This is a genomic window from Thalassomonas sp. RHCl1, assembly GCF_947387555.1.
Classification (GTDB): Bacteria; Pseudomonadota; Gammaproteobacteria; order Enterobacterales; family Alteromonadaceae; genus Thalassomonas.
In genome coordinates, this window is record NZ_CANDNZ010000009.1 from 172,508 (window position 1) to 228,431 (window position 55,924).

At 46.8% G+C, this 55,924-nt stretch carries 60 protein-coding genes and 1 riboswitch (2 of these 61 cut by a window edge); of the genes, 42 read left to right on the plus strand and 18 right to left on the minus strand.

What is annotated here, in order from left to right; translation table 11 throughout:
- The 5 genes from QL234_RS22675 to raiA form a co-directional block, all read left to right on the plus strand.
- On the plus strand, positions 1–285 hold the final stretch of the coding sequence (locus QL234_RS22675) for an ABC transporter substrate-binding protein (RefSeq protein WP_281560046.1). Its footprint begins 318 nt before the window's first position; 285 of the gene's 603 nt are visible here — the last part of the coding sequence; its start codon lies beyond the left edge, outside the window; the stop codon is at positions 283–285.
- A gap of 99 nt (positions 286–384) precedes the next feature.
- A complete protein-coding gene (locus QL234_RS22680) occupies positions 385–1,605 on the plus strand; it encodes a GGDEF domain-containing protein (RefSeq protein WP_281560047.1) in 1,221 nt (406 codons plus the stop codon).
- Positions 1,606–1,834: 229 nt separating this feature from the next.
- Positions 1,835–2,203, plus strand: coding sequence for a helix-turn-helix domain-containing protein (locus QL234_RS22685; RefSeq protein ID WP_281560048.1), 369 nt, complete (start codon positions 1,835–1,837; stop codon positions 2,201–2,203).
- 30 nt (positions 2,204–2,233) lie between these two features.
- Positions 2,234–3,187: an NAD(+) diphosphatase gene (gene nudC, locus QL234_RS22690; protein ID WP_281560049.1), complete on the plus strand. Its 954-nt coding sequence runs from the start codon at positions 2,234–2,236 to the stop codon at positions 3,185–3,187.
- A 259-nt stretch (positions 3,188–3,446) separates the two neighbouring features.
- A complete protein-coding gene (gene raiA / locus QL234_RS22695) occupies positions 3,447–3,803 on the plus strand; it encodes a ribosome-associated translation inhibitor RaiA (RefSeq protein WP_044832116.1) in 357 nt (118 codons plus the stop codon).
- Between the two features lie 102 nt (positions 3,804–3,905).
- On the opposite strand, the gene QL234_RS22700 is transcribed toward raiA, so the two are convergent.
- Together QL234_RS22700 and QL234_RS22705 are read right to left on the minus strand one after the other, a co-directional pair.
- Positions 3,906–4,151, minus strand: coding sequence for a hypothetical protein (locus QL234_RS22700; protein ID WP_281560050.1), 246 nt, complete (start codon positions 4,149–4,151; stop codon positions 3,906–3,908).
- Positions 4,152–4,476: 325 nt separating this feature from the next.
- Positions 4,477–4,959 carry an acyl-CoA thioesterase gene (locus QL234_RS22705; protein ID WP_281560051.1) on the minus strand — a complete coding sequence of 161 codons (483 nt, stop codon included), beginning with the start codon at positions 4,957–4,959 and terminating at the stop codon, positions 4,477–4,479.
- Between the two features lie 218 nt (positions 4,960–5,177).
- On the opposite strand from QL234_RS22705, the gene QL234_RS22710 reads away from it, so the two are divergent.
- From QL234_RS22710 to QL234_RS22740, 7 genes are all read left to right on the plus strand, one after another.
- Positions 5,178–5,756 carry a glycine zipper 2TM domain-containing protein gene (locus QL234_RS22710; RefSeq protein WP_281560052.1) on the plus strand — a complete coding sequence of 193 codons (579 nt, stop codon included), beginning with the start codon at positions 5,178–5,180 and terminating at the stop codon, positions 5,754–5,756.
- A gap of 103 nt (positions 5,757–5,859) precedes the next feature.
- Positions 5,860–6,207: a PepSY domain-containing protein gene (locus QL234_RS22715; protein ID WP_281560053.1), complete on the plus strand. Its 348-nt coding sequence runs from the start codon at positions 5,860–5,862 to the stop codon at positions 6,205–6,207.
- A 3-nt stretch (positions 6,208–6,210) separates the two neighbouring features.
- On the plus strand, positions 6,211–6,891 hold the full coding sequence (locus QL234_RS22720; RefSeq protein WP_281560054.1) for a response regulator transcription factor: 681 nt from the start codon (positions 6,211–6,213) through the stop codon (positions 6,889–6,891).
- The gene (locus tag QL234_RS22725) at positions 6,888–8,291 is read left to right on the plus strand and encodes an ATP-binding protein (RefSeq protein ID WP_281560055.1); all 1,404 of its coding nucleotides are present in this window, start codon (positions 6,888–6,890) and stop codon (positions 8,289–8,291) included. The genes QL234_RS22720 and QL234_RS22725 overlap by 4 nt, the downstream gene beginning before the upstream one ends.
- Before the next feature lie 157 nt (positions 8,292–8,448).
- A complete protein-coding gene (locus QL234_RS22730) occupies positions 8,449–9,234 on the plus strand; it encodes a hypothetical protein (RefSeq protein WP_281560056.1) in 786 nt (261 codons plus the stop codon).
- A 451-nt stretch (positions 9,235–9,685) separates the two neighbouring features.
- Positions 9,686–9,919: a hypothetical protein gene (locus tag QL234_RS22735; protein ID WP_281560057.1), complete on the plus strand. Its 234-nt coding sequence runs from the start codon at positions 9,686–9,688 to the stop codon at positions 9,917–9,919.
- A 373-nt stretch (positions 9,920–10,292) separates the two neighbouring features.
- A complete protein-coding gene (locus QL234_RS22740; RefSeq protein ID WP_281560058.1) occupies positions 10,293–11,021 on the plus strand; it encodes a hypothetical protein in 729 nt (242 codons plus the stop codon).
- A 24-nt stretch (positions 11,022–11,045) separates the two neighbouring features.
- Here QL234_RS22740 and QL234_RS22745 read toward each other — a convergent pair whose 3' ends face one another.
- Positions 11,046–12,515: a diguanylate cyclase gene (locus QL234_RS22745; protein ID WP_281560059.1), complete on the minus strand. Its 1,470-nt coding sequence runs from the start codon at positions 12,513–12,515 to the stop codon at positions 11,046–11,048.
- A 209-nt stretch (positions 12,516–12,724) separates the two neighbouring features.
- On the opposite strand from QL234_RS22745, the gene dbpA reads away from it, so the two are divergent.
- The 4 genes from dbpA (at position 12,725) to QL234_RS22765 (ending at position 18,384) form a co-directional block, all read left to right on the plus strand.
- On the plus strand, positions 12,725–14,113 hold the full coding sequence (gene dbpA / locus QL234_RS22750; RefSeq protein ID WP_281560060.1) for an ATP-dependent RNA helicase DbpA: 1,389 nt from the start codon (positions 12,725–12,727) through the stop codon (positions 14,111–14,113).
- 217 nt (positions 14,114–14,330) lie between these two features.
- Positions 14,331–15,002: a response regulator transcription factor gene (locus QL234_RS22755; RefSeq protein WP_281560061.1), complete on the plus strand. Its 672-nt coding sequence runs from the start codon at positions 14,331–14,333 to the stop codon at positions 15,000–15,002.
- A gap of 5 nt (positions 15,003–15,007) precedes the next feature.
- A complete protein-coding gene (locus tag QL234_RS22760) occupies positions 15,008–16,462 on the plus strand; it encodes an ATP-binding protein (protein ID WP_281560062.1) in 1,455 nt (484 codons plus the stop codon).
- Between the two features lie 245 nt (positions 16,463–16,707).
- Positions 16,708–18,384, plus strand: a complete 1,677-nt coding sequence (locus QL234_RS22765) for a phosphoethanolamine--lipid A transferase (RefSeq protein WP_281560063.1) — start codon at positions 16,708–16,710, stop codon at positions 18,382–18,384.
- 120 nt (positions 18,385–18,504) lie between these two features.
- Here QL234_RS22765 and QL234_RS22770 read toward each other — a convergent pair whose 3' ends face one another.
- Positions 18,505–18,912: a diacylglycerol kinase gene (locus QL234_RS22770; RefSeq protein ID WP_281560064.1), complete on the minus strand. Its 408-nt coding sequence runs from the start codon at positions 18,910–18,912 to the stop codon at positions 18,505–18,507.
- Between the two features lie 63 nt (positions 18,913–18,975).
- Positions 18,976–20,973: an LTA synthase family protein gene (locus QL234_RS22775; RefSeq protein WP_281560065.1), complete on the minus strand. Its 1,998-nt coding sequence runs from the start codon at positions 20,971–20,973 to the stop codon at positions 18,976–18,978.
- Between the two features lie 237 nt (positions 20,974–21,210).
- Here QL234_RS22775 and zapE point away from each other — a divergent pair, with 237 nt between their 5' ends.
- Entirely contained in the window at positions 21,211–22,407 is a 1,197-nt protein-coding gene (gene zapE, locus QL234_RS22780) for a cell division protein ZapE (RefSeq protein ID WP_281560138.1), read from the plus strand.
- Here zapE and QL234_RS22785 read toward each other — a convergent pair.
- Positions 22,404–24,623, minus strand: coding sequence for a PQQ-dependent sugar dehydrogenase (locus QL234_RS22785; protein WP_281560066.1), 2,220 nt, complete (start codon positions 24,621–24,623; stop codon positions 22,404–22,406). The two genes, zapE and QL234_RS22785, sit on opposite strands and share 4 nt — an antisense overlap.
- Positions 24,624–24,766: 143 nt before the next feature.
- Positions 24,767–24,850: riboswitch (cyclic di-GMP riboswitch) on the plus strand.
- 105 nt (positions 24,851–24,955) lie between these two features.
- Here QL234_RS22785 and QL234_RS22790 point away from each other — a divergent pair.
- The 3 genes from QL234_RS22790 (at position 24,956) to QL234_RS22800 (ending at position 26,516) form a co-directional block, all read left to right on the plus strand.
- On the plus strand, positions 24,956–25,156 hold the full coding sequence (locus QL234_RS22790; RefSeq protein ID WP_281560067.1) for a hypothetical protein: 201 nt from the start codon (positions 24,956–24,958) through the stop codon (positions 25,154–25,156).
- Entirely contained in the window at positions 25,146–25,505 is a 360-nt protein-coding gene (locus QL234_RS22795) for a hypothetical protein (RefSeq protein ID WP_281560068.1), read from the plus strand. Before QL234_RS22790 ends, QL234_RS22795 begins: the two co-directional genes overlap by 11 nt.
- Before the next feature lie 231 nt (positions 25,506–25,736).
- Positions 25,737–26,516 (plus strand): DUF2884 family protein, encoded by a 780-nt coding sequence (locus tag QL234_RS22800; protein ID WP_281560069.1) that lies wholly within the window; start codon positions 25,737–25,739, stop codon positions 26,514–26,516.
- Between the two features lie 196 nt (positions 26,517–26,712).
- Here QL234_RS22800 and QL234_RS22805 read toward each other — a convergent pair whose 3' ends face one another.
- Complete coding sequence (locus QL234_RS22805) at positions 26,713–27,939, minus strand: phosphatidylinositol-specific phospholipase C domain-containing protein (protein ID WP_281560070.1); 1,227 nt, start codon at positions 27,937–27,939, stop codon at positions 26,713–26,715.
- Between the two features lie 477 nt (positions 27,940–28,416).
- On the opposite strand from QL234_RS22805, the gene QL234_RS22810 reads away from it, so the two are divergent.
- Both QL234_RS22810 and QL234_RS22815 read left to right on the plus strand, forming a co-directional pair.
- Positions 28,417–29,244 carry an SDR family oxidoreductase gene (locus QL234_RS22810; RefSeq protein WP_281560071.1) on the plus strand — a complete coding sequence of 276 codons (828 nt, stop codon included), beginning with the start codon at positions 28,417–28,419 and terminating at the stop codon, positions 29,242–29,244.
- Between the two features lie 113 nt (positions 29,245–29,357).
- Complete coding sequence (locus QL234_RS22815; RefSeq protein ID WP_281560072.1) at positions 29,358–30,095, plus strand: tRNA-uridine aminocarboxypropyltransferase; 738 nt, start codon at positions 29,358–29,360, stop codon at positions 30,093–30,095.
- A 14-nt stretch (positions 30,096–30,109) separates the two neighbouring features.
- On the opposite strand, the gene QL234_RS22820 is transcribed toward QL234_RS22815, so the two are convergent.
- Complete coding sequence (locus QL234_RS22820) at positions 30,110–31,003, minus strand: LysR family transcriptional regulator (RefSeq protein WP_281560073.1); 894 nt, start codon at positions 31,001–31,003, stop codon at positions 30,110–30,112.
- 152 nt (positions 31,004–31,155) lie between these two features.
- Here QL234_RS22820 and QL234_RS22825 point away from each other — a divergent pair, with 152 nt between their 5' ends.
- Both QL234_RS22825 and QL234_RS22830 read left to right on the plus strand, forming a co-directional pair.
- The gene (locus QL234_RS22825) at positions 31,156–32,658 is read left to right on the plus strand and encodes a CoA-acylating methylmalonate-semialdehyde dehydrogenase (protein WP_281560074.1); all 1,503 of its coding nucleotides are present in this window, start codon (positions 31,156–31,158) and stop codon (positions 32,656–32,658) included.
- Positions 32,659–32,820: 162 nt separating this feature from the next.
- The gene (locus tag QL234_RS22830) at positions 32,821–33,309 is read left to right on the plus strand and encodes a DUF1579 domain-containing protein (protein ID WP_281560075.1); all 489 of its coding nucleotides are present in this window, start codon (positions 32,821–32,823) and stop codon (positions 33,307–33,309) included.
- A gap of 110 nt (positions 33,310–33,419) precedes the next feature.
- On the opposite strand, the gene QL234_RS22835 is transcribed toward QL234_RS22830, so the two are convergent.
- A complete protein-coding gene (locus tag QL234_RS22835) occupies positions 33,420–34,061 on the minus strand; it encodes a PEP-CTERM sorting domain-containing protein (RefSeq protein WP_281560076.1) in 642 nt (213 codons plus the stop codon).
- Positions 34,062–34,959: 898 nt separating this feature from the next.
- Between QL234_RS22835 and QL234_RS22840 the strand changes: the two genes are divergently transcribed.
- Positions 34,960–35,142: a hypothetical protein gene (locus QL234_RS22840; RefSeq protein ID WP_281560077.1), complete on the plus strand. Its 183-nt coding sequence runs from the start codon at positions 34,960–34,962 to the stop codon at positions 35,140–35,142.
- A gap of 215 nt (positions 35,143–35,357) precedes the next feature.
- Positions 35,358–35,714, plus strand: coding sequence for a hypothetical protein (locus QL234_RS22845; RefSeq protein WP_044836389.1), 357 nt, complete (start codon positions 35,358–35,360; stop codon positions 35,712–35,714).
- A gap of 50 nt (positions 35,715–35,764) precedes the next feature.
- Here the strand turns inward: QL234_RS22845 and QL234_RS22850 are convergent, their stop codons facing one another.
- Positions 35,765–37,420: a HAMP domain-containing sensor histidine kinase gene (locus QL234_RS22850; RefSeq protein ID WP_281560078.1), complete on the minus strand. Its 1,656-nt coding sequence runs from the start codon at positions 37,418–37,420 to the stop codon at positions 35,765–35,767.
- A 21-nt stretch (positions 37,421–37,441) separates the two neighbouring features.
- Positions 37,442–38,395 (minus strand): DUF3369 domain-containing protein, encoded by a 954-nt coding sequence (locus tag QL234_RS22855; protein WP_281560079.1) that lies wholly within the window; start codon positions 38,393–38,395, stop codon positions 37,442–37,444.
- A 269-nt stretch (positions 38,396–38,664) separates the two neighbouring features.
- Here QL234_RS22855 and QL234_RS22860 point away from each other — a divergent pair, with 269 nt between their 5' ends.
- The 6 genes from QL234_RS22860 (at position 38,665) to QL234_RS22885 (ending at position 43,234) form a co-directional block, all read left to right on the plus strand.
- Positions 38,665–39,210 (plus strand): GNAT family protein, encoded by a 546-nt coding sequence (locus QL234_RS22860; RefSeq protein ID WP_281560080.1) that lies wholly within the window; start codon positions 38,665–38,667, stop codon positions 39,208–39,210.
- A gap of 196 nt (positions 39,211–39,406) precedes the next feature.
- Entirely contained in the window at positions 39,407–39,928 is a 522-nt protein-coding gene (locus QL234_RS22865; RefSeq protein ID WP_281560081.1) for a hypothetical protein, read from the plus strand.
- A 270-nt stretch (positions 39,929–40,198) separates the two neighbouring features.
- Positions 40,199–40,405, plus strand: a complete 207-nt coding sequence (locus tag QL234_RS22870; protein WP_274050568.1) for a cold-shock protein — start codon at positions 40,199–40,201, stop codon at positions 40,403–40,405.
- Between the two features lie 139 nt (positions 40,406–40,544).
- Entirely contained in the window at positions 40,545–40,997 is a 453-nt protein-coding gene (locus tag QL234_RS22875; protein WP_281560082.1) for a YaiI/YqxD family protein, read from the plus strand.
- Between the two features lie 131 nt (positions 40,998–41,128).
- Complete coding sequence (locus QL234_RS22880) at positions 41,129–42,466, plus strand: glycerophosphodiester phosphodiesterase family protein (protein ID WP_281560083.1); 1,338 nt, start codon at positions 41,129–41,131, stop codon at positions 42,464–42,466.
- 153 nt (positions 42,467–42,619) lie between these two features.
- Positions 42,620–43,234, plus strand: coding sequence for a PilZ domain-containing protein (locus tag QL234_RS22885; protein WP_281560084.1), 615 nt, complete (start codon positions 42,620–42,622; stop codon positions 43,232–43,234).
- Positions 43,235–43,277: 43 nt separating this feature from the next.
- On the opposite strand, the gene QL234_RS22890 is transcribed toward QL234_RS22885, so the two are convergent.
- The 3 genes from QL234_RS22890 to QL234_RS22900 all read right to left on the minus strand — a co-directional run bounded on the left by QL234_RS22890 (position 43,278) and on the right by QL234_RS22900 (position 45,377).
- Positions 43,278–44,444, minus strand: a complete 1,167-nt coding sequence (locus tag QL234_RS22890; RefSeq protein ID WP_281560085.1) for a methyl-accepting chemotaxis protein — start codon at positions 44,442–44,444, stop codon at positions 43,278–43,280.
- A gap of 233 nt (positions 44,445–44,677) precedes the next feature.
- Positions 44,678–45,025 carry an antibiotic biosynthesis monooxygenase gene (locus QL234_RS22895; RefSeq protein ID WP_281560086.1) on the minus strand — a complete coding sequence of 116 codons (348 nt, stop codon included), beginning with the start codon at positions 45,023–45,025 and terminating at the stop codon, positions 44,678–44,680.
- Position 45,026: 1 nt separating this feature from the next.
- Complete coding sequence (locus QL234_RS22900; protein ID WP_281560087.1) at positions 45,027–45,377, minus strand: NIPSNAP family protein; 351 nt, start codon at positions 45,375–45,377, stop codon at positions 45,027–45,029.
- A 159-nt stretch (positions 45,378–45,536) separates the two neighbouring features.
- On the opposite strand from QL234_RS22900, the gene QL234_RS22905 reads away from it, so the two are divergent.
- From QL234_RS22905 to QL234_RS22925, 5 genes are all read left to right on the plus strand, one after another.
- Complete coding sequence (locus QL234_RS22905; protein ID WP_281560088.1) at positions 45,537–46,238, plus strand: winged helix-turn-helix domain-containing protein; 702 nt, start codon at positions 45,537–45,539, stop codon at positions 46,236–46,238.
- A 96-nt stretch (positions 46,239–46,334) separates the two neighbouring features.
- Positions 46,335–46,913: a TetR/AcrR family transcriptional regulator gene (locus QL234_RS22910; protein ID WP_281560089.1), complete on the plus strand. Its 579-nt coding sequence runs from the start codon at positions 46,335–46,337 to the stop codon at positions 46,911–46,913.
- Between the two features lie 171 nt (positions 46,914–47,084).
- Entirely contained in the window at positions 47,085–47,951 is an 867-nt protein-coding gene (locus tag QL234_RS22915) for an alpha/beta hydrolase (protein WP_281560090.1), read from the plus strand.
- A gap of 286 nt (positions 47,952–48,237) precedes the next feature.
- Positions 48,238–48,903: an SDR family oxidoreductase gene (locus QL234_RS22920; RefSeq protein WP_281560091.1), complete on the plus strand. Its 666-nt coding sequence runs from the start codon at positions 48,238–48,240 to the stop codon at positions 48,901–48,903.
- 25 nt (positions 48,904–48,928) lie between these two features.
- Positions 48,929–49,285 (plus strand): MGMT family protein, encoded by a 357-nt coding sequence (locus QL234_RS22925; protein ID WP_281560092.1) that lies wholly within the window; start codon positions 48,929–48,931, stop codon positions 49,283–49,285.
- 49 nt (positions 49,286–49,334) lie between these two features.
- Here QL234_RS22925 and QL234_RS22930 read toward each other — a convergent pair whose 3' ends face one another.
- Both QL234_RS22930 and QL234_RS22935 read right to left on the minus strand, forming a co-directional pair.
- On the minus strand, positions 49,335–50,423 hold the full coding sequence (locus QL234_RS22930) for a phospholipase A (protein ID WP_281560093.1): 1,089 nt from the start codon (positions 50,421–50,423) through the stop codon (positions 49,335–49,337).
- Positions 50,424–50,427: 4 nt separating this feature from the next.
- Positions 50,428–51,216 carry an SDR family oxidoreductase gene (locus tag QL234_RS22935; RefSeq protein WP_348650730.1) on the minus strand — a complete coding sequence of 263 codons (789 nt, stop codon included), beginning with the start codon at positions 51,214–51,216 and terminating at the stop codon, positions 50,428–50,430.
- A gap of 208 nt (positions 51,217–51,424) precedes the next feature.
- Between QL234_RS22935 and QL234_RS22940 the strand changes: the two genes are divergently transcribed.
- Positions 51,425–52,210: an alpha/beta hydrolase gene (locus QL234_RS22940; RefSeq protein WP_281560094.1), complete on the plus strand. Its 786-nt coding sequence runs from the start codon at positions 51,425–51,427 to the stop codon at positions 52,208–52,210.
- 232 nt (positions 52,211–52,442) lie between these two features.
- Positions 52,443–52,664 carry a hypothetical protein gene (locus QL234_RS22945; RefSeq protein ID WP_281560095.1) on the plus strand — a complete coding sequence of 74 codons (222 nt, stop codon included), beginning with the start codon at positions 52,443–52,445 and terminating at the stop codon, positions 52,662–52,664.
- Between the two features lie 323 nt (positions 52,665–52,987).
- Here the strand turns inward: QL234_RS22945 and QL234_RS22950 are convergent, their stop codons facing one another.
- Positions 52,988–53,461 (minus strand): Hsp20 family protein, encoded by a 474-nt coding sequence (locus tag QL234_RS22950; RefSeq protein WP_281560096.1) that lies wholly within the window; start codon positions 53,459–53,461, stop codon positions 52,988–52,990.
- Positions 53,462–53,821: 360 nt separating this feature from the next.
- On the opposite strand from QL234_RS22950, the gene QL234_RS22955 reads away from it, so the two are divergent.
- Complete coding sequence (locus tag QL234_RS22955; protein WP_281560097.1) at positions 53,822–54,319, plus strand: hypothetical protein; 498 nt, start codon at positions 53,822–53,824, stop codon at positions 54,317–54,319.
- Entirely contained in the window at positions 54,309–54,764 is a 456-nt protein-coding gene (locus QL234_RS22960) for a hypothetical protein (protein WP_281560098.1), read from the plus strand. Before QL234_RS22955 ends, QL234_RS22960 begins: the two co-directional genes overlap by 11 nt.
- 166 nt (positions 54,765–54,930) lie before the next feature.
- On the opposite strand, the gene QL234_RS22965 is transcribed toward QL234_RS22960, so the two are convergent.
- Positions 54,931–55,419 carry an Hsp20 family protein gene (locus QL234_RS22965; RefSeq protein WP_281560099.1) on the minus strand — a complete coding sequence of 163 codons (489 nt, stop codon included), beginning with the start codon at positions 55,417–55,419 and terminating at the stop codon, positions 54,931–54,933.
- Between the two features lie 347 nt (positions 55,420–55,766).
- Between QL234_RS22965 and QL234_RS22970 the strand changes: the two genes are divergently transcribed.
- A protein-coding gene (locus QL234_RS22970) for a DUF924 family protein (RefSeq protein ID WP_281560100.1) crosses the window boundary here: on the plus strand, positions 55,767–55,924 show its beginning. It continues 457 nt past the right edge of the window; the window shows 158 of its 615 coding nt (coding positions 1–158); it begins with the start codon at positions 55,767–55,769; the stop codon falls past the right edge of the window.

Sequence of the window (55,924 nt, forward strand, 5' to 3'; positions counted from 1 at the left end):
CAGGTGTTGTCTAAATACACAGATCAGCAGGTGACTTTCCAGCAGCAGGAGCAGGCTAATAACCGTAAAATAGTCTCGGTTAAGTCGGTGATCAGCCAGACGGGCAAACCGGATATCGAAATGGACTTTCGCCTGCGTAAAAATAAAAACTCCCACCGCTGGCTGACCTTTGATATTGTCGTCGAGGGCATCAGTTTACTCGATGCCAAACAGGCAGAGATCAGTGCTAAAATTCGCGCTAACGGCATAGACCAGGTGATTGCCGAATTGGCGAGAGAGGTCTGAGCTTAACTCTTTGTGCAGACATGGATTTGTATCCGCTGGACTTTGACGGCTAAGGCTTTTATGCTTTGATAATTCCTCTTGCTGTAGATTTTGGAATTTATGCCGCAAAATACGAAAACCAACCGTTATATCTTTCTTATCGCCTTTGCCATTGCCGCTTTAATCCTGGTGAATGGCGGCTTTGCTTACTGGCAAATGCATAAAATTAAAACCGAATTTGAAGATGTCGCCAATAAGGATCTGCCGCTGGTGACTCAGCTGTTGCCGCTTATCGACCGGCAATTTGAGCAGACGCTGTTGATTGAGAAACTGCATCAGCAAAGCGATGGTCACCAGGGGGTGGTGATCCGGACCCTGGAAGACAGTTTTATCCGTACCGGTAAAAAATTTGATAGTGCGCTGGCGACATTAAAGGAATTTATTATTCCGCTGATGTCACTGGGGCAGCCGGAAACGCGGGCGGAGATGGTGCGGGTGAACCTGCTGTTGGATCAAATCGGCAAGGAACATCAGCAATACCATGATCAGGTGATCGCCATGATAGAGACGATAAAAAGCGGCGGCGGTAAAATACCCGAGCAAGTGATCAGGATCTTAAACGAAGAAGAAAAAGAGCTGCGCCTGGAGTTAACCAGCTTACGCGATGAAGTGCAGCGTTTTACCCAGCAATCGGTAATTGCCGTGGATAAACATGAAAGCTGGGTGATACAGGGAGTGGTGCTTTTTACCCTGTTTGTATATTCCCTGGGGACCATCATGCTGTTTATGATGTACCAGGTGATGCAACACAGAAAAAAGGCGATAGCAGAGCTGGCTTATTTTGCCACCCATGATCCCCTGACAAAACTGATCAACCGCCGTTATTTCTTTGAACGCCTGACCGAAGCGATCAATGCAGCCAAACGCCATAATCATCCTTTGAGCATTTGTGTCTGCGATCTGGATCACTTTAAACAAATCAACGATACCCTGGGGCATCAGGCGGGGGATAAGGTACTGGCAAGTTTTGGTGAGATTTTAACCCAGGTGAAACGTCCGGAGGACATCGCCGGGCGTTTTGGCGGCGATGAATTTGTTTTGTGTTTCCCCAATACTCACGGCAAGGATATCGTCAATATGGTGGAACGTATCCGGGCAACCATGGCGGAAAAAGAATTTAAGCTACCTAATAACAAACGTTTCTCGGTGACGGCCACCTTTGGTATTGCCGAAATGGATTTGAACAACCAGTGCCAGGAATCGATATTTGAAGCGGCGGACAATGCCTTGTACCAGGCCAAGGAAAAAGGCCGTAATGCCGTGGTGTTATACCAGGACTAACCTGACTTTCTCCTTGTTTTAGCCCGCCTTTTGGCTTGAGGCGGGCTTAGTCCCTAGATAGCGGCTCCCAAGCGAGTAATCGCGTAAAGGCAATATTTGCCGCTTGTCTTTGCTACATTTTATGTAGTAAGCTACAGAAAATGTAGCAATAGTGTATGTCCGTACTTGTCTGTTTGTCAGGCAAAGCTAACTTGCTTTAACAGCTGCCGGCCATATAAGGAAAGTAATCATGTCTTTACCACTTCCCGGTGTGCCGGTGCGGGGCTCTAAAACAGGCAAACCTATTATGGCGCTGCTGGATTTATTGGGGCGTAACTGGACCTTGGGAATTTTCTGGAATCTCAGCCAGAACCCTTGCACCTTCCGTGAATTACAAAACCGCTGTGAAAATATCTCCCCGACCCTGCTTAACAACCGCTTAAAAGAATTGCAGGCCACCATGTTTGTACAAAAGCAGGCAGGCGGTTATGCCCTGACCGAACTGGGGGAGGAATTATTCAACCATATAAAACCTTTGGGGGGCTTTAGTGCCTTATGGCAGCAACAGCTTGCCGACAAGCAGCAAAACAGGAGCGAACAAGCTGATCATGAAGACTGATAGATTAACCGTATTAACAAGGAGAGCACCTTGAATAGCCCAGCATTAACCTTTTCACAAATGTCGTTAAACCGGGCGTCTTCCGCCCGAAAAAGCAACGGCTGGCTGCTTGAGCAGCAAAATAAAGCGGATACGGTTTTTTTACCGGTATGGCGTTCTTTATGCCTGTTTGAACAAGATAAACTGGCCGAGTTTACCCGGGAGCTGGCGATCACCGGGCAACTGATTGCACAGGCAAGTAACTGTTATTTTTTAGGTTTGGACGGTGAGCACGCGGTTTTTGTGCTTGATTTATCTGATTTGTCCCAAGAGCGGCTCGATAGTTTGCTGTCGGATAAATATCAGGCAAGAGACTTTCGCAGTGCTTTGCCGCTGATCACGGCGAAGCAGGCCCCTATTTTGGCCTATGGCCGGGCGCTTAATCATTGGCACAGGCAATGTCAGCACTGCGGTTATTGCGGCGAGAAAACCCTTTCCCTTGATGGCGGTCACAGGCGAAAGTGCCAAAGTGAGTCTTGCGGGAAAGAGCACTTTCCCCGTACCGACCCTGTGGTGATCATGTTGGTTGAATATCAGGCCCCCGGGGAAAAAGCCAAATGTTTACTGGCGCAGCATCATAATATTCCCGCCAAAGTGGTTTCTACTCTGGCTGGTTTTGTCGATCCGGGGGAATCCCTGGAGGAAGCCGTGTCCAGGGAAGTTTTCGAAGAGGCCGGGGTCGTTGTGGAGCAGGTAACTTATATGGCTTCTCAGCCCTGGCCGTTCCCGAATTCATTAATGATAGGTTTTTTTGCCCGGGCAACCAGTGATGAAATTAATATCGATAATGATGAAATTGCCGATGCCCGCTGGTTTAGCGCCGAACAGGTCAGCACTTTTGATAATTGGGGGGATGAAGGGGATAACTATCAGTTGCCGAGAAAAGAGTCGATTGCCCGATATTTGATTGACAGCTGGCTCGAGAAACAGGCAGAAAAACAATAAACACAATAGCAGTGTAAAAACCAGACAAATAAAGGCCTGGAGAGGGGAAAAATCAGCCAAAAAATAATAAAAAAATTAATTGGCTATTCCCCTTTAATATTTATTTGATTAATATCAAGAAAAGCTATTTTTAGCTTTGTCACCGTCCATCCGAAGGAGTATGTTTACCTTAAAGAAGAGAAAAAATTGAAAATAAAACTTGTGTTTTATGACAATTGCCCCAAGTGTTAAAAGTGAAGTAACTAAAAAAGGAATACCTATGAAAATAAATCTTTCTGGTCACCATGTCGATGTTACTAGTTCGATCAAAGAGCATATCGAAGAAAAGTTCTCCAAGATAGCAAATCATTTTCCAACACTTATTTCGCTTGATGTCATCCTTTCCAAGGAGCATGGCAAGCATCAGGCTGAACTGCGAACGACCTATGAAGGAGGAAGGATCTCTGCCACAGGCACCGACGATATCATGTATCCGGCAATAGCCCTTGCCGCCAAAAAACTTGATGCCGCACTGAAGCATCGTAAAGGCCAGTTAAAGGCCAATCTTCATGCCAAGCCGGGGATGACAACACCTGAAATTGCGCATGAGAGAGTACAGGAAATGGAATTGTCCTAATTCTTTATTGACTGTAAGCAGGGGCCATTTGGCCCCTTTTTAATGTCCGGTTTTTCTTGAGGCACATTAATAGTATGGCTTTTTTTTCTTTGCCGGGGTGTATTAGTTTAAGGGGGAGTGATTGCTGCTGTGCACTGTTTCGGCGGATATCACGGCTGCCAGGGTGTTGTTATCTTCCCGGGTAAAATGCTGTGTTATCTGGGATGCGCGGGTGATTTCCCGGATCTGCTGCTGTTTATCCAGCTCGTAAGCGAACCAGACATTGGCGCTTAAGCACATCAGGCCGATAATATACAGATAAATACGTACGCTTAAGTTCGATTCTTTTTGACTTTTGGGTAACGTCATCGCTGGTACCTCTGTTGGCTTTACTTCTTTTACGCTTGTTAGGAAGTGCAGGTTTAAGGCCAATAAACAAGGTGCTTGAGCATATCTGTAATAAGTTGCTGATTTCTCGCTTGCTTTATTTCGTTGTATTTGAGAGAGATAAATATTTTCTCCTGTCAGCACCGGCGTTGACAAAAAATGATGGCGGTTTTTGAAAGAATTGGCGAAAACTTTGCCGGAAAAATAATGAAAAAACCGGCGAATAAGTCTTGAGGGCGGCAAAAGTATGCCGACTGCAGTGCAGACAAATGCAGGGCGGCATATCATCAGCGACTGATGGTAAAAATTATTCCTCTTCGAGGTAGATCTGCATTTCGTCGCTGATTTGTTTACGCATTTCCATCAGTTTAAGGGCACTTTGATGCTGTTTTTTATCGGCTTCGGTTTCCGGTACCCATTTGGGAATTTCTATTTTGTGTCCGGTTTCATCCACCGCCACCATGATAACAATGCAATGGGTGGTCAGGCGGCGGTTGAGGGATTTGGGATCGCAGGCATTAACTTCCAGTGCGATATGCATGGAGGAGGAGCCGGTATAAATGACCTTAGCGGCTACTTCCACCAGGCTGCCGACATGGATCGGGGCCACAAACCGTATGCCGCCGGCATAGGCGGTGACGCAATAACGGCCACTCCAGCCGGCGGCGCAGGCATAGGCGGCTAAATCTATCCATTTCATTACCGCGCCGCCGTGTACCTTGCCGCCAAAATTAACATCCTGGGGCTCTGCCAGAAATCTCAGGGTGACGTCTCTTTGTGGCTTTTTCATTTTTTTGTCCTCAGCTTATTACGCACTTTTTATGCTGTGCCTGTCTTTATTTTAGGTTATTGGCTTTACTTTGTTTTTTGCGTTTTTTTTGTTTTTATATTGGTACTGTTTTTCCGGTTTATTCAGTTTCGTTCAGCTTCAGTTCAGTTAGCCACAGTTAAGCTATTAATCATACACAGAGAAAGTCTTTATCGACGTTATTGTCTCAGGAGCAAATAATGAACATTATAACCAAAGCCTTCATAACTATTTCACTGTTAGCGACAGCTGCTAATGCCAGCGCCGGTCATCACAGGGGGGATAGTTTTTATGCCAGGGGCAAAGTGATCGCCGCTACTCCTATTTACCAAACCGTACGGGTAGAGCATATTCATGACGACAGCTGCTGGCGCCGGGTGAGCCACCACCACAGCAGTTCAGGGCACTATGGCGGCAATGAAGTCGCGGCGACCGTTGTCGGCGCTGTTATCGGCGGTACTGTTGGTCATGTGTTATTTAAAAAGTCGGATCTTAAAGGGGTCGGTACCGTTGCCGGGGCAATTATCGGCGGTTCGGTGGGCAATGAAATCGGCCACAGCAATCACAGCTACCGGAAAAGTCGCCACAGTCATAATCATTCGGGCTATCACCATGCCAGTCACCGCAAGGTGCTGCATTGCAGCCGGGAATATAGCAGTTTTGAAGAAATTAGCGGTTATGAGGTGACTTATAAATACCAGGGGGAAATCTACCATACCCGTACCCGCCATCACCCGGGCAAAAAGATCAAGCTCAGGGTAACTGTGGATCCGGTATAGGAGCCGGATTAAATCACTGGAAAATTCAAAAGACTATCAGTTCTTTATTTAGCAGGGCCAATCTTTTACACTCAGGTGAGAAGCTCGCGTACAGGTAATATTTATGAGATCCGTTTTACTCTTGATGTTGTTTTTATTGGCAAGTTTGTCGCTCGGCCAGCATAAGGCCCAGGCAAATGAGGCGATTAGCAGCTATCAGGTACCAGGGGTTGACTTGCCCTCGGTGGGGGATAAGGCCAATAAAAAAGAACGTAATAAGAAATCCTCGAGGAAAATTTCCCAGCAGCAGGCGGCACAAAAGGTCAAAAACCGCTATGGCGGCAAAGTACTGAAAGTACAAAGCAGCAAGGTTAACGGCCAGGCCGGCTATAAGGTCAAACTGTTAAAAAAAGACGGTCATATTATTTCCGTGCTGGTAGATGGTTCCTCGGGGAAGATAAAGGGAAATTAAACTATGCGTTTGTTGTTGGTTGAAGATGATCTTGCCTTGCAGGCAAATTTGCAGGGCCAGCTGGTCAGCGCCGGATATTCGGTGGATGTGGCCGGTGATGGCGAAGAAGGTTTGTTTAAAGGGCGGGAATACCCCTATGATGCCGCGATTATTGATGTCGGCTTGCCTAAATTAGACGGCATCAGTTTGATCAAAACCTTGCGTAAGCTTGACAAGTCTTATCCGATTATTGTGCTGACGGCAAGAGATCATTGGCAGGATAAGGTCTCGGGATTGGATGCCGGCGCCGATGATTATTTAACTAAACCCTTTCAGAGTGAAGAATTGCTGGCGCGGTTAAATGCCCTGATCCGCCGCTCGGTGGGGCAGGCCAGCCCGGTGATTGAAAATGGTCCGCTGCGCCTGAATACCTCCAGTGCCCAGGTATGGGTGAATGAACAGTTGATCACTTTAACCAGTTATGAATACAAGCTATTGGAATATCTGGCCCTGCATCCGGAGCAGGTGAAATCAAAAACCGAGCTTACCGAGCATATTTATGATCAGGACTTTGATCTCGACTCTAATGTCATTGAAGTTTTTGTCAGGCGCTTAAGGAAAAAACTCGATCCCGGCGCCGAATATGGCTTTATTGAAACGCTGCGGGGGCAGGGCTATAAGCTCAAGGTTTTTGACAATAAATGAGTAAGTACTTGCCTGAACTTTCGTCCTTACTTCCCTGGAAACTCAAGTCACTAAAAGCGCGGTTAAGGCTCAGTGCTTTGCTGATCATAGTGCTGGTATTGCCCCTGATCGGGGTAACCCTTAACAGTGCCTTTGAAGCCCAGATCAAGAGTGCCATCCATAATGAACTGGCTGCCTACAGTTACTCCATCTTAGCGGTGGCGGAAGTGGAGCAGCAGGATTTACTGATGCCGGAGCAGTTACTGGAAAACCAGTTTAATGTGATTGAGTCTGGTTTATACGCGCTGATCACTAAGGGGCTGGCTGAGGGGGAAGATAAACAGCAAGCTGCCCGACAGGAAATACTATGGCTATCTAACTCCTTGCTGGGGCTGGATATTCCTTATGTTTTTCCGCAGCCGGCATTAGGCCAGTCTTTGTCTGAGGAAATTTACCTTAACGGTGAACAACATTTAATTTACAGCTTTAGCGCCAGTTTTAGCGATGGCGAGCAAGCTTTTCCCGTGACTATTCATATCATTAAAAACCAGGCGGATCTGCTGGTGATCACCGGGCAGTTTAAACGCCAGTTGTGGCTGTGGCTGCTGGTGTTGATGGCCCTGTTGCTGCTGATCCAAATGAGCTGGTTAAACTGGACCTTAAAACCCCTGCATATCTTAAAAGGAGAATTGCAGTCGGTGGAGCAGGGCAAAACCGATCAGCTCCAGGCGCGTTATCCGCTGGAGCTGGAGCAAGTGGCCAGCCAGCTGAACTTATTATTGCACACGGAGCAAAATCAAAGGCAAAGGTATCGTAATGCCTTGTCCGACCTGGCCCATAGCCTAAAAACGCCGCTGGCGGTGATGCAAAGCCAGGCACAATTACCCGAGGTTTTTAATGAGCAACTCGCTGTGATTAACCGCACCATAGAGCATCAGCTCAAGCGGGCGCAAAGTGCCGGGGAGTCTTCCTGGCACCTGGGTATTTTGATCAAACCGGTTGCCCTCAAGTTGGTCTCTGCCCTGGAGAAAATTTACCGCCATAAAAATCTGAGCATTTCGGTCCTGGTGGATGAGGATGTGCTCTTTAAAGGGGATGAAGCCGACCTGATGGAATTGCTGGGCAATATGCTCGATAACGCCTGTAAAGCGGCAAAGCATAAGGTGGTTATCCGGGGGAGTGCCAGTGAAGGACAATTGGTGATCAAGGTGGAAGATGACGGCCTGGGTATCAGTGAAGATCAGCGGGAAAAGGTGCTTAACCGCGGCACCCGGGCGGATACTTATGAGCAGGGACATGGCATAGGGCTGGCAATTATCCGGGATATAGTGGCCAGCTATCAGGGGCAGGTGTTAATTGAGCAGTCGGTTGAACTTGGCGGCGCCAGCTTTAGCTTATGCTTTAATGAGAAAAACAAATAATAACAAGTCTTTAAGTCTGGTTCTGATCAGTGTCGATTTTTTGATGCTTATTTGCCTGCTTTAATGGCTGATGATGCTATATATCCCCCTGAAGGCTAATTTTTGATCTGGTTGGGTATAATTACAGTTACCACCTTGATTACCCGGAGCTGCGCTGTTGAAAATCAACCGCTCGCTGTTATGGTTATGCTGTTTTTTTATCAGCAATTTTGCTTTGGCAAAAGAGTTAAGGCTTTGCTATGAAACTGAAAGCTTTCAGATCCTTAGTACGACCGGCGGTGAATCTACTCTGATAAGCGGCAATATCTTCATTGATAAAGTAAGTCAAGCGGTGGAGAGTGCCGGGTTTAAGGCGGTTTTTTATCGCCGCTCCTGGGGGCGTTGCATCCAGGATTTAATCTCGGGTGAAAACGATGTTATTTTCCCCACCGTCTGGATGAAAGAGCGTGATAAATGGGGGCGCTTTCCCCGTGATAAGCAAGGCAGGCTTGATAACAGCCGTGCGATTCGAAAGGCCATTTACCGGGTTTATACTCCGGCCAATAGCCGGCTCAGTTGGGACGGAAAGCAGTTTTCTGCTTTATCTTCAGGTATAGGGGCGCCTTATGGTTATGTGGTTTACCATATGCTAAAAAAAGGCGGGTTTTTAAGTCCGATGGACTTGAGCGTCGAAGAGGGCTTTAAAATGTTGGCATTAAACCGGCTTGACGGTTATGTGATTGAAGAGCAGGTCGGCGATGAACTTATTGAAAGGGAGCAATATCAGGGGAAAATTACCGCTTTGCCGCTAGCCTTTCATATCGGCTATTTTCACCTCTTGCTGTCGCACCGGTTCTATCGCCGTGACCCCGCAGGAGCCGAGAAGATCTGGAATGAGTTAAAGGCGACTGTGCCCTTTACATGGCAGCCACATTCCCCGCTTAGACAAGATTGGTTGCAATAACATTAAGCCAGATAAGCTCATGACTTATGTCTTGATGACACCGTTCAAATGAGTGTTGGTGTCATTTTGACACTGCTCTGGCTGTCAAAATGTCCCCTGATAATCCGGCAGCTGTGGTTTAATCCGGAATTTTCGGCGTTATTGTCGGCTATTTTGATGAGCTTTATAGGCTGTACTGCATTTTTATTTGTGTTTTTATCTTGTTTTTCAATTTCTTATCTTGTGTTTTTCTTTTTTGAATTCCGGCTGGAATATTTATTGTCCTAATGACGTTTGAAAATTAAAGAACTTAGCCTTTGATGTGAGTGACAAGAGAGTTTTCTCCGTAAGTTATTGTTATATACTTATAAAGTTGAGTTGGCATCAAGCTTGTATTACTAGGTACAAAACGGGTTAACAAGTTGTCAGACGGTTAACCGGACAAGTAAATTTGAGCATAGAGGCCATAAAAATGAATAAGCAATTTGATTTAGAAAAAATGTTAAAGATCAGTAATGTTGTCTTTTGGTCTGCTCTTGGGGTTACTTTACTGTCATTGTTTGCTGTTTATGGTTTTTATGAGTATCTGAGCATCGGCCAGCAAGTTGCTTTACATATTGCAACCATCATCTTTGCTGGTGTATTTAAACTGGGTTATGTCTTACGTCTGGTTGCTCAGAAAGAATTAGGCCTTGCTGTCAGATAAAGCGGGCCGATAAGGGGGCTGATGAAAACTGCTTTGTTATTTTATCGGCACATTTTGCTTAAAAATTAATTTTTGATGTTCGAGCCTCAGTATTTTTAATCGTCAGCTTTTGTTTGAATAATAATTTTTGATGCTCGAGTCCCAGTATTTTTCCCAGCAGTTTTTGTTTAAATATTCATTATTCATGTCTGTCAGCGGCAGTTTTCACCAGCGATGATTGTCGCTTTACTAATGCCCCGGATAAATTTGTTAACCCCGAAGCTTATCATTGCCCGGTTTGCGCTGGCATCGGAGCTAAACTACAGTTAATCAAATCAAAGGTTAACCGCCAAAGCCGGGGGAAGATATGAATGTTTCCTTGAGTTGTCACCGCATGAAAACTTTATTCTTATGGAGTTTTTGCTTTATCTGCTTCTTCGCCATGGCTCAGGTATCGGCACAAAGTAAAAATACCCGGGGCGGTTTTTTAGACTTTAATCTTTACCCCCATTTAACCGATGTTGACACTGACAGCGTATTCACCTTAAATGCCGCAGCTAAGCTCAGATACAGGTTTTCTTACTTCAGCCTGCTTAACTTTTACAGCCAAGACGGCAGCGGTAGTTTAGGAGATGCCGATGCTTTTTATACCGAGCAGAATATCCGCTGGCAAATCAGTGAAAGTTCACCGCTGGATCTCACCTTGCAAATGAATTTAAGAACCGGAGAGGATAATGACAGGCACAGGTTGGGTATCCGCTGGCGCTTGAGTGATACTTCGTTTTTGCAGGATTTTTTCAAAAGTATTCATTTGAAGTATTCCATTAACTGGCATGCGGTGCAGTTTGATCATGAAGATCCTTATATCTGGCAGCTGGAGCATTCCTTTATGATGAAATTTCCCTATATCAGCGATCGCCTTTACCTGTCGGGGTTTGCCGATCATATCTTTAATCAGGATCTGCCTTCAACGATCCCGGCCAATCCCGTGGTGATGGAAGCCCAGTTGGGTTACCGCCTGGTGGAGAATTTCTTTATTGTCAGTGAATACCGTATCAACCAGTACCGCCGCTCGGACGTTAATAACCTGGCCATTGGTCTGCAATACAAGTTTATCTGGTAAAGTCGCGGGCCTGGTTGGTATTATTTAGATAATAATAGAAGAAACCCGGTTTCGTCCCTGCTCTTTAGATTGGTACAGGGCCATATCAGAAATACTCAACAATTCGGTAAAACTCGGCTCACCGTTTTCTGTGGTGGCAACACCGATACTGATGGTAAAGTTTACCTTGTTGTCCTGAAACGCCAACTCGGTAGCGGCCACTTTTTCCCGGATACGTTCGGCGATTTCCATAGCAAGGTCGTGACCGGTTTCCGGTAACATTAACACGAATTCTTCACCGCCCCAGCGCGCCACCAGATCTGTGATCCGGGTGGAATCTTGCAAAATATTGGCGATGCTTTTCAATACCTTGTCGCCAATGTCATGGCCAAAGCTGTCATTGATTATTTTGAAATGATCCAGATCTAACATCAAAATTGAAATTGGGCGCGAAGCTCTCAGGGATCTTGGCCATTCCAACGCCACTCTTTCCAGTAATTTTCTCCGGTTGGCCAAACCTGTGAGATCGTCCTGAAATACCTGCTCCTTTAGCTGTATTTCTAATAATTTACGCTCTTCAATTTCTTTTTCCAGTAGCAGGGATTTTTGCTCCAGGGCCTTATTTTGCGCGGTGAGAGTGTGGTTAAGGGACAGGTATAAGGCACACATCAGGGCAAATCCCAGGGCGGTAATGATGGCTATGGTCATTAGCGTCTGGTATTTACTGGGACGCCACATGTCTTGCTCTAAGCTGATCCATTTGCTAATAAATTGCTGTTTTTGCCCGGGTGGCATAGCCGCCAGGACTTTATCGAGGATGGGGATCAAAGGGCTAAGCTCGCTACGCACGGCAAAGGCAAGCTGGTAGGTATAATCTATCTCCCCGGAAACCCGCAAATTGGTGAGTTTTAATGCCTGTATCTGATAGCTGGCGGTACCCAGGTTGAGCAGCATGGCATCTGCGCTGCCAAAGGAAAGTTTCTGCAGGGCTTCTGCGGTGGAACGGGCATAAACCAGGTTGATTTTATCGCTAAACTGCTCCAGGTATTCATTGACGCCAAACCCATAAACAGTGATCAACGTCAGGCCATATAGATCTTTCAGGGAGAGTTGTCGGTTAATATCATTGCGGGTGAGGATCACCACCGGCAGGTATAGATAAGGCTGGCTGAAGGTCAGGTATTTATCCCGTTGTGTGGTTTGACTGGCGACAGTGAGCAGATCTGCTGTCCCGGCATTGAGGTGGTCTTGTGCCTGTTTCCAACTATGGGTTGGCACCTCAACCAGTTCAATTGCTAACACATCCAGGCAGTAACCGAGTATGTCCTGGGAAATTCCCATCAGCTCCCCCCGGGAATTGCGAAATTCGAACGGGGCATAGTCGGGATCACCGGCAATACGAATTTTTGGATGTTGCTGTAGCCAGGCCTGCTCATCCGCGGTGAGGTTAACAACATTGGCACTTACCGGGGCAGCGAGCAGGAAAATGATGACTAACAGGGGAACAAATAACATCTTTTACATCCAAACCTAGATTCTATTCACTATAGCCCAAGGCGTATTTCCTTGCGAAAGTGATTAATCCTTGTACTTGTCTTGGCGGCATAGGTATAATCGCCGGCTCATTTTCGCTACTGCGCTGCGTCGGTTTACAGCTCTGCTTTGTTGCTGTGTGCCGCTACCGTCTTTAGTGCTTAAACCGTGCCCCGAACAGGATCTTTATTTTGAGTAGTACCGCTTTTTCATCCCTTAAATTACGTATTGAGCTGCAAGAGAATTTAAGCAGCTTAGGTTATCAGGCCATGACGGCGATCCAGGCGCAGAGTTTACCCGATATCCTGGCGGGCAAAGATGTGATTGCCCAGGGGAAAACCGGCTCGGGTAAGACGGCGGCGTTTTCTTTGGGGTTATTGCAGCAGCTTAATGTTAAGCGTTTTCGTATCCAGTCGCTGGTGTTATGTCCAACCCGGGAGCTGGCGGACCAGGTAGCGAAAGAAATCCGTAAATTGGCGCGTACCATACATAATATCAAGGTATTAACCTTATGTGGCGGCATGCCTTTTGGCCCGCAAATAGGCTCCCTGGAGCACGGTGCCCATATCGTGGTGGGTACACCGGGGCGGGTGGAAGAACATGTGCGCAAAGGCACTTTGAATCTTGATAATGTTACCACTTTAGTGCTCGATGAAGCTGACCGCATGCTGGAAATGGGCTTTGCACCCTCCCTGGAGGCCATCATTGAACAGGCGCCGAAAAAGCGTCAGAACTTACTGTTCAGTGCCACTTATCCCGCGCAGATCAAAGCCATTGCCGGCGCTGTGATGACAAATCCCGTGATGGTGAAAGTAGCGGCAACTCATGATAATAGCAGTATCAGCCAGCACTTTTACCAGGTAGAAGATAACCGGCAGCGGCTGGAAGCCCTGCGTTTGTTGCTCCTGGCCCATAACCCGGCTTCTTCCGTGGTCTTTTGTAATACCAAAAGAGAAGTACAGGAAGTTGCGGATGAACTGCATAATTACGGTTTTAGCGTATTAGCCCTGCACGGTGATTTAGAGCAAAGAGACAGGGATAAAGCCCTGATCCGTTTTGCCAATAAAAGTGCCAATATCCTGGTGGCTACAGATGTTGCCGCCCGCGGACTGGATATTGAAGCCCTGGATGCGGTGTTTAATTATCATATTGCCCGCGACAGTGAAGTACATGTGCACCGTATCGGCCGCACCGGACGTGCCGGTAGTAAAGGGCATGCTTATTCTTTTTACAGCGACAAGGAAAGTTATAAGCTTGCTTTACTGGAAGATTACTTAGATCGCACCATAGCAGGCGAAACTTTGCCTGATGCGGGTGTGCTTGCCAATAAACCGGCCGCTCCCCTGATGACGACTCTGCTGATTGACGGCGGCAAGAAACAAAAATTACGTCCGGGGGATATCTTAGGGGCCTTAACCGGTGAGAAAGGCATTCGCGGTGACCAGGTGGGAAAAATCAATGTCTTTGACTTTTTTGCCTATGTCGCGGTGGCGAAAAATGCCGTAACCCCGGCGTTAAGAAAGCTGGAAAAAGGTAAGATGAAAGGACGTAACTTCAGGGTGCGTATCGTCAAAGATTAGCTTTCCTTTTCGTTGATACCGTCTTGCGCTTTTCAGGTGCGGGGCGGCATTAACTTGTCACTTTGCTTACTTCTTTTGCTCTTATCACTTCATCACTTGAACTTGCACCGGCTCTTAAGGCAACCTTAAGCTTGCATTGATAAAGTCGCCATCTGTTTTACTTATCTATTAGCTTAGTGCTAATTAGCCTGGTTCCAATTAACAGAGAAGTAGCGCATTGAATATATTAATCGTTGAAGACTCCCTATCGTTAAGGCGCAGCCTGCGCCTGGGATTAACTAACCTGGGTTTTACCCTGGATGATACCGGCGACGGCTCCGAGGGCTTATCTATGGCACTGACAGGGGATTATCAGTTGCTGATCTTAGATATTATGTTGCCGGGGCTCGATGGCCTGTCGATATTAAAGGCCCTGCGCAAGGCGAAAAGCAATATCAAGGTATTATTGCTGTCGGCCAAAGACCTGCCGCAAGATAAAGTCAAAGGGCTGCTTGAAGGGGCGGATGATTATATGACTAAGCCTTTTTCCTTTGATGAACTCCATGCCCGGCTAGTCAACCTGATGCGGCGCGGCGATCTCTGTGTGGCGTTGAATAAGATTTGCATCAGTAACTTTTCTTTAGACATCAACCTGAAGCAGCTTTTTTTTGGCAATGACAAGGTGGGATTAACCCCCAATGAATATAAGATCATCGAATGCCTGTTTTCCAACCAAAACAAGGTGATCAGTCCGGAAAAACTCAGTGAATATATTGTTGGCCAGTACGATGTAATTTCAAAAAACTCTATTGAAGCGCATCTTTCCTCTGCCCGGAAAAAGATCAAAGGCTTAGGGGGGGATTTACCGGTGAAAACTAAACGGGGTTTTGGTTATATCGCCGCTAACTGATGACCATGCATTCCATTAAAAACCGCCTGGTGAGATCCATCAGCATTATTATTTCGGTGATCTTAGTGGCTATTTTATTGATGACAGACTTAAGTGTTGATGGTTTGCTGGAGGTACAATTTAATAAAACCCTGTTACATGAGGCCAACAGCCTGATCACTTTGGTCGAAGAAGAATCCGAAGGGGTGGATTTTATGTTTGCCGATGAATTTATGCCGGAGTTTTCATCGCGAACCGATACCGAGTATTTTCAGTTTTGGCGTAATAACCAGACTTTTGAGAAGTCCGGTTCATTAGGGTTTTATAAAGTCAATCAACTGCCTAAAACTGAGTTGCCATTAAATAGCCATCTATTTATGGATATCAGCTTACCTGACGGACGGGCCGGGCGGGAAGTGCTTATTCATTTTATGCCACAAGTGGATATGGATGAAAGAGAGCGCCGGAGCAAGGCCCGCCTTAGTGACAGTGAGCGTACTTCCATGTACCTGGCATTGGCCGTGAGCACAGAAGATCTTAATGCTATTTTACGCCTGGTGGACTTTGCTTTTCTGCTGGCCTGTATCGCTACTGTGGTGGTGGTACGTTACCTGGTCGGCAAGATCATTACCCGGGGACTAATGCCCCTGAATGAACTTAACCACCAGTTAAAAACCATAGATATACGTAGCAGCGGTAATAAGCTGCAGATGGATAAGCCACCGGCGGAGCTGCTTCCTATGGTGAATGAGCTTAATCGCTTTATTGAGCAAAATACCCGTTTATATCAGAATGAACAAAGGCTTACCTCAGATATTGCCCACGAGCTTAAAACGCCGATCACCGAGCTGATCAATTTGACGGAAGTGGCCATTAAATTCCCCCATGAAAAGGAATTAAGCGAAGGCTTTCAGCCGGATGTGCTGGCCATAGGCGAGCGTTTGAAAAACATCGTTAACAATATCCTGCTTTGGCATAAAAGCCAGAATGGCCCCAAAAGCAGCCGAAAAGATAACCAGCAGGAAATTCAGTGTTTAACATTCATCCAGGGCTTAGTAACCGGATTAACCTGTAAATATCCTGGGTGTGGGCATCGTGTTATTTTTGCCGGCGATCATTTAGCAGCCGTTATTACCAGTAATGCTTTTGCCCTGGAAACCGTTGTTAAAAACTTACTCGATAATGCCTTATTTTATAGTCCCGAGGGCAGCCGGGTGCTTATTGAGCTTAACCAGGCTGAAAGCGGCAAAATCCGCCTGGCGGTGTCGAATGAACTGACCCAGGTGATTTCGGCACAAGCACTTAATCATTTTTTTGAACCTTTATGGCAACTCGACAGCGCCAGAACCGCCACGGATCACTTTGGCCTTGGGCTGGCTATTGTCAAATCCTTCTGTGAACATATTGGCGGCAAGATAACCGTAGAGCTTATTACCCTTGATAGGAAAAAACCCGGTATTGTCTTTACTTTGGAAATATAACCTGCTTATGTCCAAGGCCCCCTCTAAGTCTTTTCGCGGGCTTGAAAATACCTTCAGCAAACATTCAGTTTAAGGTCAGAAAACACTAAGTTTCTTCTTTTACCCTGTGCAGTATCCGGCAAGCGGAGCTGCTCAGTCGTTTTATACCTCCTGAAGTATTCGATTATTTATGCCGAACTTGCCATCTCTTGTATTTATTTACGGCTGAAACCGTCTGAAACATTTTTAGCAAGGTGATCATTTTCATGAAAGCATTGGCTTATTTGGGCTTAACCCGGACCTTTACCGTTAACCAGTTAATATTACTTATCAGTATTTATTTTGTTGCTGTGTTCAACTTCACTTTTGTCAGAGGGTCATTAACTGCCATCGTGTCGCTGGAAACCTATAACCCGTTCTTTTTGCTCTCTGTGCCCTTATTGTTGCTGGCATTAGTGGTGTTGTTATTTTCTTTATTGTCGCTGGTTTTTGTTAAGTCCGTGTTTAAGCCTTTGCTGATCACCCTGGTGCTGCTTTCCTCCATGGTGTTTTATGCTGATGTGACTTATGGCGTGGTGTTTGATTACGGCATGATCCAAAATGCTTTTGAAAGCCATACCGCGGAAGCTCTCTCTTATCTCAATATCTATATCATGTTGTTTTTGCTTGTTTTTGCTATCTTTCCCGCACTCTGGCTGCTTAAAGTGAAAGTAAACCACCAGCCCTGGGGCAGGGAAGTCGGGCAGCGGTTTAAACTGGTGATATTAAGTGTCAGCGCCATCGCCGTGATCGCTTATGGCTTTTATCCCAACTATGCCGCGGTTGGCCGTAATAACAGTGCTTTAAAAAAACACTTGATACCGTTTCAATACCTGAGCAGCAGTTATAAATATATCAATCGCAATTACTTGTCCGAACCTCTGGTTTTTAAGATCCTCGATGAAAGTCCACAGCAACTCCCGGTATTGCCCCGGGAGAAAAATGTGACTGTGATGGTGGTGGGGGAAACCGCGCGGGCAAAGAGTTTTGCCTATAACGGCTATGAAAAAAACACCAACCCCTATACCGAAAAGCTGCAGCTGTTGTCTTTTGCCAATATGCACTCTTGCGGCACGGCCACCGCGGTATCTGTCCCCTGCATGTTTTCCGCATTGCCCAGGGAGGACTTTAGTAAACGTAAAGCCCAGAGCCAGCAAAACCTGCTGGACTTGGCCCGGCTTGCCGGGGTTGATGTGTTATGGCTGGATAATAACAGCGGCTGCCAGGGGGTATGTAAACGCGTTAATAATAAACGTATTAAACCGGATGAAAGCCATGCATTATGCGATGGTGATTATTGTTTTGATGAAATATTACTTGAGCCGTTAACAGAAAAGCTTGCCCGCTTAGAGCAGCCAAGCACCCTGATTGTCTTGCATATGATAGGCTCACACGGCCCCACCTATTACCGGCGTTATCCAAAAGAGCACGCTTTGTTTTTACCGGACTGTCGGCGCAGTGATATCCAAAACTGCAGCCAACAGGCGCTGATCAATACCTATGACAATACCATTGCCTATACCGATTTTGTCCTGGCAAAGATTATCAAACAGTTGACCTTGCTGCCCCGGGATATCAAGGCTAACTTGCTTTATGTTTCGGATCACGGTGAATCCCTGGGGGAGAAGGGCAGTTACCTACACGGCTTTCCTTATGCATTGGCCCCTAAGGAGCAAAAGCATATTCCCATGTTATGGTGGCAGGCGGATAAACAGGTTTTAGCCGAAAAGAGCTGTTGGCAGCAGCTGTCAAAACAAGCCTATGATCACGATAATATTTTCCATAGTATGCTGGGCCTGTTAAATATAGCGTCGAGCACTTATAACCAGGCGCTGGATATTTTTTCCGGCTGCCGTACAGATCTGAGATTAACGAAAATTTCGGGGCGGGATGGATGGTGGTGACAATGAAGATTTTGTTCTAAGCAGGCTTACGGCTTTGCCACCTAATTTTTCCCGCTACGGCGGCTAACCGTTGCGCTTGGGAAAATCATCATGTTCAAACAGTGAATCATCAGCCGCCCGCTAGCCTGTAAATTTAGTGTAGAGTGCCTCCGCCCAGACCAGCACCAGCAGGGAAATGGCCAGAAATACCGCGGAAGAGCCTAAATCTTTGGCGCGGCCGATAAGTTCGTCATGCTCTAACGTGATTTTATCCGCCAGCGCTTCCAGCGCAGAATTGATAATTTCTGCAAACAGTACAAAAAATAAGGTGGCGATCAACATCAGCTGGTGCAGGTTGGACTGGGCCAGGTAAAAAGAAGCGGGTACCAATAAAGCGGTCAGGAAAAGCTCCTGGCGAAAGGCGGATTCATGGATAAAAGCCGATTTAAAGCCTTTGATGGAGCAATGGGCTGCTTTAAAGATGCGTGTCAGTCCTGAGCCGTTGGGTTTGTTCATATCGTTATTTTTAGCAATCATTTGTGGTTTCATTATATCTTCTTTATTTATCAATAAAAAAGCCAAGGCTGTGCTTTTATGGTGGCAAATTGTTAATTATTGTAAGCGATACAGGTTATTATGGTAGGCAAGCGAGCCCCATAAAGACAGGGATAAGGCACGTATTTCCCTGCCGGACTCGAAAACTGTTGCCGGTGATAAACGAAATGAACTGCGCTCGAAATCAAAAAAAGACGCCGGTTTTCCCGGTTGTAATATCGTCACTTCATCATGTTCGAGCAGGGCAAAGTTATCGGCATACTGCATCATGGCGCGCCCCTGATAATCCGCTGCTACCCGGGTTAGATCCCGACCCAGCATAGGGTTTTCATTATCCACACCTATCAGGGACAGCAAGGTCGGCGCCATATCTATCTGGCTGGCGATATACTGACTTTGTTTAGGGGTTATATCCTGCCCTAAGATCAGTGCCGGAATATGAAACGACTGGATCGGTACCAGATCCTGGCCAAAAGCCCGGGCGTCGTGATCGGCGATCACTAAAAAGACGGTATCTTGATAATAATCTGATTTTTTTGCCTTTTCGAAAAACTGTCCCAGGGAGTAGTCGGCATATTGAATCGCCCGATGGCGGGCCAGCTCTTTGTCGCCGTATTCTTGCTTTTCCTGCTTGCTGTATTGCAGCGGTGTGATGCGTTTTTCGGGAAATTCAAAAGGGTCGTGGTTACTGGAGGTAAAGACAAAGCTGAAAAATGGCTGGCGGTTTTGATGCAATCGGGTGAAGGACTTGTCCGCTTCATTGAATAAGTCTTCATCCGAGGCCCCCCAGGAGCCGATAAAATTGGGCTTAGTAAATTTATCCAGATCGTGAATATCGGTGACGCCGTTGCCGAGGAAAAAGCTTTTCATATTATCAAAGTGGCTTTCCCCGCCATAGATAAACTGGGTGTAATATCCCTGGCGTTTCAGCAGTTCTGCCAAAGTGAAAAAGTTTGACTGGGACTTGTCCCGTTTCACCACTGCCCGATCCGGCGTCGGGGTAAAACCTGTCATCACCGCTTCTATGCCCCGCACCGAGCGGGTGCCGGTGGCAAACATATTATTAAATGTCCAGGCTTGCCGGCTTAAACTGTCCAGGTTAGGGGTTAACGGCAGACCCCCGAGGGAGCCGACAAACCTGGCCCCCAGGCTTTCCTGTAAAATAATCACCAGGTTCTTTTTCGGACCGCGGTAAGTCGCTCTTTGTTTGCTTAAAGAAGGCAGCTTGTCGTCAACGACGTCTTCCGGGGTCATTTGCTTAAATGTCCGGATATTGTCAATAATGACTTCTTCGCTCAGCTGGCCGTAGAGCTCGGTACTGTTAACTTCCCCCGCCAGCTGTTTGGCGGCAAAGGCGACCGAGTAGGCAGAATTAAGGATCAGGGCATTGACCAGGGGATCATTGGAAAAATATACCATGGCCGGATTTATCGGTCTGTGGCCCAAGGTGGAGCGTGCACCTAAAAATACCACCAGCACCATAAAGATGCCGGCAAGGTAGCGGCTCAGGCCCGGATGATAACATCTCGCCCGAAACAGTTTGCTGGTCCAGCGCCAGCCGAAATAACCGCTGATTATCAGCGCCAGCCCCCCGCACACCAGGGAAAATAAATGCCCCCTGGCCAGCATGGAAAAGACTTCTTTGGGATAATCGAGATATTCCAGAAACAGGCGGTTTGGCCGCAGATCATATTCAAGAATAAAAGCCGGGGTGGCCACTTCCATAAAGACAATAAAAGTGAGTACCAGGGTGAGATAACAGCGGTTGGCATGGTAAAGATACCCGGACAGGGTTTTGCTGCCGGAAAATAAAATACTGGCCAATACCGGCAAAGCCAGCAACCAGCAAAGGCTGGAAATATCTATGCGTATTCCCTGGAGGAAGACTTCACTCCAGCTGTCACTGCCTGCAATACGCTGGATTTGCCAGCTCATTAACAGCAAACGGCTAAGAGATAAAAAAACCAGTGACAACAGGAAAAATTGCACAAAAGGTGAAAAGCAAGAAAAGACGCTTTTAGGTAAGTGAGCGGCAGAGATTGATTTGGTCTTCATAGCGGCAAGTACTTCATATAAGGTTCAACATCTGTCATGACTCGATAAAGCCAGGACTTTGCTCGCTAATATATAAAAACGAACTTAAGGTTCGCTTAAGGGCAAAATTCAATATTGCTAAGCAAAAAGGAGTTCGTTTTTAAGCCTTATTTGCGCTAGAATTTGCCGGTTTCGGGCGCTGTAAAAGGTGGTCGGCATTCACTATTTTGTGCTGGTCAGGAGTAAGCGTCAGTGTCAATGAAGTTAGCGTATCAGGAGTTGCTGGATAACCGGCAGCTGCTTGAGGATCCGGCGCAGTTGGCCGCTGTCGATGTTTTAGCCGACCTTAGTCAAGTGCTGGAGCACAAATATCAACACCGCCAAACCTTCCCGGGAAAAATATGGCGGAAATTACGCCGGCCACGGCCTGTGCCCGGCATTTATTTTCATGGCCGGGTAGGTCGCGGCAAAACCATGTTGATGGATTTGTTTTACCAACACCTTGGCATCAGGCAAAAAAAACGCATTCACTTTCACCGCTTTATGGAAACTGTTCACCGGCAGTTAACGGTTATGCCTGTGTGTGATAATCCCCTTAAGCGTATCGCCAAGTCCTGGTCGAAAGATATCCGGGTATTATGTTTTGATGAGTTCTTTGTCTCGGATATCGGTGATGCCATGCTGATTTCCGGGCTGCTTAAGGCACTCTTTGAATATGGGGTGACTTTGGTGGCGACTTCCAATTGTCGCCCCGAAGATCTGTATCGCAACGGTTTGCAAAGAGAGCGTTTTGTTCCCACCATAGATATCCTATACCGGCAGTGCCGGGTGATTTCGGTTGACGGTGATAAAGATCATCGCCTGTTGTCGTTGGACCTTCGGGAAGAGCGGGCTAAAACTTATCGGGATTATGTTTATGGCCGGGATGAAGCGGCAACCTGGTTAAAGCAGGTTTTCAGCTCTTTTGGCAAACAGCCGCCCCGTGCAGGCGAAATAGAAATTAATCACCGCCTTATCCCTTATAAAGCCCGGGTTAATATGCCGGAGTGTCGGCAAAGTATTATTTGGTTTGATTTTAATGCCCTGTGTTCGGGACCGCGCAGCCAACGGGATTATATCAAGTTGGCCAATCAGTTTTCTGTGGTGTTACTTGAAGCGGTGCCGCAATTTGTCGGTGAGCGCATTCAAGGGGTGGCCTCAGGTGTTGAAGACGGTTACCGGCGCCAGGGCAAAATGCTGACCCACCTGCAAAGGCTGGATGATGAAGCGCGGCGCTTTATTGCCCTGGTGGATGAATTTTATGACCGTAAGGTAAGGCTGATCATCTCGGCAGCGGTGGATATTGATGACTTATACCAGGGGCAAGAGCTGAGCTTTGAGTTTGCCCGTTGCCGCTCTCGCCTGATTGAAATGCAGTTTATGCAATATGGCACCGGGCTTGAGCAAAGCGCCTAATCATTGCCTGTGGCTGCCGGTTTTATCAGCCCTTTGACGGTGAAAACCAAGGCTAACAGGATAAGTGCGAAGGACAAGCTACCGCCGCCCCCGCCACCGCCGCCATCATTGCCGGGATCTTCTTCAACATTATTGATCGTGATATCAACACTGGCATTGTCGGCTAAATGACCGTCATTAACTTCTACCGTAAAGCTTAAGCTTGATGTTGAGCTGACATTGGGGGCGGTAAAAGTCGGACTTGCCGTGGTCGGATTGTTTAAGGTGACCGAAGTCCCGCTGCTTTGTGTCCATTGATACCTCAAGGGATCGCCGTCGGGATCGCTGCTGCCACCGGCATTTAATGTCACCAAGACTCCTTCATTGACGGTTTGTGCACTGCCGGCATCGGCAACAGGCGATTGATTTGGCAACAGGGTGATCTTATACAGGGCGCCGCTGTTGCCGCTGGGCAGGCCGTTTTCATTGGCTAAGACATAAAGTTCGCCGCCGGCATCCCGGGCAAAGCCTAAAATTGCGCCGACATCGATATCATCCTTGTCCTGAAATTCAGAAATTGTGTTTTCATTGTTGAGGTAAAATAACCGGCCATTGAAATCACCAAAAACATATCGCCCCAAAAGGTCTTCATAGCTTGTTCCCCGGTAGACAAAGCCGCCGATCACCGCGACACCTTCGTCGTGGTCGTATTCGACTACGGGGTCTATGGTGCCCATAGTCTCAGACTGGCTATATACATAACCTTCACCGTCGCCGTTGGCAAAAAAGCCAAAGCTGCCCTCGCGGATATTCCAGCCATAATTGCTCCCCGAGGTGATATTATTAATTTCTTCGATATCATTCTGGCCGACATCACCGGCATATAAGCTTCCTGAAACCGGATCAAAAGATATCCGGTATGGATTTCGTAAGCCGTAAGCAAAAATTTCATCGACCCCGCTGATACCGACAAAGGGATTATCTTGCGGTATGCCGTAGGCGCCATTTTCACTGTTGTTGCCGTCCGGGTCTATCCGTAAAATGCTTGCTAAGACATTACTGGTGTCCTGGCCATTGCCGCTGGTGCCGTGGCCGACCATGGCAGTACCGAGAAAGCTCTGTCCGTCAATGTCATCGGCGCCGCCGCCGTCTCCCAGGGCAAGATATAATAAGCCGTTATTATCGAAAGTAATGGCGCCGCCGTTATGATTAAACTGTGGCTGGTCGATGCGCAGTATTTCTTGTGCCGATTCGAGATCTATTATCAAACCACCTTCACCGCCAATGTCGGCAAACCATCTGGTTAACACCCCCTGGTGATCGGCGTTTTCACCTTCGGGCATGGTTGAAAAGTCGGCCTCTCCTGAAACGGGTTGTGAGCTAAAGGTATACAGGGTTTTATTGCTGATAAAATCCGGGTGAAAGGCTAGCCCGAGTAAGCCCCTTTCATCAAAGCCTCCTAATGCTTCAATGCCGACATCGACCAGTAAAGCAGATAAATCGGCAATGAGGACTTTTTCTCCCGAAGCCGTAGAGATCCCCCAGATAAAACCGACCTGATCGATAACATAGAAATAATCATTGATACCCGGGGCATTTATCCCCCAAACAGGTGCAACTAATTCCTGGCTAAAGGGCTCAAGTACCAATTTTAATCCGCCTGAAAAGATTGGCAGGGTAATAGGATCGTCAAGTTTTACCGGATCTTCGGGGGGCTCAACCGCGGTGAGGGCGGTGAAACTGAAATCATCAAAGACTGCATAGCTGGAACTATTGTTGATAAGTTCAATACTACTGATGCCTTCGCCGGAGGTTATGCTGAGCTCTTGCCATGAGGTTGTGGCGCTATAGCTATCGACCAGGTTATCGTTGATATCAAAAACATTGACCGTCGCCCCCGCCGCGCCGGATTGTGCCTTTAAAAAAACCGAGAATTCGGCCGCCGGGGTTGCGAAACTGACGGTAGCGGTATTGTTTTGTACCATAAAAGCCTGAGAGCCGCTGTGATAAAGGGATGCTATACCGGCAAATTTGGCTTCACCGTTGGTAAAGGTGACTGTGTTGGGTGAAGTGCCGAGGGTAAATGAGCCCGACAGATCTGTGGTTTCAAAACTGGTCTCGACATCCGCAGCTTTGCTAAAAGGTGAAGTGATCAGGCAAAGGGTAAAAACCAGCAGAAAGGCCAAGAGTCGCCAGAAAGTGTGTTGTTGATGCTTAAGTCGTATTAAATAATTCATGGTAATAATCCATTCATTTTTAATCACTGTCTTTAACATGACCGGGTCACTTTAGGTTTATTTCCGTTATTTTGTGATTTAATTCAAGCCGGTATTAATTAATCTTTTTAATTATGGTCAGACCTGTATCATTAGTGTAAACTGGTTGTAAAAGGCAAGGTGCTTGAAAAAGTACTCACGCAAAACCACGGATCTAAGGGGTTTCCTATGATGGCTGGGTTGCAAGTTTGATCGTGACAATATTCACCAGATTTCTTCTCTTATAACAGATCTCCTGTTTGCCCCCTGTTTCGTAACTTTTATCTTGTTGTTTAAAGTTATGCAGTTTGATTATGTATGTAGAACAATGTTTTGAAAAATTCTCTCTAACCCTGTTGGCGCGAATGGGGGAGAAATTCAGCCGCGGCGATGTCACTTTGGGTGATTCACGTCTTTTGTGTGAAAGCATTTGTGAATATCAGATGTATTTGGCCGCAAAAAATGAATCTTTATCTCCTGCCGCGAATAAAAGTGGTGGCGGTCATGGCAGCTAATTTCCAGTACCGGGTGAAAATTGTCCGGGATTGCTTATATGTTGTGTTTACCGGCAAAGCCGGTATCAGTGATATTAAACACAGCTATCAAAACCTGTTTGAAATGGCCGACAGGCATAAGATCACTAAAGTTTTTAAAGATTGCCGTGAACTTGAATTGGCTTGTGGCTCTTTGGAATTGTTGCAACTGATGAAGCAGCTAAAACAAGATCTTCAGCGTTTTAAAATTGCCCGGCTGGTGTCTATGCAGGGGCACAGGCAAATGCTGATCCAGCAAATTGCCGCCAATAAAAAACTGGATATGGAAAACTTTTACTGTAAAAAGCAAGCGGAACTTTGGTTGCACTAAAGACGTGTTCTCTGATTGCTTTTTTATTGAATTTAGTTGGTCAATTTTATTAAAACTTGGTCAATACCGCTACGTATACTCTTGCCTGATACTCCGTTAGATTTTCCTGTTTCTTCTTAAGTTATTGATTGTTAATGTTTAATCAATATTGGCATTGATATCGCTATAACCTGTGTAACCAGGTAAACATAAATAACAAAAATGCTCCCCTTAAGCGATAAAGGAAATGCCATGAAAACATTATTAGCAAGTACTCTGATCTTAACCTCTACCAGTCTTTATGCCCATGACTCCTGTGACGTCGAACTTGAAGGCGGGATCAAAATTGACAGCTCCGGCATTGAATTCATGCAGGATAAAAAGCCCGTTTATAGCATTCTTGAAGATAACCGTTTAATTGTCGATGGTAAAAACATTGAGTTAAATGCCAGTCAGCAGGCCCTGGTAAGTGAATATGCCGCCAGTATCCGTGCGGTCGTACCGGAAGTAAAATCTATCGCGATTGAAGGCATAGATTTAGCAGTTGAAGGCGTGAATATGGCCTTTGATGAATTACTGGGGGCCGGCAATGATGTTGGCGCCGATCTGACCCGTGAACTGACGGCTTTACGTGATCAAGTACAAACCCGTTTTGATGTCGATAACGGTTTTTATGTGGACGAGCACGGCTTTGCCGGCGAAGAATTTTTTGGTGAAGAATTTGAGCAGCGCATCGAGTCTGTGGTGGAAAAAGCCATGCGCGATTCTATGGGCAGTTTATTAATCGCCGTGGGGCAGCAAATGTTATTCTCCGGCGATACCGGGGCCTTTGAAACGAAAATGGAAAACTTTGGCGATAAGATAGAAAACGAAATGGAAGCACGTGGCGCTGAACTGGAAAGCAAAGGCGAGCAGATTTGTTTATCCGTTGTTAAAATCGACAGCCTGGAAGAGCAGCTAAAAGCCCAGATCAGTGAGCTTGAAAATACTAATTTCCTGAAGGTGAAAAGCCACGGCAGCAACGAAATTTAATTTTTCCTGACGGGCTGTTTCGGCAGCCTTTTTTTAATTTCACAAAACGGGGATGTCAATTTTTGCGGCGGTATTTAGGTTTAAGGCTCCGACAAAAAAGCAAACCCCAAATAAAAAGGGAAACCGGTAAAGACGGTTTCCCTTTTTTATTGGCTTAACGGCTAAAGCGTTAAACTTTTTTCTTATTAACAGAGCCTTAGAAACTTACCGTGCTTTTACCGCTTACCAGCCACTGGCCTTCGTTTTGTCTGTCATCATGGTTGAGCCATACCGTACCGACCCCTTTGGCATCTTTGACGGTTTTTAATGCTTCATTGGCCATGGCATTGGTGGGCACGCTAAAGTGATACTGGCTACCCAGCTGCTGACAAGCACTTTCACCGTTTGCCCAGGCGCCGGTCTGATCTGTTACCTGCCAGCTGTTGTCGCTGTCGCTTTGACAGGCAAAAGCCCGGCTGTTGTCACAGCTTTGATCGTCCCAGCGGCCGTTGCCCCATTGCACCGCGCAATCCTGGTTGCCGCCGGAGTTATTGGGCTCGTTGTTGTCCCAGCTCCAGATACCCGCTTCCAAACGGCCGTCATTGGTGACCATATCGTCGAGGTTAACGATATTGGCGCCGGTTTTAAAATAGGTAGTGACATCGCTTGCGGTGATATAATCGTCGCTGCCGCCGGTGAAGACATTACCGATACTGGCCACCGTAGTGCGGTCTTCCCAGATACGGCCGATATCCCCTAAACCTGTGAAGGCAAAGTTTTTCCAGTTAGTATTGCTGTGGCAGCCGCCGTCACCCCAAACCAGCACTTTTTTCCCCTGGGCCAGGACATCGGCTTTGGTTAAGGTGTTGGGAATGGAGCCACAGCCATTGCTTTTGTATACCCATTGACCAAAGCGGGAGTTGATTTGCTCGTAAAGATCCCCCTGGTGGCCATCGCTGTGATCTTCTATATATAAGATCAATACCTGGTTGTCGCTGGCGCTGCTGTTGAGCCAGTCTTTAACTTCGTTCAGGCCTTCGTGCAGGTACTTGTCATTGATGCTGCAAAAGCCGTGACACATCAACAAACGTTTCGGATAGGAAAACAGGCTTTCCATTTTCGTGGTCCAGTGGGCATCGATTTCAATGAAACGGGCGCCTAAACGCAGCTGATCTTTGATGGTGAGTTTTTGCTGCGGATCTAAGTAACGGCAACCGACAGAAAAGTTACAGCTGGTATATTCTTCAGAATTATAGCTGTTGTGGGTGCCGGGAATATTGTTATCCGCCATAGGGCTGTATACATCTATCAGACGCTGCGCCGCGAGTGCTTTGCCTTGCCAGCTGTTATTGAAATCATCGACACTGTCGGCCTGGGCCTGGCCGATAAATGCGCCAAATGCTAAAACGCAGCTTGCTGCGGCATGTGTTAATTTAAAATTCATACTGTTGCCTTTTTCTTATTGTGAATCCAGGATCGGATTATTTTCGGGACAACTGCGGGCATGGTTTACCCGCTCCCTAGGTAATAATTTGTAAATCCTTAATGGTTATTATCTTCCCCGTAATACCGGGAGCTGAGTAACAATATTCGATCAAAACACTGGATGGGGGCTAGTTTCTCACTCACTGCTACTAATCTGCTCATCGGATGAGCGTTGATTATGGTACCGGGTTAAATTGAAAAATGCACGCTTAAAATCGGACGAATTTTGATCAGAAAAATATTGTTTTATTTCATGTGATTATCTTGTGCTGCCTTCGTTTTCTACAAAAACTGTTGTTTTTCCATCTGGGTATTGGCGCTTTTTTATTGTTGTTGTTCTTTGTTTTTCCGGTGGTGTATTGACACTTTCTTTTCTGGTTGTCAGCCTTTAAGGTGTTTACTATTAAGCTTATTTACTGCAATAAAAGGCTCTGGTGTGGCTAAGTCAATTTTAATTACCGGTTGTTCGAGCGGCATCGGCCTGGACGCTGCCTTAACCTTACAGAAAAGAGGCTATAAGGTTTTTGCCAGTGCCAGAAAACCTGAGGATGTTAATCGCTTGCAGCAGCTGGGGGTGAGCTGTTACCGGTTGGATCTGGATGAGGCTAAGTCTATTGAAAATACCGTGACTAAGGTGTTGGCCGAAACCGGCGGCACCTTAGATGCGTTATTTAACAATGGTGCTTATGGCCAGGTGGGGGCGGTGGAAGATTTGCCGGATAGTGTACTGCGCGCCCAGTTTGAAACCAATGTTTTTGGCTGGCACCAGCTGGTCCGCCTGGTCGTGCCGGTGATGCGCAGACAGGGACACGGCCGTATCATTCAAAACAGCTCTATTTTAGGTGTGGTGGCGATGCCGTATCGCGGCGCCTATATTGCCAGTAAATATGCCATAGAAGGTTTGACCGATACCTTAAGATTGGAGCTCGCCGGCAGCGGTATTTATGTCAGTTTAATTGAACCCGGCCCCATTAATACCCGCTTTCGCGCCAATGCCCTGGTTAAATTTAAGCAATATATTGATATAAAGCAGTCGGTGCATCATCACCGCTATCAGCAGCAGCTGGCCCGGCTGGAAAAAACCGGCAACAGCAGCGGTTTTACCCTGCAGGCAAAAGATGTGACCGCTAAAGTGATTGCCGCACTGGAAAGCAAACACCCTAAAGTACGTTATCCGGTGACCGTACCCAGTTTTTTATTCATTCTACTCAAGCGCCTGTTGCCGAGTCGGTTGTTAGACAAGTTGCTGGCAAGGGGGGTGTAACAAGGGCTGTGTTGAAGGAGAAGTAAGAAAGGGGTGTTTACCGGCCGGGAATCAAGTAAACTAGCCGCCTGTTTTCCCCCGGCGTTCTCCAGATTTTTTTAGGAAGTACATCAATGCACGCAGTACATCGTTTATATCAATACCGTAAAAGTTTATGCACCACAGTGTTTGCCGCCCGGGGGCAAAGGGTTAAACGTTGTCAGTTGTGCCAGCTGGCGCAAAACAATTGTATTTGCGATCTGGCGGTTAAAGGACAAAGCCAGGCCGGTTTCCTGCTGTTGATGTACGATACCGAGGTATTAAAACCCAGTAATACCGGTCGCTTGATTGGTGATGTCATTCCGGATACGTTTGCCTATTTATGGTCGAGAACAGAGGAAAATCCCGAGCTGTTGGCTTTGCTCCAGGATGAACAGTGGCAGCCTTATGTGGTGTTTCCGGCGCAATATGCCGAAGAAAACCGGCCGGTTTTTCAAAAAGATATTCCCTGCGAAAATGGCAAACGGCCGTTATTTATTATGCTTGACGGCAGCTGGCGTGAAGCAAAAAAAATATTCCGTAAAAGCCCTTACCTGGCCAAGCTGCCTATGGTGTCTTTTAATCTGGAAGATAACGCGGTGACTTCCCGTTATCAGCTGCGCAGCGCTGGCGGTGAAAACCAGCTGGCAACGGCTGAGGTGGCCGCCCGGGTATTGGCGATGTGGGGGGAGCATGCTAATGCTAAATTGCTGGATTTATGGTTTGACGTTTTTAGCTATCAATATCAAAAAAGTGTCTGCCAGAGTAATAAGGGTAATGCCGATGCCCTGGATAACTTTACCGCCTTTGTTGAGCAACAGCAGGCAGTATAGTTTTTATTGCTGCCTTAATCTTTTGGCATCAGCAGCCCTTGATGCTCTGCCACCAATTGTTTTAAATAATGCCAGACGCTGTTGACCCGGGACAGACGCTTGATTTCCGGGTGGGTGACTAACCAGAAGCTGCGTACCAGCTTGATATCCCCGGCGCATAATTTGACCAGGCCGGGGTCCTGGGCGGCTAAAAAACAGGGTAAGATGCCGATACCCAGGCCGCTTTTTATGGCGCTGTATTGGCTGATGACACTGGTGCTGCGAAAACCGGGCAGCAGATCCGCATTGAGCTCCTTTAAATAGGAAAGCTGTTCGGTAAACAATAAATTATCAACATAGCTGACCCAGTTATGTCCGGCTAAATTATCCAGGGTCACGGTTTCTTTGTGCTTGTTAAGGTAATCCGGATGGGCGTACAACTGTAGCGTATAATCGCATAATTTACTGACGATCATCGAGGTGCTGTTGGGGCGCTCTACCGCGATGGCAATATCGGCTTCGTTGCGGCTGATTTTGACATAGCGGGAGAAATGCAACAGGTCAATCTGGATATTGGGAAACTGTTGCTGCATCAATAACAGGTTGGGGGCGATAAAAAAATTGCCGAAGGCTTCTGTGACCCCGATACGGACGCAACCACTGTTTTGGGCATTGTTGTGTTTGATATCGTCCAGGGCATAACTGGCATCCTGCTCCATGCGGCGCGCCGAGGCCAGCAAACGTTCGCCGTCGCTTGTCAGTATATGCCCGTCCTGGGTGCGCTCAAATAATTGTGTGGCCAGCTGTTCCTCCAGCTTATGTAGTCGCCTGGAAACCGTCGACGGATCAAGGGCAAGCCTTTTCGCCGCTTGCGATAAGCGCTCGCTGCGGGCAACTTCTAAAAATATTTTGATATCATCCCAGTTCATCCGGGTATTTTAAACCGTTTTTCATCGCCTTGCAAAAATGCAATTTGCGTTGCATTTGTGTTTGTTGTTCTTGTTGCCAGAAAGGCATACCTTAGCCACCATAGAAAGCTATACCATATCTATTTGATACCGAAATTTTTAAGGGACTTGTTATGAGCATAAAAGAAATCCCGCTGATCATCGGCGGTGAGAAAGTTCAGTCTAAGACCGAGCAATGGTTAGACGTGTTAAACCCGGCGACGCAAGAAGTTGTTGCCCGTGTGCCTATGGCGACACTTGATGAAGTGGATGCGGCGGTTGCCTCGGCGCAAGAAGCCTTTAAATCCTGGTCAAAGGTCTCCCTGACCAACCGTATGCGTATTATGCTGAACCTGCAGCAACTGATCCGTGAAAATACCGAAGAGCTGGCGCGTTTAGTCACTTTAGAGCATGGTAAAACGTTACCGGATGCCGAAGGTGAAGTTGGCAGGGCTTTAGAAGCCATTGAAAATGCCTGTTCTGTTACCCGTTTGCAACTGGGGCAAATGGCCAACAATGCCGCCACCGGTGTTGATGTTTATACCATGAACAAGCCGTTAGGGGTTTGTGTCGGTATTACCGCCTTTAACTTCCCGCTGATGTTGCCGGCCTTTATGTTCCCGATTGCCATTGCCTGTGGTAATGCTTTCGTGCTTAAGCCTTCCGAGCAAGATCCGTCTTCGACTATGCTGATGGTTGAATTGGCGCTTAAAGCCGGTATTCCGGCAGGTGTGCTTAACGTGGTACACGGTGGTCCGGATGTGGCAAACCGTTTATGTGAGCACCAAGATGTTAAAGCAGTGTCTTTCATCGGCTCTACTCATGTCGGTACTCATATTTATAACCATGCCGGTGCCCACGGTAAACGCGCCCAATGTATGATGGGGGCGAAAAACCACATGGTGATCATGCCTGATGCCAATAAAGATCGCGCCATCAATGATTTATTAGGTTCAGCCTTCGGCGCCGCCGGTCAGCGCTGTATGGCCAACCCGGTGACGATTTTAGTCGGCGAAGCCCGCAGCTGGTTACCGGAAATTGCCGAGCGCGCCAAGTCACTAAAAGTTGGCCCGGGCACGCAGCGTGATGCCGACTTAGGTCCTGTGGTTTCACCGCAAGCGAAACAGCGTATCATTAAATTACTCGACTCCGGCGTTGAGCAGGGGGCTACCTTGTTGGTAGACGGTCGTGATTGTCAGGTAGAAGGTTATCCTGACGGTAACTTTGTCGGACCAACTATGTTCAGCAATGTTAAGACCGATATGGATATCTACACCCAGGAAATTTTTGGCCCGGCGTTATGTGTGCTGGAAGCGGAAAGCCTGGAAGAAGCGATCGAGATCATCAACAATAATCCAAACGGTAACGGTACTTCCCTGTTTACTTCATCCGGCTGGGCGGCGCGTAAGTTTGAAAATGAGATCGATGTTGGCCAGGTAGGGATTAATGTGCCAATTCCTGTGCCGGTTGCCTACTTCAGCTTTACCGGTTCACGTGCGTCTAAACTGGGCGATTTGGGGCCTAACGGCAGCCAGGTAGTGAGCTTCTGGACCCAGACGAAAACCGTGACTACCCGCTGGTTTGAGCCGGATCATCAAGACGGCTCCGAAGTACATACTACTATCAGTTTAAAATAACGCGGGTTTTATTTGTTGAGAAAAAGGTTGCTTCGGCAACCTTTTTTTATGTCCGTAAGCTTTTATCTTGTGTTTCAGGATAAAGGTTGCGGCACTGTTTGTTTATACAGTGCTGTGGTAAGATGCCCGTTAAAATAAATAATAACAATTAAAAGGTAGTTTATGTTAACTGAAATGGCAGCTTGTGCTCCCGACGATTTCGATTTTGTTATCGGCGAGTGGACAGTAAAACATCGCCGTCTTAAGGAAAGGTTAAATGGATGTCATCAGTGGATAGATTTTGACGGGGAAATGTCAACGAAAAAAATCCTTGGCGGCTATGGTAACCTGGAAGATAATTTTCTTCATTTTCCCGAAGAGTCCTTTCGTGCAATAGCACTGCGCTCTTATAACGCCGATAGCAAAAAATGGTCTATCTGGTGGCTCGATGGTCGTTTTCCTGATGCCCTGGATACGCCTGTGGTGGGGGCATTTACAGACGGTATAGGTTTGTTCTTTGCCGATGATGTATTTGATGGCGTGCCTGTTAAGGTACGCTTTACCTGGAATGCGCGACAGCCAGGCAGGCCGCGTTGGGAGCAGGCTTTTTCTGTTGATAACGAGGAGAGTTGGGAAACGAACTGGACCATGGAGTTTTTGCCAAAGTGTTAGTTTAAGCGTCATTTAGTGGCCAGCTAATGGTAAAAAACAGCAATGAAATAACTTTCCTTGCTGTTTTTTACCTGCGGATGGCGTTATAGCCGTAGGGAATAAATTTTTGTTTAACTTACTTTCACTTTCCTGGTTAAGCCAATCAGGCCCAGGCCAACTAAGATCAAACTTGAAGGTTCAGGCACATCGGTTGGTGAGCGTAACTCAATCGAAGAAACATAACCGCTTAACCAGGAGTCATAACAGCAAGGGTCTGTGCCAAGATTCAAGGTATAGTCGAATTCAATATCGCTAAAAGGGACCGGCGGGTTGTGCCAGTTTACCGGTAATACGCCATTGTCATAACTCTGGCTATAGTCCAGGAAGCCGATTTCAACCGACTCATGAATATTGCCAGACCAGTAATCTCCTTCGACATCGACAATGTCGCGCGAGCTCTGGTGGACCACAGAGGCTGAGATGCTCCAGTCATATATGCCCAAACCGGCAATGGTGAAACTGCCGTTTGGATCAAGATAACCGTCGGCATAATCAAAGTCGGGTGAATCGTCGGTTAAGCCGTTATCGTAAGAAAAGCTACCGCTAAGTACAGTGCCGACAGTAATACTGTCATCAATTACATTGGCATTATCCTGGTAGATGGTATCGACGGTAACGGTAAAATCCCAGGTTAAGATAGTGGCATTTACGGAAGTGGCACAAAAAAGACATGAAGCTGCTGCTGTAATCAGGTAGTGTTTTAAAGTTTTCATTCGGATCTTTCCTTATTGTGAAATTAATACTTCCGTATTGTTTGATAATTGTTAAGCACCAATTAAGCCAAAAAAATAAGGCATTGATTTTTAATTATTTTGTCTTGTTTTTATTTTCTATGTGATTTTTTGTGTAAAGTAAATTGACGCTGCTTTTTCTAAAAAGGTGATGGTTGTTATAGCGAAATTTTTTCCGTTTGAAATTTAGCTGCATGTTAACGTAATTTGCTCGCCATATTGGATAATTTAAACGAGATTTTATCCGGGAAAATTTTCACTTTTTAACGGGCAAAAAAACTGTTGCAACGCAGCATTTTTTTGCCCGGCGATGAGAGAGATTTTTTACTTTTTTATTGGATAAAAATTGCTGCGTTGCAACACTTTTTTGTTGGGTAGGAATTGCTGCGGTGCAACACTTTTTTGTCCAGTGCTAAGAGACATTTTTCAGCTCAAATTTGAGATGCCTTTTTTGCTTTTTAAATAAGTTATTTTGCCGATAATTCAAACAAACTTTCATCGCTTATTTTCTCATTGTTTTATTGATGAAACCTGCTGGAAGGGCTTTGTCGGGGTGACATTTTTTCCTGAAATGCGAGAGCGTTTTTCGACTTTATTTGCTCTTTTTAACGTCAGAAAAAATAATCCTGTTATTAATGACGTTAATAGGTGGTTTTATCGTCAATACTAGGCTAACATTTTCCAGCAATCTGCTGTCTTCTTTGGAACAAATTTTGTTCTTGAAATCGAGTTAAAAAAGAGGATTTATTTTGCTGTCAGCGGCGTTGATTTTTTAGGGCTTACTGGTGCGATTAATACCCGGATTTTGGCAGAAGATAACAGGCTATTTGAAGTAGTAAAATTATTTATTTTTAAACATCAAATTTATAGGACGAATATCATGATTAGTAATCGTGACCTCAATGGAGAAAGCCGCTCAGTATCTGGTGATAACTCGGACAAGTGTTCGCCATTGCTCAATAACCCGCTTGATTATAATACCGACAAAGTTGAAAGTGCTTTTAAGGAAATTGAACTCATGGATGATGACAGCAACTCGATTTATGTGCGGGGTTATAACTAAATTTGTCCTTTTCTGTTTTTTTTCAGGGCACTTTATCAGAGACCTTTATTAGATAAAATTCGCCAGATATTAAACGGGTATAGTGATTTTGTGTGGTCATCCCGAAGATCATTATGCCCAATTTGGTGGTGTAAATAAGGTCACGCAAGTGTGAACTTTGTTGTCTGTGCTACAATCTGTACTGAATGTTTTAGCCAAAATAGTAAGGGATTATTATGGACGAGATTGTTGACCATTCAGAGCGTCGTCGGGCAATTCGCGAAACAAACATTAAGTTACCGGAAGGTGAGCTGACCCTGATGTTTGATGACAGACCTGTAAAACTCTACGAATTTAAAGATATTACCCCCTTTGGTGTTTGCTTACAGGCGGCAGAGCCAGCCTCACCATCCACAGTGATCACCATACGTTACCTTCACCGCCATGGCCAGTTTGAGGTTTTTGGGGAAATGGTGTGGCAGGAGCCTGTGTTGGCTTGCGTCAATGATCAAAAACACTGGCTCGGCATTCAATTTACCCCCGACCGGATAACACAAAATGAAGCCTTGTTTGAGTTACTCCTGGTGCATTGATGTTTGTGGTTTTATCGCTATTTCCCGTGTCTTATTCCTGAGCTCAGGCCCTAATCACTGGCCTGAAGCGTCGGAGATTTTAACTGGTAGGGAAAGATAATTTCAAAGCGGGTGCCTTTAGCCGGCTCGGACTCGCAGGTGATTTGTCCTGATAACTTTTGCGTCACCAGGTTATAGACGATATGCATGCCGAGCCCGGTGCCGCCTTTATTACGTTTGGTGGTATAAAAGGGCTCGAAGATATTGTCCCTGATTTTTGTGTCCATGCCCTTGCCGTTATCCGTGATCACCAGGGTGACCCAGCCTTTTTGCTCTTTGGCACTGATATGGATCTGGCCTGTTTGCTCTTTGTCAAAAGCATGAAAAAAGGCGTTGATCACCAAATTGGTAATGATTTGGGCTAAGGCGCCGGGATAGGTTTTACAGTTGATTTTGCTGTCTATATCCACTTTGACCTCTACCTGATAATATTTGTATTTAGGCATGATAGAGTCGACCACATCCTGTACACTTTCCCTGAGTTCCAGGGTACGTATTTCATCATGAGCTTGATCCACGGCAACATGTTTAAAGCTTTTTATTAATGAAGAGACCCGCATCAGGTTGCTAAAAATCATGTCGGTGCTGTGCTGGAAGATGTCTATGGTTTCTATCAGCAGATTCTTGGTGAGGTTATTGTTGTCAGCACTTTCCCGCAACAAGGCTATTTCTTCCTGCAATGTGGTGACTGCCGTTACTCCTACGCCAACCGGGGTATTGATTTCATGGGCGACACCGGCCACCAGGGAGCCCAGAGAAGCCATTTTTTCCGACTCCACCAGCTGATTTTTGGCGGTTTCCATAATTTCCAGTGACTCGGTCAGTTGCTCGTTTTTTGATCTGATGTGTTCGGTTTGCGTATCGACTTCCTTTTCAAGCAGATCAATAAATTGCCGGTTCATTTTATGCCGTAAGCGAAAGTTCAGCATCAGGATCAGCAGCAGGATGATAAAACTTGCTAGCGCCAATATGGTCATCAGGCTATGTTTGCTTGCTGTTGCTTCTACCTGGCGGTTAGTGCGATTTTCCTGTAAAGAATAAAACTCGTTGATATGTGACATTATTCTGGCTTTTGCCGCCAGGTAATCCTGACTGTAAAGATGAGCAAGTGCCGCTTCTCTCTCCGCTGCAAGTTTATAGGGAGTAAGTCGTGACAGAGCATTTTTTACTTCATTAAATGCCATAAATTCAAGCTCCGTCAGCTTATCTGATACTTGTTGTGCCTGCTGCAGCTGGGCAAATTCCTGTTGGGTGAAACCGGCCTGTTTCATCAATTGTTGCAGCGGTATTCGCTGGCCATTGGCAAAAGGGGCTTCGCCCTGTGCCGGCATTAACATATCCCAGTAAACTCTATGATAATTTTCGGGGCGGTCCTGGCGTCCGTTACGAATAGCCAGGATTTGATTAAAAAAATCCAGGTATTTTTCCTTACCGGTAACGGCATAGGTACGGGCCATCAGGGTGAGTTGATCTGAACTTAACCTGAGCTGCTCGGTGAGCAGATAAGAATGATAACGGTTGTTGCTCGCTTGCTGTAATTCCTGTAGGGAAGAATAAGCAAAGTAGGAAAACACCGCCGCCATCAAAGCACAGACGAAAGTCAGGGAATTAAGTTGTACCGTCTTCTTTAAAGTTTTGGAGCGCAGGATATCGTATTGCTCTTGCATGGTTTCCCCCGATGCCTTGCCTTATAGTAGTCCTTTTTCTTTGTGATAACACAGTGCGATATGATGCAGGAAAAGCTCTACTATATTGGCATCTTGATTGTCATTGCGCTCTCTTTCATCCAATACAATCAGGTAGTTGGTTGTGCCGTTGGCAATATATCCGAGAAATTGATTGTTATCTTCGATATAGCCTGTTTCATGGTTAGATAACAAGGGAGAGAATCGCCTGATATCAGTGACCTCACTGAGCTTGCAGCCTTTTTTATTGCTATAACGACCGGAGGCGTAAGTGATCAGGGCTTCATCCGGCTGTTCGTTCGTGTAGCTGGCACAAAAATAACTGCGGGAGTATGTCATTAAATCCATCAACAAGCGGATAACGCCGTTACTGTAGGCTTCCACGGGCCTGAGTTGATAGTGCACCTGGTCGCTGCGGACAATATCCATGAGCTTTTGGCAGGTATCTTCTATGGTGACGATATCGTTATATGCTCTGAGGCAGGAATGCATCAGGGTATTGAGTTTACGGTTGGTTAATTCGCCTTTTTCCTTGTAGTCATTGATATCATACTCGGTCATGATGCGCTCTTCCGGCGCCTCGCCCGGTTGACCCGTACGCAACACTATCCGTACCCTGTGATCGCCTTTAATGCGTCTGATCCAGTTGGCGACTTTGAGGCCGGCATCATCTCTTTCCATAACGACATCCAAGAGGATCACGGCAATGTCATCCCGATCTTGCAGTAAATTGATGGCTTCTTCACCGGAAAAGGCACTTAAGATGTTTAATCCCGCGCCATTAAATGCATATCGACGCAATGCCAGCTTAGTCACCTCGTGAACATCGGGTTCATCATCAACAATCAGTAGGTTATATTTTGCTTTCGGGCTCTGGGGCTTTTCAGCTTGCTTGTCGTCGTCATCATCACCGAAAAGCAAAGCATCACCATCGTTATTTTCATTAGGTTCAACCACGTTTCTCTTCCTGGTAGTTAAGTATGTGTGGGAGCTGACTATGAGGCTGTCGAGTGTAAATACGTTAAGCTAAGTATAGATATGATTTCCTCATATTGATTCACCGGTCATGAATAATTTTCCGCTGGCACTCTGAGTCATTTTGGTCTCCAGCTACGGGAGAGATCAGGGACCATTTATAAAAGAAAATTAACAGGTTAGAATGCAACAACAATGCGGCAAAGACTTTAGGCCGTTGTTTGCCATTTGGAAAATAAGAAGAGATTGAGATGGATATTCATTTAACAAGTTCACGTTTAACTATCCGGGCTTTAGCCCCCTGCGACTTGCATGCTTTTGCGCAATACCGGGCAATGCCTGAAGTCGCCTTGTATCAAAGCTGGAGCCAATACAGTTACCAGAAGGCTTGCCGCTTATATGAGCACATGAGCCAACAGGTATTTGCCACCGTCGGCTACTGGTTTCAATTGGCCCTTATTGAGCAGGACACGCACCGGCTTATTGGCGATCTCGCACTACATTTTGTCGACGAGCAGCAAGTGGAGATAGGTGTTACTGTGGCACCTGAGCATCAGGGGCGGGGGTTGGCTGGAGAAGCTATTGATACCTTGCTCGACTATTTATTTCTGGAGTTAAAAAAACACAGGGTCACGGCGGTTACCGATGCCGACAATCAGGCCTGCGCCCGCTTGCTTAAACGCATTGGTTTCAGGCAAGAAGCGCATTTTGTTGACAATATTTTCTTTAAAGGGGCCTGGGGCAGTGAATATGTTTTTGCCATGCTAGCATCTGACTGGTCTCGTCTTCGCCGTTGAGCTGACTGAAAGTGCAGTAAAGTTGCCGTGAAAATTCGATAAATAAGCTTTTTAGCGCTAACTTTAACTTTGGGGGTCATTTTAGGAGCTTGACTATTTAGCAAGAGCTGGATCTTCGAAAGGGACTTTATTGTTGCTATTAACAGTCCCGGGAGTTTGATTGTTTTTATTGACTTATGCACACGGAGAGATATTTATGAAGTTATTTATTCGGCAAAGTTTTACTCAGGCAGATAAAAGTCAAAGTAATGTTGTTCAGGGAGTGATAGACCTTATTAAAGCGCTATTCCCGCAAACGAATTTTTTAACCGGGGAGCATGCATCCAGCAGCGCTTCCTTTATTGAAAACTTTGAAACCACCACAGGGTTAATTTTTACCCCTAAGGCTTTTCGAAATTATCGTCTGGCCCTGCTAGACGAGGCGGATGCTCTGCTTTTTATCCGCACCTCCATGAGTGAAAGCGGGGCATTTGAACTCTCCTATAATTTACATGCCGATAACCCCAAACCGGTATTTTATGCCCATTGGCGCTATGCCCCGATTAAGACCACCTTGTTAAAGGAGTTAGATCAGGAATTCCCGGTCCGCTATTGTGAATTTGTTCGCGCCAAAGATCTTCGCGAGCATTTTTCAGCTTTTGTCAAAGAGTATCAGCTTTCTGCCGATGGCCCCGGATCCGCACACAAGGACAAGGTGTTAATGACAGAAACCGCTTAGCACCTTGTTGTCCATGTGGGAAGCATGCATGGCGACTGTATTTGTGGGCAAATAAGCCGAAAATGAGCTTCAGCTTATTTGCTTTAATAATTGACATAAACTCCAACTAGTATACAATTCCTCTCGCTTGAAAGTTCGTTTTATATTTATGCACACCATTTCGTTGACTGATTAGTACTTCGTCCTGTTTTTGATAAGTAATAGCAACACTTCTAGGCACATCCGGCTTACTATAAGCCAAAAATTACTCTGAATAAATAGGATACTATTATGTCTACTACTACTGGTACAGTTAAATGGTTCAACGAAGCTAAAGGTTTCGGTTTCATCGAGCAAGAAAACGGTCCTGACGTTTTCGCTCACTTCAACGCTATCGTTGGTGAAGGTTTCAGAACTTTGGCCGAAGGTCAAAAAGTTGAGTTCACTGTAACTGAAGGTCAAAAAGGCCCTCAAGCAGAAAACATCGTTGCCCTTTAATGTTAACGGCACGATTCGCTTGGTGATAAACAGCTAAGCGCATCACATATTGTTAGAGAACTAGCAATATATGAATGAAAAGGTAAGATTTTATATCTTGCCTTTTTTTGTACCTGAAGATCTTGATAAGGAGATGCAAATGAAAATATGGGTTGATGCCGATGCCTGCCCTGTGGTCATTAAAGAAATCCTGTTTAAAGCCGCTGAGCGCACGCAAACGCAACTGACTTTGGTGGCCAACCATTTTATGCGCACGCCGCCCTCTAAGGTGATCAATTTTTTACGGGTCACTGCCGGTTTTGATGTCGCCGATGATGAAATAGTCAAACAAGTCTCTGCGGGGGATCTGGTGATCACTTCAGATATTCCGCTGGCGGCCGAAGTCATAGAAAAACAGGCGTTGGCGTTAAGTCCCCGCGGTGAGCTTTTCAGCGAAGCAAACATTAGGCAAAAGCTTAATATGCGTGACTTTATGGATACCATGCGTGCCAGCGGTGAACAAACCCAGGGACCGCCGCCGTTGAGCCAAAGCGACCGCCAGGCATTTGCCAATCATTTGGATACCTTGCTAAGGCGACATGGTGCTAAGTAATTTATTTTGTAAGAAAAAATCGTAGCCTTTTTTCATAAATCTGCCGCAAAAACTTCATCAATAACGCCTTTAACTGTCATCTGACCAGTTTAATATTAGCTTTTTATTTAACAGTTTAGGTTAATCATTAGATGAAGAGTTTTGCCGTTAATGTCTCCGTTATTTCTCTGGCTTTGGCCCTGTCCGCCTGTAAGGATGAAGAAGTAAAAGTTGTTGAAGTAGACAAGCCCGTGATTGTCGAAAATACCGTCACCCTGGTGGAGCGGGTTGAAGTGCCCGTGCTTGTGCCTTCGGCAGATGAGTCAAATATTCAACTGGGCAGCCGGCCATTTTTCCTGGTGGATACCCTGCCATCGGGAGAGCTGAAAACTAAACTGCAGCAATGCAGTGACGGGCCGTTTTATCGTACCGATTTTTCTATCGGCCACCGTGGTGCCGCCATGCAATACCCGGAGCACACTAAAGAGTCCTATACCGCGGCGGCGAGAATGGGCGCCGGCATTATAGAATGTGATGTCACCTTTACCCAAGATCGGGAGCTGGTGTGCCGCCATTCACAATGTGATTTACACACCACCACCAATATCCTGGCCATGCCTGAAATAGCCGCTTCCTGTACTACCCCCTTTATCGGTGCCGATGTCGAAAACAATGTCCCGGCCCAGGCAAAATGTTGTACCAGTGATATCACCCTGGCCCAGTTTAAGCAGCTTCAGGGGAAAATGGATGCCGCCAACCCTATGGGCACCACAGTCGAAGAATATATGGATGCCACGCCAAGCTGGCGCACCGACTTATATGCCGGCCAAGGCACGCTGATGACTCATGCCGAGAGTATCGAACTTTTTAAAGCGCTCGGGGTTAAAATGACCCCGGAGCTAAAATCACCGAGTGTGACTATGCCGTTTAACGGCTTCAGCCAGCAGGATTATGCCCAGAAAATGCTTGATGAATATAAAGCGGCGGGGGTAGCCCCCGGCGATGTTTATCCCCAGTCCTTTAACCTGGCCGATGTTCAGTACTGGATTGCCAATGAAAGTGAATTTGCCGGGCAGGCGGTGTACCTGGACGGGCGTTATGACGAGGAAAGTTTTGATATCAGCAATAGCGATACCTGGTCGCCGAGCATGGCCGAGCTGGCCGCAGACGGGGTGAAAATTATCGCACCGCCTTTATGGATGCTGGTAACGTTAGACGATGAAAACAACATAGTACCGTCAGCATATGCGACACAGGCGAAAGCGGCCGGGCTGGATATTATCACCTGGACCTTAGAGCGCTCCGGACCGCTGGGTGATGGCGGCGGCTGGTATTATCAAACCATTAATGAGGTGATCAACAATGACGGCCAGCAGCTGGAACTGTTGGATGTGCTGGCGCAGCAGGTGGGGGTTATCGGAGTTTTCGCTGACTGGCCGGGTACGGTCAGTTATTATGCCAGCTGTATGGAAATGCCGCTAAGCCGTTAACCCTTCTGGTTTGAAAATAAAGCGCCGGAGAAAACGAACCGTTTTGCCCGGCGCTGTTTTGCGTTTGTGATATCGGCAAAGGCTGTGATGTTATTAGACCTTGTCTGTTTTTATCTTTATAATCAAAGGTAAAGTTATCTCAGGTAAGCCGCTATGTCAGGAGCAGAGTCAGCATCCGAGCGTGATTCGAAGCTACAACAGTTTAATGAATTTTTCTCGATAGAAAACGAATTTACCGTAAACCTTATTCCCCTGGATGCCGATCAGGTGCCGGATTATAACGCGTTTATGGAAAGGATCCCCTTACCCTTTAAAATTTCCAGCGATATTTCCAGCGTGGACCAGTCGGCGTTAAGACCGCTTCAGGGGTTAAGCGGCGTGGCCAGCCATTTGGTGGAGTTTTTAAACCACCAGGCGCAAAAAATCGATTTATTGGTGGGTTATATCCTCAGCCAGCAGGACGATGAGCAATACCGTTACCAGGGGGTTAAGTTCGGCGGCGGCGGTATTATTTTTGCCGCGAAGGAGCTGTTTGCGCTTCACCAGATGTTGGAAATGAAAATGTTTTTCTTGCAAGATCATTGTGCGGTGTTTTGTTTGGGGGAAATTATCGATGTCGAACGACATCAGGAAATGAATCACTATAAAGTGATTTTTCATTATATCCGGGATGAAGACAGGGAAGTGCTGGTGCGCACCAGCCTACACGAACAATCCAAACAGTTGCAATTACTGGCACAGCAGCGCAATAAGCAATCGGGCAGTTAATCGCGCCCCGGGGATTCTCGCCTGAGGCGCCGCTATCGGCTTTTTAAACGCAAATACGGTTTAAGGTGGTATCCACCACTTGCGAGGTTTGTTGCTGCTCGGTGGCGTGCTTGGCAACCGAGCTTAGTCCTGTGGTGATTGCCCGGCTTAAGTGCACCACGGTCGACATATTCTCATTGACCGAAGCGGTAGACTGTTGCTGCTCTTCGGTGCCGCTGGCAATTTGTGAGGTCAGGTTATCTACCTCGGTAAAGACATTGCCGATTTGCTCCAGGGCCTCGACCACATCGGATGAATGCTCCAGGCTCTCGCGGGTAAGTGCCTGGCCTTTGGCGATGGCATTGACGGCATTGGTGGATTTGCTCTGCAGTCCTTCGACCATGGCTTGAATTTCTACCGTAGACTCCTGGGTCCTGTGGGCCAGGGCCCTGACTTCATCGGCTACCACGGCAAAGCCCCGGCCCTGTTCACCTGCGCGGGCGGCTTCAATAGCGGCATTTAACGCCAGCAAATTGGTCTGCTCGGCAATGCCGCGGATAACATCCAGTACCGTGCCTATGCGTGAGCATTCTTCCTGCAACAAGGCCAGCTCCTGCGCCATGGCATTAACTTCTTCGGCAACCGCCGACATGCTTTGCTGGCTGGTGCTCGACGATGAACTGCCCCGGGCTAATATCGACATCACTTCGCTGCTGGTATGGCTGACTTTGGCGGCGCTTTCCGATAATACCGTTGAGGTGGCGGCCACCTGTTCGATGGATTGCGCCATTTGATCTATCTCCCTGGCAGACTCGTCAACGGCGCCGACAGACTCGCCCATTTGATCCGCCAGCCGGGTTGACCCCTGGCGCAGGGCATCGGATTCGCGGCGAATATCGGCAATCATTTCTGCCAGCTCGGCAATAAAGGCGCTTAAACCGTTGATGATATCTCCCAGGTCATCCGGGACCCTGTCGGTGATGGGTTTTTCCGGCGCCTGATCGGCGCTGATCACTAACTCCAGGTAACTTTTCAGCCGGGTTAAACGTTTGGAGAGAAACTGCTGCGAGTAAAGGTAAGCACTTAACAGCTGCAGGCCAAGCATGATAATAAGTGTCGCTATCAGGGCCAGGTGGCTTAACTCCTGTGCAAAAACACTTAAGGCGAGAATAAAAATTATGCCCACCAGGGCCGGCGGCAAGAGCAGTTTAATGTTTAAACGGTTGAGCATGATAAGTTCCATTCATTGTTATTATTTGTGATGCGATGTAGCTAGCGTTTTTTAAACGGTAAGCTGGCCGCTTATGCTGATTTAATTTTAACCAATAAATTACCTGTAAATGTTCAATATTGCTAATATTTTTTATCGAGAGCACAGCTCTTGGCTGGGAATGTCCGGCGGGGAAACAGGAAGGGTCTGTTGTTGCGCTTCCTGTTATTTTGGGGAAAGGGATTATCAGGGGGTCAGCTATGGTGTATTAAGTGGCTGTCTTCTGGCGATTGAGCCCCGTTATCCATATCGTAATCGCGCAGCACCGAGGCCACCCGGATACGGTAGCTGCTAAAAATACCGCTGCGTCCGGTTTTTTGCGCCTGTCTGTGTGCCAGGGTGTTGCGCCAGGCTTTGACGGCCTGTTCGTCTTGCCAGAACGAGAGCGACAGGTATTTATCCGGGTCCTGTAAACTTTGAAAGCGCTCTACCGAGATAAAGCCGTTGACTTTTTCCAGGTGGGCTTTTAATTTGCCGGCCAGGGTAAAATAATCCTCTTTTGTGCTGCTGTGAAGACAGACTTCAAAGATAACCGCTATCATGTTAATCCTGCTCCTGCTTATCCGTTAACGCCTGCCTGAATAAGGTTTCCGCCACCGGGGTTAAAAAGCTGCGTTTCTCTTCCAGGATAAACCGGCTTTGGCGGGCAAAGGCAAAGTTCTCTTTGCCGCCACTGTCTAGTTTTAACCTGCGGCGGTATTGCTCGTATGCCGCCAGCGAAGCAAAGTTGATCAAGCCGTAGGCGATATTATTGCTGCCTTCGTGGGGCAAAAAGTAACCGAGCAGTTCTCCCTGGCAGGCGGGGATGATTTCTCCCCAGTTCTTGGCGTATTGGTGAAACTCGTCGATTTTTGCGGCATCGAGTTTGTATTCGATAAAACAGGTGATGGTCATTGGCTTTACCTCTTTCGTTTTTCATCTTGGTGTAAATCGGGTTTTAGCGCATGTTATCGCTTTGAAAATGTTATGCTTCGATGCAGGTCGAACTGTTTGAGTCTTTTTTATGGCAAGCTGGGGGAAATTTTAAAATGATGAGAAATGGAGTCTAGCGCTATGCAAGAACCCGATATCGCCACACTTTCGGCAATGATAGCCGAGCCTGCCCGGGCAAAAATGCTGATTGCCTTAATGGCGGGAAAAGCCCTTACCGCAACGGAGTTGGCCCTGGAAGGGGATATCACGGCACAAACCGCCAGTAGCCATCTGGCCAAACTGGTCGCGGCTCAATTGCTGGTGGTGCGCAAGCAGGGGCGGCATAAGTATTTTCAGCTCAGCGGGGCGGATATCGCCCAATTATTGGAAACCTTGTTAAATATTTCGGCGAAAACGGCCCCTTCCCGGGTGAAAACCGGCCCCGCCGATCCTGATTTACGATTGGCCCGGATATGTTATGACCATCTGGCGGGGGAGATGAGCGTCGCTCTGTATGACAGTTTGCTTTGCCGGGGTTATATCAGGGATACCAGCGAGCCACAGCTGACGCTCACGGCGCTGGGGCAGGAATTTTTTCGTGGCTTGGGATTGGAGCTTGAGACCTTAACAAGCAAAAAGCGTCCGCTTTGTAAGTCTTGTCTGGACTGGAGTGAGCGGCGCTTTCATCTGGCGGGTTCACTCGGTCAGTGGATTTTAGCGGACGTGCTTGATAAGGGCTGGGCAGCCAGGGATCCCGACAGCCGGGTGATCCGATTTAATGAGGCCGGTTTAAAACGTTTTAACCACCGTTATCAACTAGGAAAAATGCATTATGCAGGCTGATGACCTCATCTGTTGACGGATTCTACCCTGAGCCATTTTGTTGGCAATTGAATTCATTCGCTTGAAAAAACAACTAACCTGACGTAAGGTAGGTATATGAAAATCGCAAAAGATACCCGAAGTGAAATACTCGATGTTGCCATGGACATGGTGCAGCGCCTGTCTATCAGCGGCGTCAGCTTCCAGGAGCTGGCTAACCGCGTCGGCATTAAAAAAGGCAGCATGTATTATCATTTTGAAAGTAAAGATGATTTATCCGTAGCCCTGATGGACAGGGCTTGTGAGGACCTTAAAGCCAGCTTTGCCCGCGGCAGGGAAAAGTCCCCCAGCCGTCAGCTCAGGTATTTTTTCTCCATCTATGTCCGTTATATCGGCCCGGGGCATAAAATTTGTCCGGGAGGCGCCTTTGCCGCCGAATGGGAGAGCCAGTCTGAGCAAGTACAGCAAAGTGTCAGGCGGGTGATCAGCGTCCAGCAAAAAGGCGTGACCGAGATCATCGAAGCCGGATTAAAACAGGGAGTCTTTACCGGCCACGGGCAAGATGCCAGAGCGCTTGCCTGCTGGGTGCTCTCCAGCCTGCAGGGGGCTGTGCTGATAAGCCGGGTCGAAGAGCAGGCGATGTCTTTTGATGCCTGTATTAAAGTGATTGAAAGCTATTTAAATATTAACGACTAATGGCCCGCTGGCACTGGCTTGGAGGTTAAGCTAGTACCACTGTCGCCTGAAAATTAGCCGTTAGCAGTATCTGAAAAAATTTTGCTCGTTTAACCTACCTGTCGTCAGGTTTGTTTTTGGCACTAAAGCTGAAACTGAGACAAACAAGCAATAGATAAAGAGGAAAATCCCATGAATTTTGCCCTGATGAGTTACCGCATTAAAAACCAGCTGATGAGTTTTATTGCCCCGTCGAGAACCGCTAAAAAGACTTTGGCTGTGTTTATGCGTCCGCGCCGCAGCGAGCCGAAAGCCTGGGAGCTCAAAGCCGAAAACCGGGGAGAGCGTTTTAATCTCAATGAAAACATCAGTGCCATTTACTGGCAGGGGGATGGTGTGACAGACCCCGCTTCGGGTCCGGGGAAAAATTTGTTGCTGATCCATGGCTGGGAGAGCCGGGCGACACAAATGTATGGTTTAGTGCCCCGGCTGCTTGAGCTGGGTTACCGGGTCACGGCACTTGATATGCCGGCACATGGTAAATCGCAGGGGGATATGGCCAATGCCGAGGTTTTTGTGCAAACCCTGTTGCTTGCTCAGGAAAAACTGGGGAAGTTTGATGCCGTTATCGGCCACTCCATGGGGGCGGGCGCGGCAAGCTTAGCTTTATCCCGGGGGCTGGAAACTGATAAGCTGGTGCTGGTCTCGGGCCCTTCTTCGATTGAGAATGTGCTCAGGCGTTTTTCTAAAATTGTTGGCTTAAACCGCAGGGCAACCAATAAGTTTATTGATTTTGCCTCCGAGCTGGTGGGGGTACATCCTGCGGAATTAGATGCCAGCAAACAAAATGTCGGTAACCCTACGCCGACATTGATCGTGCATGATCTCGATGACAGGGAAGTGCCTATCAGCGAATCCCGGCGTTTGTTGCCGGCGTTTGAAAATGCCGAGTTTTTTGAAACCCGGGGATTGGGGCACAGAAAAATTCTTAAATCGCCGCAACTGAACGATAAAATTTATCAATTTCTTGCGATGGCGGCTAAGGGGGCAACGGCCTGAGCATTTTCCTTGGGGTGTTTTTGGGGCTTTATTCACAGCCCCGGTTTGCTTTCATGAGGTTGGGACTCTCTCCAGCCGTAGAGGTAACGGTTATGCCAATGGCTGGCTGTCATCGGCACTAACGTTAGCCGGGGGCGGATAAAGCAACGTTTTTATTCAGGTATCGTTCGCTGCGCCTGATCTTGCTATTTTTTTTAGATAATAAATTTATTGTTATTGGTTGTTGAGTTATCTGCCTCTCACCCCAAAGTAATACTATTCAATCGGCTTTTTAAAGGGAACTCTTATGAACAAAACTGTTGTTATTACCGGTGCCAATCGCGGCATAGGGCTGGCTTTTGCGACCTTATACCAAAAGCAGGGGGCACAGGTATACGCCCTATGCCGAAACAGTTCGGCTGAGCTTGATGCGCTGCAGGTGCAGGTGATTACAGGTGTTGATGTTGCCACGGATCAGGGACTGGACAAGATGGTGGCTGCCCTTAAAGACGTGAATATCGATATCTTACTTTGTAATGCCGGTATATTACGGGATGAGTCTTTAGGTGAGCTTAACTGCACCACGATACGCGAGCAATTTGAAGTTAACGCCCTGGCGCCGCTCAGGGTTGCCGATGCCTTGCTGGCCAATTTGTCTTCCGGCAGTAAAATTGCCATGATCACCTCACGTATGGGCTCCATCGCTGATAACGGCTCGGGGGGACGCTACGGCTATCGTATGTCCAAGGCGGCGTTAAATGCTGCAGCCATGTCTTTGGCGAAAGATTTGGCGGGCAATAATATTGCGGTTGGTATTTATCACCCGGGTTATGTGCAAACCGAGATGGTCAATCATGGCGGTGATATCAGCGCTAATGAATCCGCCAGCCGCTTAGTGGCACTTATTGACGGCTTAACCCTGGCAGAGTCCGGCGTATTTAAACATTCCAACGGCCAGGTATTACCCTGGTAGCGTTTTCTCAAGTAAGGGCTTTGAAATGACGATAAATCCCCACTATGCCCGCATCTGGCAAACGGTGCAATTGATCCCGCCGGGTAAGGTCGCCTGTTATGGCCAGATTGCCGATTTGGCGGGGTTGCCGGGCAGGGCGCGCCTGGTGGGTAAAGCCCTGGGAAAAGTGCCGGAAGCTGGCTGGAAAAACCAGCCTGTGCCCTGGTTCAGGGTGATTAATTCTGCCGGGAAAATTTCTTTTCCTGAAGGTAGCGAGCATTTTATCCGGCAAAAGCAGCTGTTGCAGGAGGAACAGGTGGTGGTGCTGGGCAGCCGCATTAAATTAAAAGAGTTTCAGTGGCAGCCGGACTTGGCTGAGCTGTTATTCCAGCTGGAATTTTAAATGGATTTATCTGGTTTAAGCCGGTGTTTTACCGGCTTTATCTTTAAAGCTAGAGTACGTCCGTTAACGCTATACCCAAACCGAACCTTTGCTGGGAATGGTTATAGTCAATCAGGCTTTCGCCATAGCCGAGGGAGTACTGGGCGTAACCGCGCAGTTTTCCCCAAAGGGGGAAGGTAAAGCCCAATTCCAGCGCACCATGGTGACGGGCAAAGTTTTCCCTGACTTTACTTGTCCATTCATAGTCCGACCATTTGTATACCAGCGCCAGTTCAAAGTGCCCCATATAATCGTTTATATCCGGGTTGTCATCGCCGTCTGAGTCAAACGGATTTTGTTTTTCGCTTTCCGGCAGACGCCACCAGGGGCGAAACGACAGGGCGAAATTGTCTTTTTCATAAAGGAAGTTCAGATAAAGCCGGTTCCAGCTGCGGGATAACAGCTGGGACCTGCCGTTTGACTGGTGTTCCAGTCCCAGGGCAAAACCGGTATTGCCGCCTGCCGGGTGCCAGTTAAGCGGCGCCAGGTAAAAAACTTCCGGCTGGTAATTGGTTTCCCGAAAAGGCTTGGAAATGTTATCGGAATACACCTGCCACCAGGACTGCAGGGTGAAGCCGAAGAACAGCCCGTCATGCTGGATAAACAGGTCCTCCCGGTTCAGGGGCACCTTAATGCTCAACTGAAATTTCGCCTCGGTATTGGTTAAATTTTCTGACCAGGCATCCACTCCCCGATAAACTTCGGTATTGACATTGTCTGTAATACTGGCGGGTAACAGGTAATTCATCTTATGGGGGGTGATCACAAAAGGATCGAAGGCGGTGGTTCTTTCGGCAATCAGGCGGCTGGAAATTATACCGTTAGTCGTGACTGGATCAGTACGGCTGATTTGTGCCAGTTCCGCCTCTTGTGAGTCTTTGCTTGGTTTAGCCGTGATTTCGGCGCTAAGTTCTGGTTTAGGTGCTGCCTTGTCAGTTAAACAGGCTGTGCGTATCTGCTGCGCCGTGGTGTCGGCATCGGCTGACTTTAATGCCGCCAGCAAACAGGCATCGAGCGCCGTTGTTGCAAGGGCCGGCGCCTGGGCTAAGGCTAACCCCAGGCACAACCCGCTGGCTGCGGCTTTATTGGCTAAGGGCATAGGGTTACAAGCATGCAGTACGGCCGCCGTCTACCGGCAGGTTAATGCCTGTGATGTATGCGGCGGCAGGGGAGGCCAAAAAGGCGGCTGCGGCGGCAAATTCTTCCGGACGGGCAAAGCGGCGCAACGGGATTTGGTTTTTCTCGTTTTCTGTTGCCTGCTCCAGTGAAATATCCTGCTTTTTGGCCTTGCCGGCAATGATGGCATCAAGGCGCGCCGTTGCCGTGGCTCCCGGTAAAACATTGTTTACGGTAATGCCAAAGGGACCCAGTTCATTGGCCAGGGTTTTAGACCAGCTGGCGACTGCGCCCCGTATGGTGTTTGATACCCCAAGGCCAGGTATCGGCTGTTTAACTGAGGTCGAGATGACATTGATGATGCGGCCGTAACCTTTTTCTTTCATGCCCGGCATGAGTGCCTGTACCAGCTGATGGTTGCTGATCAGGTGCAGGTTAAAGGCTGCCAGGAAGGCATCGCTGTCTGCATTTGAGGCCGGACCCGGGGCCGGGCCGCCGGTATTGTTGATTAAGATCTCAAAAGCGCCGCTTTGTTCAATATGTCCCCGGATCGCCTGGGAAACTTGTTCCGGCTTGGAAAAGTCGGCCACCAGTACATGATGTACTTGCCCTTGTTCACGGTTAAGCTCTGCCGAGACTTGTTCCAGCGCCTGTTGATCCCGGGAAAACAAGGTAATGCTTGCCCCTAAATTGGCTAATTCAATTGCACAGGCTTTGCCTATGCCCTGACTGCTGCCACATACCAGGGCGCGTTTACCCGTTAAATTAATGTCCATCTGATCCCTTATTATTAGAATGAATTTTATGGTGATAAAACACCTGATCCGTTAGGAGATTTTTACCATATATTGTTGGCCAGTAAAAGCTGCTTGATAAAAAGGGAAAGTTTCATTTGTTTTTAATGGGGGATTTTTACCGTTAACTTTTGACATTTAACGGCAAACTTCGATAATAACCGCCTTTTTAACCGGTAAGCAGAAGTAAATGACAGTGTTGAATTCAAGCAAAGGTGTTTATGTCAGCGGGCAGGGACCGGCGGTGGTGTTATTGCACAGTTCTTTAAGCAGCGCCCGCCAGTGGCAATATTTGGTCAATCTACTTAAATCCGACTTTACCGTGATTAATTTTGATATTTTAGGTTATGGTAAGGCGGAAAAAGTCCATGACGGCGATAACTATGACTTTAATGTTGAAACCGGCCGTATCAGGCAGGTGCTGCAGGAAACAATAGGTGAAGCGCCCTATCATCTGGTGGGTCATTCCTGTGGTGGCGCCATTGCCCTGAAACTGGCGGTTGAAGCGCCGGAGAAATTGTTATCCCTGGCGCTTTTCGAACCTGTTGCCTTTCATCTGTTGCCCAAGGGCAGTGCGCCTCGCCAACAGGCGGATGATTTTAAAACTCAGGTGTTTATCGAGGACACTTATCTGGCGGCGGAAATCTTTACCAATTTCTGGAATAAGCCCGGCTTTTTTAAGTCTTTGCCGAAAAAAATGCAGGACCTGATGGCCGCGGATATCGCGAAGGTGAACCTGGACTTTCAGGGGCTGATCAGTGAATCTTATAGCCTGACGGATTTGTCCGCCATTACCTGCCGGTCGCTGTTAATGCACGGCAGCGAGAGTCCTCAGCTGAGCCGGCACCTGAGCCAGATTATCTCCGGGGCCTTGCCTCAGGTGAGCGAGCAGGCTTTTATCGCCGGGCATATGGCGCCGGTGAGTCACAGCGAGCAGATACATCCTGTGATTGCCGACTTTATCAGGGGCGGTTAATCGGTGCTGGTTAGTTGCTATGCTATCGGCAATGTTATCTTTTTTGTAAGTCATTTCGGCTTGTCTTTATTTAATTTGATTTAAATCAAGTTTTTATTACAAATGTAAACAACCTGTTTACATTTGGAGGGAAATAAATACCATAGCGCACGGTGCAATACGGATGAGGCACTTGTGCTGTTTTGTATTTCTCCCACCAATTGATTAAAACGCTTATATAAGGACAATAAAGATGAAATTAGTTAAAGCTTCTCTAATGACAGCAGCCATGATGTTAGCTGGCGGTACTATTGGCGCGGCCACTGCAGATGCCGCACCGGCCTACTGGTATGTCTATGCCAGTAAAGTTAATGGTTATAGAATTTGTGCCCAATACAGCCCGGGTTCCGGCTGGTACAAAGCCAGTTCAACTGCCTATACCACTTTAGGTGCTTGTAACTACTACGGCAGATAATGAATGTAGGGAAAAGAGTTTCCCTTAATATTTGCTATGGAGAATCCGGGACCTGCTGAAGGTGCCGGATTTTTTTGTTTATGGGCTGGATATTGCTGTTCTATGACATCCATGTCATCACAGCATACCATTCATCCTGAATATTGCTGTTCTATGACATCCATGTCACCACAGCATACCATTCATCCTGAATATTGCTGTTCTATGACATCCATGTCATCACAGCATACCATTCATCCTGAATATAAAAAGCCCGGCATAAGCCGGGCAAAATAAAATCATAAAAAAATATAGTAAGGAAAACTAAGTTGGGAAACCGGATTTTATTCCTCTGAGAGTTTTTCGGCTTTGGCCGTTAATAAACTCTTGCCGTTAATGGCAATCTTTCTCGGCTTTAATGCCTCAGGAATTTCTCTTTCCAAATCTATATGTAATAAACCGTTTTCGATAAAGGCGCCGATGACTTTTACATGGTCACCAAGCTGGAATTTTCGTTCAAAGTTACGGTCGGCGATACCCTGGTACAGGAATTTACGCTCAGCCTGCTCGGTTTTGCTTGCCCCTTTGGTTCCGGTGACGATTAAAGTGTTTTGCCGGGATTCGATATCCAGCTCTTCTTCGGCGAAACCGGCAACGGCCATGGTGATACGGTATTGGTCGTCAGCGAGTAATTCAACATTATATGGAGGATAACCGGATTGTTTTTCGGTTCTGGAAGCTTTGTCGATTAAACTGGCTAAGTGATCGAAACCAATGAATGAACGGTAAAGTGGGCTGAAATCTTGTGGTGTACGCATAATTCATATCCTATTAATAAGTTAGCAATATGTTAGTTTCCAATAAGCAGATGGGGTCGCAGTCAACTAGCGGGTTATTGCCAACTCAGGTTGCGAAATTACCGGCTAAAGCGACTTACGGCTTTTGGATAAAGGTGCCTTTCACTCGGAACAGGCGGTTAATTGAGTCCCTTTACGGCGACTACATTTAACTAGATGGGACCGATAGCACCTTTTTCAAGAAGAAAATGAAAAAAATTTTGATGTTTTTATTGCTCTTTTAGTTAAGGGGTTGAATTTTCTCTTGTTTTTAAGGGGGGGAAAAGCATTGCGATTTATTTGCTAAAATAAAAACAGCATAGAGTACCTGGTCACTACAAGATGAAAGTCCTATTTTTACTCTTTTTTTTGATAAGCGGTTATTGTCTTGCTTTATCCCCCAAGGAGCTTAGCTGCTTTCAGGGCCATGACTGTTTTAACCGGCAGGTGACTTTTCTTGCCCAGGTGGAAGATGAAATCTATCAGTCGTTGAATAAACAGTTATTTCCTGATCTTTTCCGTTATGACGCTACTGCCGTTTCTTTTTGTGATCAGGAAAACAAGCATTGTATTAAACCGGCGATTTTTCTCTATCAGCAGTTGGATACCGGAGAAAAATTTTTGATTAGCGGTGACTTTAATGCTGAGGGACGCCAGACCCTCTATGTGTTAAATCCACAATGGCAAAAAGAGCGGCTCTATCATGTAACCGGCGCTTTTTTTGCCGGTTACCGGTTGACGGATGCCGGTATGCAAATGCGCTATTTACGTTGCTCCAGGCACGCCTGCCGGGAAAAAATGAAAAAGATAGCGATGAAAGCCGTCAGTCATGAATACTGAAACCTGTACCTTGTCGGTAGCGCAACTAAAGCAACTTATTGACTTGTTATGCAAAGAAAAAATTACCTGGGAAATACGTCACGGCCAATATGATGTCAGCGAGTCCGTGATGGCAATAAATGCTTTTCAATCGGTATGCCATGCTATTGATGCAGCGGATATCGACACCTATATGCAGCAGCTCAGGGAGCAGGTTGCTGCGCACCAGTATAATCTTAGCCCTGAAATGGCCGGCAGTTATAGCGGCGGCAGGGGAACCTGGGGCAGCTGCTTGTCATCGGTGGAATCTTTGCTCAATGAAAAGCTGAGTTTCCAGCGGTTAAAATGGCGCTTGAGACGGGATATTGTCCTGATAAAAACCGGGGTGTTTGGTATATGGAGCAATTGGCGCTTGTGGCTGGTGATCAGTTGCTTACTCACCCTGGCCTGGCTGGCTATTGTTTAAGGAGCAAATTTATACGTCAAGGCCTGGTGAGCAGAGCATTTTTCGCCCGGGAATATAAGCGATGAGGTTTTTAGCCATGGCTATAAAAAAGCCCGGCGATTGCCGGGCAAAATAAAACCATAAAACTATAGAAAGGAAAACTTAGTTGGGAAACCGGGTGTTAGCCTTAAGCAAGCTTATCGGCTTTGGCATTTAAGATACTTTTGCCGTTAATGGCAATTTTTCTTGGCTTTAACGCCTCGGGAATTTCTCTTTCTAAATCTATATGTAATAAGCCGTGTTCGATAAAGGCGCCGACAACTTTGACATGGTCGCCGAGCTGGAATTTACGCTCAAAGTTACGGTCGGCAATTCCCTGATGCAAAAACTTGCGCTCTGCCTTAGTTTTCTCTGCGGCATGACTTTTATTAGTCGTTGCGCTTTTGGTGCCGCTGACAACTAAGGTGTTTTGTTTGGACTCTATATCAAGTTCATCTTCGGCGAAACCGGCAACCGCCATGGTAATACGGTATTGATCATCCGTCAGAGATTCAATGTTATACGGGGGATAACTGGGTTGCTTTTCGGTTTTGGCTGCTTTGTCGATTAAATTGGCTAAGTGATCGAAACCGATGAATGAACGATAAAGTGGGCTGAAATCTTGTGCTGTACGCATAATTCATATCCTATTAATAAGTTAGCAATATGTTAGTGTCCAATAAGCAGATCGGTGCGCGGTTAACTAGCGGGTGATTTCCAACTCAGGTTGCGAAATTACCGGCTAAAGCGACTTACGGCTTTTGGATAAAAGTGCCTTTCACTCGGAACAGGCGGCTAATGAGTCCCTTTACGGCGACTACAATAACTAGATGGGATCGTCTGGTTATTTTTCAAGAAAATATTTGAAAAAAAACTTCAGTTTTTATTTTGTCTTGGTTTAACTTTTTGAATTTATACGTAAAATTAATTTGTGTAAAATGAAAATAAAAACGGTATTAAGGAAACTTATTTGAGGAGGCTAAGGTGGTAAAACAACAAGACGTTGATGAAGTACTCGATTTTTGGTTTGGTGAGATAACCAATGAGCTTTGCGATGAACAACATCAGGCATTTTGGTACCAGGGCAGTGAAGCGCTGGATAATGAAGTTAAAATGAAGTTTTTCGACTTATATCAACAAGC

What these genes read in the sequence shown, in the direction of transcription:
- QL234_RS22795 (WP_281560068.1), top strand. Translation starts at nt 25,146, where the DNA reads ATGGCAGCTAATTTCCAGTACCGGGTGAAAATTGTCCGGGATTGCTTA.
- QL234_RS22830 (WP_281560075.1), top strand. Translation starts at nt 32,821, where the DNA reads ATGTTAACTGAAATGGCAGCTTGTGCTCCCGACGATTTCGATTTTGTT.
- QL234_RS22870 (WP_274050568.1), top strand. Translation starts at nt 40,199, where the DNA reads ATGTCTACTACTACTGGTACAGTTAAATGGTTCAACGAAGCTAAAGGT.
- QL234_RS22930 (WP_281560093.1), bottom strand. Translation starts at nt 50,423, where the DNA reads ATGCCCTTAGCCAATAAAGCCGCAGCCAGCGGGTTGTGCCTGGGGTTA.
- QL234_RS22910 (WP_281560089.1), top strand. Translation starts at nt 46,335, where the DNA reads ATGAAAATCGCAAAAGATACCCGAAGTGAAATACTCGATGTTGCCATG.
- QL234_RS22875 (WP_281560082.1), top strand. Translation starts at nt 40,545, where the DNA reads ATGAAAATATGGGTTGATGCCGATGCCTGCCCTGTGGTCATTAAAGAA.
- QL234_RS22900 (WP_281560087.1), bottom strand. Translation starts at nt 45,377, where the DNA reads ATGACCATCACCTGTTTTATCGAATACAAACTCGATGCCGCAAAAATC.
- QL234_RS22925 (WP_281560092.1), top strand. Translation starts at nt 48,929, where the DNA reads ATGACGATAAATCCCCACTATGCCCGCATCTGGCAAACGGTGCAATTG.
- QL234_RS22915 (WP_281560090.1), top strand. Translation starts at nt 47,085, where the DNA reads ATGAATTTTGCCCTGATGAGTTACCGCATTAAAAACCAGCTGATGAGT.
- QL234_RS22885 (WP_281560084.1), top strand. Translation starts at nt 42,620, where the DNA reads ATGTCAGGAGCAGAGTCAGCATCCGAGCGTGATTCGAAGCTACAACAG.
- QL234_RS22685 (WP_281560048.1), top strand. Translation starts at nt 1,835, where the DNA reads ATGTCTTTACCACTTCCCGGTGTGCCGGTGCGGGGCTCTAAAACAGGC.
- QL234_RS22945 (WP_281560095.1), top strand. Translation starts at nt 52,443, where the DNA reads ATGAAATTAGTTAAAGCTTCTCTAATGACAGCAGCCATGATGTTAGCT.
- QL234_RS22815 (WP_281560072.1), top strand. Translation starts at nt 29,358, where the DNA reads ATGCACGCAGTACATCGTTTATATCAATACCGTAAAAGTTTATGCACC.
- QL234_RS22840 (WP_281560077.1), top strand. Translation starts at nt 34,960, where the DNA reads ATGATTAGTAATCGTGACCTCAATGGAGAAAGCCGCTCAGTATCTGGT.
- raiA (WP_044832116.1), top strand. Translation starts at nt 3,447, where the DNA reads ATGAAAATAAATCTTTCTGGTCACCATGTCGATGTTACTAGTTCGATC.
- QL234_RS22835 (WP_281560076.1), bottom strand. Translation starts at nt 34,061, where the DNA reads ATGAAAACTTTAAAACACTACCTGATTACAGCAGCAGCTTCATGTCTT.
- QL234_RS22880 (WP_281560083.1), top strand. Translation starts at nt 41,129, where the DNA reads ATGAAGAGTTTTGCCGTTAATGTCTCCGTTATTTCTCTGGCTTTGGCC.
- QL234_RS22960 (WP_281560098.1), top strand. Translation starts at nt 54,309, where the DNA reads ATGAATACTGAAACCTGTACCTTGTCGGTAGCGCAACTAAAGCAACTT.
- QL234_RS22720 (WP_281560054.1), top strand. Translation starts at nt 6,211, where the DNA reads ATGCGTTTGTTGTTGGTTGAAGATGATCTTGCCTTGCAGGCAAATTTG.
- QL234_RS22845 (WP_044836389.1), top strand. Translation starts at nt 35,358, where the DNA reads ATGGACGAGATTGTTGACCATTCAGAGCGTCGTCGGGCAATTCGCGAA.
- QL234_RS22865 (WP_281560081.1), top strand. Translation starts at nt 39,407, where the DNA reads ATGAAGTTATTTATTCGGCAAAGTTTTACTCAGGCAGATAAAAGTCAA.
- QL234_RS22905 (WP_281560088.1), top strand. Translation starts at nt 45,537, where the DNA reads ATGCAAGAACCCGATATCGCCACACTTTCGGCAATGATAGCCGAGCCT.
- QL234_RS22680 (WP_281560047.1), top strand. Translation starts at nt 385, where the DNA reads ATGCCGCAAAATACGAAAACCAACCGTTATATCTTTCTTATCGCCTTT.
- QL234_RS22715 (WP_281560053.1), top strand. Translation starts at nt 5,860, where the DNA reads ATGAGATCCGTTTTACTCTTGATGTTGTTTTTATTGGCAAGTTTGTCG.
- QL234_RS22785 (WP_281560066.1), bottom strand. Translation starts at nt 24,623, where the DNA reads ATGAATTATTTAATACGACTTAAGCATCAACAACACACTTTCTGGCGA.
- QL234_RS22725 (WP_281560055.1), top strand. Translation starts at nt 6,888, where the DNA reads ATGAGTAAGTACTTGCCTGAACTTTCGTCCTTACTTCCCTGGAAACTC.
- QL234_RS22800 (WP_281560069.1), top strand. Translation starts at nt 25,737, where the DNA reads ATGAAAACATTATTAGCAAGTACTCTGATCTTAACCTCTACCAGTCTT.
- QL234_RS22955 (WP_281560097.1), top strand. Translation starts at nt 53,822, where the DNA reads ATGAAAGTCCTATTTTTACTCTTTTTTTTGATAAGCGGTTATTGTCTT.
- QL234_RS22760 (WP_281560062.1), top strand. Translation starts at nt 15,008, where the DNA reads ATGCATTCCATTAAAAACCGCCTGGTGAGATCCATCAGCATTATTATT.
- QL234_RS22825 (WP_281560074.1), top strand. Translation starts at nt 31,156, where the DNA reads ATGAGCATAAAAGAAATCCCGCTGATCATCGGCGGTGAGAAAGTTCAG.
- QL234_RS22735 (WP_281560057.1), top strand. Translation starts at nt 9,686, where the DNA reads ATGAATAAGCAATTTGATTTAGAAAAAATGTTAAAGATCAGTAATGTT.
- QL234_RS22770 (WP_281560064.1), bottom strand. Translation starts at nt 18,912, where the DNA reads ATGAAACCACAAATGATTGCTAAAAATAACGATATGAACAAACCCAAC.
- QL234_RS22935 (WP_348650730.1), bottom strand. Translation starts at nt 51,216, where the DNA reads ATGGACATTAATTTAACGGGTAAACGCGCCCTGGTATGTGGCAGCAGT.
- QL234_RS22920 (WP_281560091.1), top strand. Translation starts at nt 48,238, where the DNA reads ATGAACAAAACTGTTGTTATTACCGGTGCCAATCGCGGCATAGGGCTG.
- QL234_RS22940 (WP_281560094.1), top strand. Translation starts at nt 51,425, where the DNA reads ATGACAGTGTTGAATTCAAGCAAAGGTGTTTATGTCAGCGGGCAGGGA.
- QL234_RS22790 (WP_281560067.1), top strand. Translation starts at nt 24,956, where the DNA reads ATGTATGTAGAACAATGTTTTGAAAAATTCTCTCTAACCCTGTTGGCG.
- QL234_RS22895 (WP_281560086.1), bottom strand. Translation starts at nt 45,025, where the DNA reads ATGATAGCGGTTATCTTTGAAGTCTGTCTTCACAGCAGCACAAAAGAG.
- QL234_RS22765 (WP_281560063.1), top strand. Translation starts at nt 16,708, where the DNA reads ATGAAAGCATTGGCTTATTTGGGCTTAACCCGGACCTTTACCGTTAAC.
- QL234_RS22860 (WP_281560080.1), top strand. Translation starts at nt 38,665, where the DNA reads ATGGATATTCATTTAACAAGTTCACGTTTAACTATCCGGGCTTTAGCC.
- QL234_RS22745 (WP_281560059.1), bottom strand. Translation starts at nt 12,515, where the DNA reads ATGTTATTTGTTCCCCTGTTAGTCATCATTTTCCTGCTCGCTGCCCCG.
- QL234_RS22820 (WP_281560073.1), bottom strand. Translation starts at nt 31,003, where the DNA reads ATGAACTGGGATGATATCAAAATATTTTTAGAAGTTGCCCGCAGCGAG.
- QL234_RS22850 (WP_281560078.1), bottom strand. Translation starts at nt 37,420, where the DNA reads ATGCAAGAGCAATACGATATCCTGCGCTCCAAAACTTTAAAGAAGACG.
- QL234_RS22740 (WP_281560058.1), top strand. Translation starts at nt 10,293, where the DNA reads ATGAAAACTTTATTCTTATGGAGTTTTTGCTTTATCTGCTTCTTCGCC.
- QL234_RS22805 (WP_281560070.1), bottom strand. Translation starts at nt 27,939, where the DNA reads ATGAATTTTAAATTAACACATGCCGCAGCAAGCTGCGTTTTAGCATTT.
- zapE (WP_281560138.1), top strand. Translation starts at nt 21,211, where the DNA reads ATGAAGTTAGCGTATCAGGAGTTGCTGGATAACCGGCAGCTGCTTGAG.
- QL234_RS22710 (WP_281560052.1), top strand. Translation starts at nt 5,178, where the DNA reads ATGAACATTATAACCAAAGCCTTCATAACTATTTCACTGTTAGCGACA.
- QL234_RS22890 (WP_281560085.1), bottom strand. Translation starts at nt 44,444, where the DNA reads ATGCTCAACCGTTTAAACATTAAACTGCTCTTGCCGCCGGCCCTGGTG.
- QL234_RS22950 (WP_281560096.1), bottom strand. Translation starts at nt 53,461, where the DNA reads ATGCGTACACCACAAGATTTCAGCCCACTTTACCGTTCATTCATTGGT.
- QL234_RS22700 (WP_281560050.1), bottom strand. Translation starts at nt 4,151, where the DNA reads ATGACGTTACCCAAAAGTCAAAAAGAATCGAACTTAAGCGTACGTATT.
- QL234_RS22775 (WP_281560065.1), bottom strand. Translation starts at nt 20,973, where the DNA reads ATGAAGACCAAATCAATCTCTGCCGCTCACTTACCTAAAAGCGTCTTT.
- QL234_RS22705 (WP_281560051.1), bottom strand. Translation starts at nt 4,959, where the DNA reads ATGAAAAAGCCACAAAGAGACGTCACCCTGAGATTTCTGGCAGAGCCC.
- QL234_RS22965 (WP_281560099.1), bottom strand. Translation starts at nt 55,419, where the DNA reads ATGCGTACAGCACAAGATTTCAGCCCACTTTATCGTTCATTCATCGGT.